The sequence below is a fragment of the Zhengella sedimenti genome (assembly GCF_046506625.1).
GTDB classification, from domain to species: Bacteria; Pseudomonadota; Alphaproteobacteria; order Rhizobiales; family Rhizobiaceae; genus Zhengella; species Zhengella sedimenti.
This window is the reverse complement of the sequence record NZ_JBKFFP010000002.1, coordinates 56402-113659: the sequence shown is the minus strand read 5'-3', so window position 1 is coordinate 113659 and position 57258 is coordinate 56402. Positions and strand designations below refer to the sequence as shown.

General features: G+C 65.9%; 48 protein-coding genes (1 of these 48 running past the window's edge). 20 read left to right on the top strand and 28 right to left on the bottom strand.

The annotated features are described in order from the left end of the window. The 4 genes from sufD to sufA all read left to right on the top strand — a co-directional run. A protein-coding gene (sufD, locus tag ACLB6G_RS06185) for a Fe-S cluster assembly protein SufD (protein WP_410355273.1) crosses the window boundary here: on the top strand, positions 1–311 show its 3' end. Its footprint begins 961 nt before the window's first position; only the last 311 of its 1272 coding nucleotides appear in the window; its start codon lies off the left edge, out of view; its stop codon occupies positions 309–311. Positions 312–433: 122 nt separating this feature from the next. Further along, positions 434–1675, top strand: a complete 1242-nt coding sequence (locus tag ACLB6G_RS06180) for a cysteine desulfurase (protein WP_410355272.1) — start codon at positions 434–436, stop codon at positions 1673–1675. A gap of 5 nt (positions 1676–1680) precedes the next feature. After that, positions 1681–2067, top strand: coding sequence for an SUF system Fe-S cluster assembly protein (locus ACLB6G_RS06175; RefSeq protein WP_410355271.1), 387 nt, complete (start codon positions 1681–1683; stop codon positions 2065–2067). A gap of 114 nt (positions 2068–2181) precedes the next feature. Beyond that, complete coding sequence (gene sufA / locus ACLB6G_RS06170) at positions 2182–2562, top strand: Fe-S cluster assembly scaffold SufA (RefSeq protein ID WP_410355270.1); 381 nt, start codon at positions 2182–2184, stop codon at positions 2560–2562. A gap of 87 nt (positions 2563–2649) precedes the next feature. On the opposite strand, the gene ACLB6G_RS06165 is transcribed toward sufA, so the two are convergent. The 5 genes from ACLB6G_RS06165 to ACLB6G_RS06145 all read right to left on the bottom strand — a co-directional run bounded on the left by ACLB6G_RS06165 (position 2650) and on the right by ACLB6G_RS06145 (position 7995). Further along, positions 2650–4116: a DEAD/DEAH box helicase gene (locus ACLB6G_RS06165; protein WP_410355896.1), complete on the bottom strand. Its 1467-nt coding sequence runs from the start codon at positions 4114–4116 to the stop codon at positions 2650–2652. A gap of 181 nt (positions 4117–4297) precedes the next feature. After that, the gene (locus tag ACLB6G_RS06160) at positions 4298–5086 is read right to left on the bottom strand and encodes an NAD kinase (protein WP_410355895.1); all 789 of its coding nucleotides are present in this window, start codon (positions 5084–5086) and stop codon (positions 4298–4300) included. A 66-nt stretch (positions 5087–5152) separates the two neighbouring features. Beyond that, positions 5153–5833, bottom strand: a complete 681-nt coding sequence (locus ACLB6G_RS06155) for a DUF4386 domain-containing protein (protein WP_410355269.1) — start codon at positions 5831–5833, stop codon at positions 5153–5155. A gap of 68 nt (positions 5834–5901) precedes the next feature. Next, positions 5902–7275: an ATP-binding protein gene (locus ACLB6G_RS06150; RefSeq protein WP_410355268.1), complete on the bottom strand. Its 1374-nt coding sequence runs from the start codon at positions 7273–7275 to the stop codon at positions 5902–5904. Positions 7276–7278: 3 nt separating this feature from the next. Beyond that, positions 7279–7995, bottom strand: a complete 717-nt coding sequence (locus ACLB6G_RS06145) for a response regulator (RefSeq protein WP_410355267.1) — start codon at positions 7993–7995, stop codon at positions 7279–7281. 262 nt (positions 7996–8257) lie between these two features. Between ACLB6G_RS06145 and ACLB6G_RS06140 the strand changes: the two genes are divergently transcribed. Beyond that, positions 8258–8821 (top strand): EF-hand domain-containing protein, encoded by a 564-nt coding sequence (locus ACLB6G_RS06140; RefSeq protein WP_410355266.1) that lies wholly within the window; start codon positions 8258–8260, stop codon positions 8819–8821. 103 nt (positions 8822–8924) lie between these two features. Then, positions 8925–9527 carry a protein-methionine-sulfoxide reductase heme-binding subunit MsrQ gene (locus ACLB6G_RS06135; RefSeq protein WP_410355265.1) on the top strand — a complete coding sequence of 201 codons (603 nt, stop codon included), beginning with the start codon at positions 8925–8927 and terminating at the stop codon, positions 9525–9527. Between the two features lie 6 nt (positions 9528–9533). Here the strand turns inward: ACLB6G_RS06135 and ACLB6G_RS06130 are convergent, their stop codons facing one another. The 4 genes from ACLB6G_RS06130 to ACLB6G_RS06115 all read right to left on the bottom strand — a co-directional run bounded on the left by ACLB6G_RS06130 (position 9534) and on the right by ACLB6G_RS06115 (position 15301). Continuing rightward, positions 9534–11048, bottom strand: a complete 1515-nt coding sequence (locus ACLB6G_RS06130; RefSeq protein ID WP_410355264.1) for a malonate--CoA ligase — start codon at positions 11046–11048, stop codon at positions 9534–9536. 29 nt (positions 11049–11077) lie between these two features. Further along, on the bottom strand, positions 11078–12532 hold the full coding sequence (locus ACLB6G_RS06125; protein ID WP_410355263.1) for an amidase: 1455 nt from the start codon (positions 12530–12532) through the stop codon (positions 11078–11080). Positions 12533–12732: 200 nt separating this feature from the next. After that, complete coding sequence (dhaL, locus tag ACLB6G_RS06120; protein ID WP_410355262.1) at positions 12733–14475, bottom strand: dihydroxyacetone kinase subunit DhaL; 1743 nt, start codon at positions 14473–14475, stop codon at positions 12733–12735. A 10-nt stretch (positions 14476–14485) separates the two neighbouring features. After that, a complete protein-coding gene (locus ACLB6G_RS06115) occupies positions 14486–15301 on the bottom strand; it encodes a sugar phosphate isomerase/epimerase family protein (protein ID WP_410355261.1) in 816 nt (271 codons plus the stop codon). Positions 15302–15489: 188 nt separating this feature from the next. On the opposite strand from ACLB6G_RS06115, the gene ACLB6G_RS06110 reads away from it, so the two are divergent. Further along, positions 15490–16380, top strand: a complete 891-nt coding sequence (locus ACLB6G_RS06110) for an NAD(P)-dependent oxidoreductase (RefSeq protein ID WP_410355260.1) — start codon at positions 15490–15492, stop codon at positions 16378–16380. Positions 16381–16388: 8 nt separating this feature from the next. Here the strand turns inward: ACLB6G_RS06110 and ACLB6G_RS06105 are convergent, their stop codons facing one another. Genes ACLB6G_RS06105 through ACLB6G_RS06070 form a run of 8 tightly spaced genes read right to left on the bottom strand, consistent with a single transcriptional unit; the run spans position 16389 to position 24696 of the window. Beyond that, positions 16389–17372 (bottom strand): LysR family transcriptional regulator, encoded by a 984-nt coding sequence (locus ACLB6G_RS06105; RefSeq protein WP_410355259.1) that lies wholly within the window; start codon positions 17370–17372, stop codon positions 16389–16391. Positions 17373–17409: 37 nt separating this feature from the next. Beyond that, positions 17410–18387 (bottom strand): ornithine cyclodeaminase family protein, encoded by a 978-nt coding sequence (locus ACLB6G_RS06100; RefSeq protein ID WP_410355258.1) that lies wholly within the window; start codon positions 18385–18387, stop codon positions 17410–17412. Then, the gene (locus ACLB6G_RS06095; RefSeq protein ID WP_410355257.1) at positions 18384–19235 is read right to left on the bottom strand and encodes an alpha/beta fold hydrolase; all 852 of its coding nucleotides are present in this window, start codon (positions 19233–19235) and stop codon (positions 18384–18386) included. The genes ACLB6G_RS06100 and ACLB6G_RS06095 overlap by 4 nt, the downstream gene beginning before the upstream one ends. Next, entirely contained in the window at positions 19232–20683 is a 1452-nt protein-coding gene (locus ACLB6G_RS06090; RefSeq protein ID WP_410355256.1) for a M81 family metallopeptidase, read from the bottom strand. The genes ACLB6G_RS06095 and ACLB6G_RS06090 overlap by 4 nt, the downstream gene beginning before the upstream one ends. Next, positions 20680–21234: a TRAP transporter small permease gene (locus ACLB6G_RS06085; protein WP_410355894.1), complete on the bottom strand. Its 555-nt coding sequence runs from the start codon at positions 21232–21234 to the stop codon at positions 20680–20682. The genes ACLB6G_RS06090 and ACLB6G_RS06085 overlap by 4 nt, the downstream gene beginning before the upstream one ends. Positions 21235–21239: 5 nt before the next feature. Beyond that, complete coding sequence (locus tag ACLB6G_RS06080; protein ID WP_410355255.1) at positions 21240–22211, bottom strand: TRAP transporter substrate-binding protein; 972 nt, start codon at positions 22209–22211, stop codon at positions 21240–21242. 53 nt (positions 22212–22264) lie between these two features. Continuing rightward, complete coding sequence (locus tag ACLB6G_RS06075) at positions 22265–23554, bottom strand: TRAP transporter large permease (RefSeq protein ID WP_410355254.1); 1290 nt, start codon at positions 23552–23554, stop codon at positions 22265–22267. Continuing rightward, positions 23551–24696 (bottom strand): NAD(P)/FAD-dependent oxidoreductase, encoded by a 1146-nt coding sequence (locus tag ACLB6G_RS06070; protein ID WP_410355253.1) that lies wholly within the window; start codon positions 24694–24696, stop codon positions 23551–23553. Before ACLB6G_RS06070 ends, ACLB6G_RS06075 begins: the two co-directional genes overlap by 4 nt. Before the next feature lie 130 nt (positions 24697–24826). On the opposite strand from ACLB6G_RS06070, the gene ACLB6G_RS06065 reads away from it, so the two are divergent. Continuing rightward, complete coding sequence (locus tag ACLB6G_RS06065) at positions 24827–25411, top strand: helix-turn-helix domain-containing protein (protein ID WP_410355252.1); 585 nt, start codon at positions 24827–24829, stop codon at positions 25409–25411. 12 nt (positions 25412–25423) lie between these two features. Here the strand turns inward: ACLB6G_RS06065 and ACLB6G_RS06060 are convergent, their stop codons facing one another. Further along, positions 25424–27091, bottom strand: coding sequence for an acyl-CoA dehydrogenase family protein (locus tag ACLB6G_RS06060; protein ID WP_410355251.1), 1668 nt, complete (start codon positions 27089–27091; stop codon positions 25424–25426). 299 nt (positions 27092–27390) lie between these two features. On the opposite strand from ACLB6G_RS06060, the gene ACLB6G_RS06055 reads away from it, so the two are divergent. Further along, the gene (locus ACLB6G_RS06055; protein ID WP_410355250.1) at positions 27391–29019 is read left to right on the top strand and encodes a thiamine pyrophosphate-binding protein; all 1629 of its coding nucleotides are present in this window, start codon (positions 27391–27393) and stop codon (positions 29017–29019) included. A 9-nt stretch (positions 29020–29028) separates the two neighbouring features. Here the strand turns inward: ACLB6G_RS06055 and chrA are convergent, their stop codons facing one another. The 3 genes from chrA to ACLB6G_RS06040 form a co-directional block, all read right to left on the bottom strand. After that, a complete protein-coding gene (chrA, locus tag ACLB6G_RS06050; protein ID WP_410355249.1) occupies positions 29029–30255 on the bottom strand; it encodes a chromate efflux transporter in 1227 nt (408 codons plus the stop codon). 139 nt (positions 30256–30394) lie between these two features. After that, on the bottom strand, positions 30395–32479 hold the full coding sequence (locus ACLB6G_RS06045) for a calcium-binding protein (protein ID WP_410355248.1): 2085 nt from the start codon (positions 32477–32479) through the stop codon (positions 30395–30397). Positions 32480–32716: 237 nt separating this feature from the next. Next, positions 32717–33448: an IclR family transcriptional regulator gene (locus tag ACLB6G_RS06040; protein WP_410355247.1), complete on the bottom strand. Its 732-nt coding sequence runs from the start codon at positions 33446–33448 to the stop codon at positions 32717–32719. Positions 33449–33669: 221 nt separating this feature from the next. Between ACLB6G_RS06040 and ACLB6G_RS06035 the strand changes: the two genes are divergently transcribed. Genes ACLB6G_RS06035 through ACLB6G_RS05985 form a run of 11 tightly spaced genes read left to right on the top strand, consistent with a single transcriptional unit; the run spans position 33670 to position 45047 of the window. After that, on the top strand, positions 33670–34584 hold the full coding sequence (locus ACLB6G_RS06035) for an MBL fold metallo-hydrolase (protein WP_410355246.1): 915 nt from the start codon (positions 33670–33672) through the stop codon (positions 34582–34584). A 5-nt stretch (positions 34585–34589) separates the two neighbouring features. Continuing rightward, on the top strand, positions 34590–36194 hold the full coding sequence (locus ACLB6G_RS06030) for an FAD-binding oxidoreductase (protein ID WP_410355245.1): 1605 nt from the start codon (positions 34590–34592) through the stop codon (positions 36192–36194). Between the two features lie 42 nt (positions 36195–36236). Next, the gene (locus tag ACLB6G_RS06025; RefSeq protein ID WP_410355244.1) at positions 36237–37493 is read left to right on the top strand and encodes a 3-isopropylmalate dehydratase large subunit; all 1257 of its coding nucleotides are present in this window, start codon (positions 36237–36239) and stop codon (positions 37491–37493) included. A gap of 8 nt (positions 37494–37501) precedes the next feature. After that, a complete protein-coding gene (locus ACLB6G_RS06020) occupies positions 37502–38011 on the top strand; it encodes a LeuD/DmdB family oxidoreductase small subunit (RefSeq protein ID WP_410355243.1) in 510 nt (169 codons plus the stop codon). Between the two features lie 23 nt (positions 38012–38034). Continuing rightward, complete coding sequence (locus ACLB6G_RS06015) at positions 38035–38898, top strand: isocitrate lyase/PEP mutase family protein (protein WP_410355242.1); 864 nt, start codon at positions 38035–38037, stop codon at positions 38896–38898. A gap of 48 nt (positions 38899–38946) precedes the next feature. Continuing rightward, complete coding sequence (locus ACLB6G_RS06010; protein WP_410355241.1) at positions 38947–40077, top strand: ABC transporter substrate-binding protein; 1131 nt, start codon at positions 38947–38949, stop codon at positions 40075–40077. Between the two features lie 59 nt (positions 40078–40136). Next, complete coding sequence (locus ACLB6G_RS06005) at positions 40137–41012, top strand: branched-chain amino acid ABC transporter permease (protein WP_410355240.1); 876 nt, start codon at positions 40137–40139, stop codon at positions 41010–41012. Between the two features lie 2 nt (positions 41013–41014). Then, positions 41015–41974 carry a branched-chain amino acid ABC transporter permease gene (locus tag ACLB6G_RS06000; RefSeq protein ID WP_410355239.1) on the top strand — a complete coding sequence of 320 codons (960 nt, stop codon included), beginning with the start codon at positions 41015–41017 and terminating at the stop codon, positions 41972–41974. Continuing rightward, entirely contained in the window at positions 41971–42750 is a 780-nt protein-coding gene (locus ACLB6G_RS05995) for an ABC transporter ATP-binding protein (RefSeq protein ID WP_410355238.1), read from the top strand. Before ACLB6G_RS06000 ends, ACLB6G_RS05995 begins: the two co-directional genes overlap by 4 nt. Continuing rightward, positions 42743–43450, top strand: coding sequence for an ABC transporter ATP-binding protein (locus ACLB6G_RS05990; protein WP_410355237.1), 708 nt, complete (start codon positions 42743–42745; stop codon positions 43448–43450). Before ACLB6G_RS05995 ends, ACLB6G_RS05990 begins: the two co-directional genes overlap by 8 nt. Before the next feature lie 13 nt (positions 43451–43463). Next, positions 43464–45047, top strand: coding sequence for an alpha/beta hydrolase (locus tag ACLB6G_RS05985; protein ID WP_410355236.1), 1584 nt, complete (start codon positions 43464–43466; stop codon positions 45045–45047). 123 nt (positions 45048–45170) lie between these two features. Here ACLB6G_RS05985 and ACLB6G_RS05980 read toward each other — a convergent pair whose 3' ends face one another. From ACLB6G_RS05980 to ACLB6G_RS05950, 7 genes are all read right to left on the bottom strand, one after another. After that, complete coding sequence (locus ACLB6G_RS05980; protein ID WP_410355235.1) at positions 45171–48944, bottom strand: vitamin B12-dependent ribonucleotide reductase; 3774 nt, start codon at positions 48942–48944, stop codon at positions 45171–45173. Positions 48945–49557: 613 nt separating this feature from the next. Then, positions 49558–51123 carry an inorganic phosphate transporter gene (locus ACLB6G_RS05975; RefSeq protein ID WP_410355234.1) on the bottom strand — a complete coding sequence of 522 codons (1566 nt, stop codon included), beginning with the start codon at positions 51121–51123 and terminating at the stop codon, positions 49558–49560. A gap of 100 nt (positions 51124–51223) precedes the next feature. Beyond that, a complete protein-coding gene (locus ACLB6G_RS05970) occupies positions 51224–51685 on the bottom strand; it encodes an NUDIX hydrolase (RefSeq protein WP_410355233.1) in 462 nt (153 codons plus the stop codon). Positions 51686–51889: 204 nt separating this feature from the next. Then, positions 51890–52387, bottom strand: coding sequence for a xanthine phosphoribosyltransferase (gpt, locus tag ACLB6G_RS05965; protein WP_410355232.1), 498 nt, complete (start codon positions 52385–52387; stop codon positions 51890–51892). Between the two features lie 105 nt (positions 52388–52492). After that, entirely contained in the window at positions 52493–53410 is a 918-nt protein-coding gene (locus ACLB6G_RS05960; protein WP_410355231.1) for a histone deacetylase family protein, read from the bottom strand. 33 nt (positions 53411–53443) lie between these two features. Next, positions 53444–56125 (bottom strand): bifunctional acetate--CoA ligase family protein/GNAT family N-acetyltransferase, encoded by a 2682-nt coding sequence (locus ACLB6G_RS05955; RefSeq protein WP_410355230.1) that lies wholly within the window; start codon positions 56123–56125, stop codon positions 53444–53446. Positions 56126–56338: 213 nt separating this feature from the next. Beyond that, complete coding sequence (locus ACLB6G_RS05950; RefSeq protein WP_410355229.1) at positions 56339–57175, bottom strand: universal stress protein; 837 nt, start codon at positions 57173–57175, stop codon at positions 56339–56341. Between the last annotated feature and the right edge of the window lie 83 nt (positions 57176–57258).

Sequence of the window (57258 nt, the reverse complement as noted above, 5' to 3'; positions counted from 1 at the left end):
ACCGGATCGCCCAGAAGACCGATGCGCGCATGGCCTGCAACACGTTGCTCATGTCGGACGACGCGGATTTCTCCGCCAAGCCGGAACTGGAAATCTTCGCCGACGACGTGGCCTGCGGCCATGGCGCCACCGTGGCCGAGATCGACCACGATCACCTGTTTTACCTGATGGCGCGCGGCATTCCCGAAAAGGAAGCCCGGCGCCTCCTGGTCAAGGCATTTGTTGCCGAGGTGATCGAGGAACTGGACAACGAGGCGCTTGTCGCCGCGCTCGAGGAACGGCTGGATGGCTGGTTTGCGGACAATGGCTGAGGCCAGGCCGGCGAACGCCCGATATGCCGGGATTTGCGAAACGGCAATGACGGGCACCGGTGCGGCGCGCTATTGCCGACCTGATCGAAGGGCCGCCCATGCAATGACGAGCGGAGAAGGCCATGGCTGAGACGCTGACACGCAATGCCTATGACGTCGAGGCTGTCCGCCGCGACTTCCCGATCCTGGCGCGCCAGGTGCACGGCAAGCCGCTGGTCTATCTCGACAATGGCGCTTCGGCGCAGAAGCCGCAGGCCGTCATCGACGCGGTGACGCATGCCTATTCGCATGAATATGCCAATGTGCATCGCGGCCTGCATTTCCTCTCCAACGCCGCCACGGACGCCTATGAAGGCGCGCGCGAGAAGGTCCGCGCCTTCCTCAATGCCGGGTCGGTGGACGAGATCGTCTTCACGAAGTCGGCGACGGAATCGATCAACACGGTCGCCTATGGCCACGCCCTTGCCCATCTCGGCGAGGGCGACGAGATCGTGCTTTCGATCATGGAGCACCATTCCAACATCGTGCCCTGGCATTTCGTGCGCGAACGCAACGGCGCGAAACTGGTCTGGGCCCCGGTGACGGATGACGGCGCCTTCGACATGGAGGCTTTCACCGCCTGCCTGAGCGAGCGGACGAAACTCATCGCCATAACGCACATGTCCAACGTGCTTGGCACGGTGACACCGGTGAAGGAGATCTGCCGCATCGCCCACGAGCGCGGCATTCCCGTGCTTGTCGATGGCAGCCAGGCCGCCGTCCACATGCCCGTCGACGTGCAGGATCTGGGCTGCGACTGGTATGTCTTCACCGGCCACAAGGTCTATGGTCCCTCGGGCATCGGCGTGCTCTACGGCAGGAAGGAACGGCTGGAAGCCATGCGCCCCTTCATGGGCGGCGGCGAGATGATCGAGGACGTCAGCGAGGACAAGGTGACCTACAACCACCCGCCGCACCGCTTCGAGGCCGGCACGCCGCCCATCGTCCAGGCGATCGGTCTGGGCGCGGCGCTGGACTACATGCAGACGCTCGGCCGCGAGGCCATCGCAGCCCATGAGGCAGCCTTGCGTGATTACGCCCATGAGCGCCTGTCGCGCATCAATTCGCTGCGCATTTTCGGAACCGCGCCTGACAAGGGCGCCATCGTCTCCTTCGAGATGGAGGGCATCCACGCCCACGATGTCTCGATGGTGATCGACAGGGCAGGGGTGGCCGTGCGCGCCGGCACCCATTGCGCCCAGCCTTTGCTCAAGCGCTATGGCGTGACATCGACCTGCCGCGCCTCTTTCGGTCTCTACAACACCCATGCCGAGGTTGACGCCCTGGCAGAAGCGTTGGAAAAGGCCCGCAACTTCTTTGGATGAATGCCATGACAGATGAACAGGCCCAGAAAACAGACACCGCAGCCGATGACGGGCTGCATGCGTCCTCGGCCATTCCCGCCGAAGAACTGGCCCGTCTGACCGACGATATCGTCGGCGCGCTCAAGACCGTCTACGATCCGGAAATCCCGGCCGATATCTACGAACTCGGCCTGATCTACCGCATCGACATCGAGGACGACCGTTCCGTGTCGATCCTGATGACCCTGACGGCGCCCGGCTGCCCCGTGGCCGGCGAGATGCCGGGCTGGGTGCAGAACGCGGTAAGTTCCGTCGAAGGCGTCGGCCAGGTGGACGTGGCCATGACCTTCGATCCGCCCTGGACGCCCGACCGCATGTCGGAGGAAGCCCAGGTCGCCGTCGGCTGGTATTGATGGCGCGCCGGGGCCGGCCTTGCGCTATGCCCTTGCATGCCCCATCTTTGAAGATGTGAGTTACAGCCCGAAACCCGTTGCGCAGGCCTTGAACCTGCGTTGAATGGAGGAAGAATGGCCCGTTTTGAAATCATGACCATGACCGATGCCGCCGCTGCGCGGGTGCGCGAGGTCGTGGAAACAAAAGATGGTGTGCTTGGCGTGCGCGTCGGCATCAAGAAGGGCGGCTGCGCCGGCATGGAATACACCATTGATGCCGTCACCGAGCCGGATGAAAAGGACGACGTGATCGAGCACGGCGGCGCGAAGGTCTGGGTCGATCCCGCCGCGACGCTGTACCTGATTGGAACCCAGATGGATTTCGAGGTCACGACGCTGCGCAGCGGGTTCGTCTTCAACAATCCGAACCAGTCGTCAGCCTGCGGTTGCGGCGAATCCGTGGAACTCAGGCCGGCGGATCTGAAGGCGCTGGCCGAGGCGCGCGGCACGGCCTGAACCGGCCTCCCGGTCCGGTACCCATGAAATGCAAAAAGGACCCGCAAAGGGTCCTTTTTCACGTCCAGTTCCGGAAAACCGGTGCGCTCAGCGCACCGCGATCTTCATGAAGGCCGGCACATCGTCGCCGAATCCGACCGGGGCCGGTTCGTTGTCGCGTTCCTCGCGCCGGCGACGCGGACGATCCTCGTCCGGCTTCGGCGTGCGCCGCTCGGGTGCGGCCGGCTTGCGGCTTTCGCGCACCGGCAACTGTTCGACGGGCTCGGTTGCGGCCTCTTCCTCACGGCTTTCGGTCCGCGGCTTGCGTTCACGCTTCGGCCGGTCGCCGCCTCTTGTGGAGGTGCTCTTTTCGGATTTGCGCGTGCTGCCGCGCCGTCCGCGCGACGTCTCCGGCGCGCTGTCGGCTTCGCTCAGCGTCGACAGATCGCCGTCCAGCCATTCCAGTTCGCGTCCGAGCATCCTCTCGATGGATTCGAGATACTTCCGGTCCGCCTTGGCGACCAGCGAGAAGGCCTTGCCCGACCTTCCGGCGCGGCCGGTGCGGCCGATCCGGTGGACATAGTCCTCCGCGTGAATCGGCAGGTTGAAGTTGAACACATGGCTGACATCGGGAATGTCGAGGCCGCGCGCGGCCACGTCCGAGGCGACCAGCAGCTTCAGCTTGTTGTCGCGGAATCCCTGGAGCATGGCCATGCGGGCGCGCTGGTCCATGTCGCCATGCAGCGCCCCGGCGTCGAAGTCATGCTTGACCAGCGAGCGGAACAGTTCCGAGACGTCGCGCTTGCGGTTGCAGAAGACGATGGCGTTCTTCAATTCGCCGGTTTCTTCCTCCGCGCGGATGATGTCGCGCAGCTTGGCGCGCCGGTCCCAGTCCTTCGGACCGCACTTGACGAGGCGCTGGGTCACGGTTTCGGCCGTCGAGGACGCCTTGGCCACTTCCACGCGCACAGGGGCGTGCAGGAACTGTTCGGTCAGGCGGGTGATCTCCGGCGGCATGGTGGCCGAGAAGAACAGCGTCTGGCGGGTGAACGGGATCAGCTTGCAGATGCGCTCGATGTCCGGGATGAAGCCCATGTCGAGCATCCGGTCTGCTTCGTCGATGACGAGGATCTCGACGCCGTTGAGCAGCAGCTTGCCGCGCTCGAAGTGATCCAGCATGCGGCCCGGCGTGGCGATCAGCACGTCGGCGCCGCGCTCCAGCTTGCGGTCCTGGTCCTCGAAGGAAACGCCGCCGATCAGCAGCGCCACGTTGAGGCGGTGGTTCTTGCCGTACTTGACGAAGTTGTCCTCCACCTGCGCGGCCAGTTCGCGCGTCGGTTCAAGGATCAGCGTGCGCGGCATGCGTGCCCGCGCGCGGCCCTTTTCCAGCCGGGTCAGCATGGGCAGCACGAACGAGGCGGTCTTGCCGGTCCCGGTCTGGGCAATGCCCAGCACGTCCTTGTTGGCCAGGGCGTGGGGAATGGCTTGCGCCTGGATCGGTGTCGGCGTGGTATAGCCGGCATCCGTGACGGCGGAGAGAACCTTCGGCGACAGGCCGAGATCGGCAAACGTCACGTCAGGGGCTTGGTTGTTTTCGTCAGATGACACGTGGTTTGGGTCTCTTGATCAGAGTATTGTGCGCAATCGGGCACGGTTTCGCGGTGGTTATGTCCGGCGATTTCGCTTCGCCCTACGGGTCATCCGCGAGAAAGTCAACAGTTTCCGTCGATTCGCGGCGTTTGCGCCGCCGATATGGTCAATAACGGAACTGTTCCGCCAGGATACGCTCGTCCCAGCCGTGTTCGGCGTCGAACAGCAGCGTTGCGCTGACGGAGCGCGACTCCCGGATCGTGACCTTGACCACCGACTTGACCTCCGAATGGTCAGCCACCGCGTTGACCGGCCGCTTGCCCGGCTCCAGGATGTCGAAGACCACCGTCACATGGTTGGGCAGCAGGGCGCCGCGCCAGCGCCTTGGCCGGAACGGGCTGACGGGCGTCAGCGCCAGCAGCGGTGCGTCCAGCGGGATGATCGGGCCATGGGCCGACAGGTTGTAGGCCGTCGATCCGGCCGGCGTCGCCACCATCACCCCGTCGCAGATGAGTTCGTCGAGCCGCACCTTGCCATCCACCGTGATGCGGATCTTGGCCGCCTGGAAGGACTGGCGCAGCAGCGACACCTCGTTGAGCGCATTGGCGTGATGCACGGCGCCGGCATCATCCACCGCCACCATGCGCAGCGGGCGGATGGTCTCTCCCGTGGCCGAAGCGATCCGTTCGCGCAGGTCCGTTTCCCGGTATTCGTTCATCAGGAAGCCGATCGTGCCGCGGTTCATGCCGTAGATGCGCCGGCCACTGTCCATTGTCTCGTGCAGCGTCTGAAGCATGAAGCCGTCACCGCCCAGCGCAACGATGACATCGGCGCGCTCGGGGTCCTCCTGCCCGTAGAGCGCGGCAAGGCGCCGCGCGGCCTCGCGCGCTTCCGGCGTGTCGGCCGCCTGGAAGGCGAGGCTGAGCTGTTCGGCCGGCTTGTCGAGCACGGGCATGGTCCTTCGCAAGTTCAACGGACGATTGGCCTAGCACGGCCACCGGCCAAGGCCAAGGAGCCAGGGTCAGGTCCGGTTCGCAACCGCCGACGCCCGGACACGGCCGGAGAGCAGCCAAAGGCAGAACGCACTCTCCGCGACAAGCGGCACGACATAGGCCGGCTGGACATAAGGCAGAAGCTCCGGCGCGAAGAAACGGCACAGGCTGCCGGCAAGATAGACCGGCGCGGCAGAGATCAGCCCGATGCCCAGCAGCCGCGCAAACCAGCCCGAGCGGATGACAAGCAGGCCGGTCAGCACGCAATTGACGGCGAAGAAGAAGAGGCCCAGGTCGTAGCCGTGGCGATGCAGGTCGAGGAGGAACAGCATCCCGTCCGCGTCATCCGCCCGAGCGAGCAGCCATGCGCCTTGAAGGGCCAGCAGGCCGGCCGCGATGATCGCCGTCTGGATCAGTCGGAAGACCAGCGCCGCGAGCGAAAGGGCGAGGGAGACGGGCCGGAAGATCAGGAACAGCAGCACGGCGAGCAGGGCATCGCTCATCGCCATGACGAGATCCGCGGCAATCGACAGGCGGAATTGCATCCCGTGCCCGTTGATCGCGGCAAGCGTTGCCGTCGGATCGGCATGGTCGATCAGCGGCCCGCGCAGAAAAGCCTCGGCGCTGACGCCCGCCAGGATGATGAGGAGATAGGCAAGGCCGGCCAGCCGCAAGAGCCAGGCGGGGGGAGGTGCGCTTTGATGGTCCATCGGGCCATGGTTTCAGAAAAGGCGCCGCTTGTCTCCCCGCTTGCGCGCGCTGCGCGCACCGGCTTCGGTCATCGTTTGCCCAGAGGCAAGGTCGCGATGGCGCGAAGGCCCTTTGGCGTCCGGTTTTCCAGCCGAAGCGTCCCGCCATGGGCGAGCAGCAGGCTGCGCGCGATGGAAAGGCCGAGACCGGCCCCGCCGGTCTCCGCATTGCGGCTCTCCTCGCCGCGCACGAAGGGTTCGAACATGCTCTCCAGCCGTTCGCCGGGAATTCCCGGGCCCTCGTCGGCGATCGTCACCACCGCCTCGCCATCCTGTTCGCCAAGCGTGACCTCGGCCTTGCCGCCATAGCGGATGGCATTGTCGATCAGGTTGGAAAAGGCGCGGCCGAGCGCAACGGGCCTGCCGCTGACGGTGAGGCCCTTCGCCACGCCGAACGTGGCGCCACGCTCGCGGCAAAGGCGTTCCAGCAGGGCTTTCAGGTCCACGGGTTGCACCGTCTCGGCATCCTGCGTTCCCTTGGCATAGGCGATGAGGCCTTCCGCCATGACGGTCATCTCGTCCAGGGTGCGGATGATCGGCGCGGCGTCGTCCTCGTCCAGCATTTCCGCGCGGATGCGCAGGCTCGTGATCGGCGTGCGCAGGTCGTGGCCGACGGCGGCCAGCATGCGCATGCGCTCGGCATCGAATCCGGCGATGCGGGCCTGCATGTCGTTGAAAGCGGTGGCCGCCTCGCGCATCTCGCGCACGCCGTCCTCTGGCACCCGCACCGTCCGGTCGCCACGTCCGGCGGCGCGTGCCGCGTCCGCCAGGGCGGCCAGCGGACGCGTCAGGTGACGCACGAAGTAGAGCCCGACGCCCAGCACCGAAACGAGCGACAGCAGCAGGATGGTCAGCATGGCACCCGGCCGGGCCTCGCCGCGCAGGTGGCGCGGCACGAACGACAGAAGGTTGAGCCAGGCCGGTGAATCGTCAACGCCGGCACTCCGGTTGAGGGCGACGGAAATGGCGATCGTGTCCGGCCCGTCGCCGTCAGGCCCGCGCGCCTCGTCGCGCCGCAGGCGAAGGCGTGACCACCGCGAACGGTCGACGACGGCCACCGCGACCGTCCGGCCGGGCAGGGCCTGCGCGATGCGCCGCGCGATGTCCTGCGAGCGGGCATCCGTGGCCGTTGTTTCCACGATGGGACTGTCGGCGATGCGGATGCGCGAGAAACGCGTCGATGCGTCCCGCTCGATGGCCCGCCAGGCGGAAGGGTTCACCGCCTCCAGCGCGGGTACGAGCGAGGTGACCCGCTCGATCTCGCGGGCTTCGCGCGCCGCCTCGTCGAGGCGCTGGCGCTGCGATGACAGCAGGACGCCGGCCACGGCATTGGCCACGATCAGGGCGGCTGCCAGCAGGAGGGCAAAGCGCCATGTCAGGCTGTCGGGCAGCAGGCGTCGCATCGCTCAGGCCTCCGCCACGTCGGCGGCCAGCAGATAGCCGCCGCCCCATTCGGTAACCAGAAGGCGCGGAGCCTTCGCATCCGCCTCGATCTTGCGGCGCAGCCGGCTGATCGTGTTGTCGATGGCCCTGTCATAGGCCTTGGCCTCGCGTCCGGCGGTCAGGTCGAGCAGGCGCGCACGGCTCAGCACCGTGCGCGGGTTGTCGAGAAAGACCGACAACAGCCGGCTTTCGCCCGAGGTCAGGTCTACCGAACGCCCGTCCTCGTGACGAAGCACATGGGCACCCGGATCATGCTCCCAGCCGGCAAAGCGCCGCCGGCCGGATGGCAGCGACGGTTCCGGCGGCGGTACGCGGCGCAGCACGGCGCGGATGCGCGCCAGCAATTCGCGCGGGTTGAACGGCTTGACGATATAGTCGTCGGCCCCAAGCTCCAGCCCGACGATCCTGTCGGCCTCGTCGGCCATCGCTGTCAGCAGGATGACCGGCGGCCCGCCGCGCGCCGCCAGCCAGCGGCACAGGCTCAGGCCGTCCTCGCCCGGCATCATGATGTCGAGCACGACGAGGCTGATCGCCGCTTCCTCGATCGCAAGGCGCGCCTGCGCCGCGTCGGCTGCAAGGCGCGTGCGCATGCCCTGCTTGCGCAGGTACTGGCCCAGCGGTTCGCGAATGTCGCGCGCATCGTCGACGATCAGGATCTGCGGTTCCGAATTGGCGGTCACGGCCTGGGGCTCCGTCCGTTTTGGATCTGCCGCGCACAAGGGAGCCGCGCGCGGCGGTTCTTCATCTTCTAGAGCCTATTGGCCCGGCATGCGCATGCAAAGTTTGTCGCAGGATGTATCAGCCCGGCCACGCGCGACAAACGGCGACAATTCCGGCCATCGGCTGACAAACCTTTTGCGCCGCGAGCGCCTAGCTTGAACTCAAGGGACACGTCACCGGCCGCAAGGCCAGACCCCTTCAGGAAAAGCAAAGGACTTGACCATGAACCGTTCCACTCTTCTCGCCGCCGCCCTCGTCGCCATCACCGTCACCGGCACGGGTGCCGTCGTCGCCATTGCACAGGATGGCGCGCCGCAGGCCATGGGGCAGCAGATGCAGGGCATGAAAATGATGCGCGCCGGCTGGGGCGATGGTGAGCGCGGCTGGGGCCGCCACGGCGGCGAGGGCCGTCACTGGGGCAAGCACCATGGCGGGCGCCATGGCATGGGCGGGCACGGCGGAATGTTCCGCACGCTGTTCACAGAGGTCGATGCCGACAAGGACGGCAAGATCACCCAGGCCGAGATCGACACGTTCCGTGAAGCCAAGGTCGCCAGCGCCGATGCCTCGGGCGACGGATCCCTCTCCATCGAGGAATTCGACACGCTGTACCGTGAATTCACCCGCTCGCGCATGGTCGATGCCTTCCAGCGCCTCGATGACGATGGCGACGGCCAGATCACCAGGGCCGAACTGGATGCCCGACTTGCAAATGTCGTCAAGTTCATGGACCGCAACGGCGATGGCGCGCTGAGCATGGAAGACCGCGGCCGCGGCCGCCGCTGACCGGCCCGCAATGCCGGGGAACGGGCTGGCGCCGGGGCCGGTCCGTTCCCCGTTTCCCTTGAAACGTCAGCGCCGCGATTGCGGTGCGTTGAGGAGCAAGATCATGCTGTCGCGTCTGTCGCCCTGGTGGCTCTGGGCCGTCCTCACAATCCTGCCCGCCATCTGGATCGGGCAGGCCTTCACCTCCGCCAATCCCCGCATCATCCACATTCTCGTCCATCCGACCGGGGAGTTCGCCGCCCGCCTTCTGATCGTGACGCTGATGATCACGCCGCTGACCATGCTTTTCAAGGGCACCGGCCTTGCCCGCTGGCTGCGCAAGAACCGGCGCTATTTCGGCGTGGCCGCCTTCGGCTATGCCGCGCTGCACACGCTCTTCTACCTGGTGGACAAGGCCGCGTTCGCCACTGTCATCGCGGAACTGCCGCGCCTCTACATCTGGACCGGCTGGATCGCCTTCGCCATCTTCATTCCGCTGGCCGTCACCTCGTCGGACCGCTTCGTCCGCGCGATGGGACCGCGCTGGAAATCGCTTCAGCGCTGGACCTATGCCGCAGCCGTGCTGACGCTCGTTCACTGGGCAAGCCTGCACGACTGGGACCATCCGATGGCCGCCATCGTCCACTTCGCGCCTTTGGCCGCGCTCGAAGCCTGGCGCGTCTGGTCCTGGATGCGCCGCAGGTCTGAGCGTCAGGCGCTCGCCTGACCGGCCTCAGGAGGCAAGGACGTCCTTGTACCGGTCGCGCAACACGTTCTTCTGCACCTTGCCCATGGTGTTGCGCGGCAGTTCGTCGATGATGAAGATGCGCTTGGGCTGCTTGAAGCGGGCAAGTCCCGGTGCAATCGCCGCCATCAGGCCGGCTTCATCGGGCGCCGCGCCCGCCTTCGCCACGACCACCGCCACGACGCCTTCGCCGAAATCGGGATGCGGCACCCCGATCACGGCGCTTTCACTGACCCCTGGCGCCTCGTCGAGCGCCAGTTCGATCTCCTTGGGATAGATGTTGTATCCGCCCGAGATGATCAGGTCCTTGGCCCGCCCGACAATGGTGACGTAGCCGTCCGCGTCGATCAGGCCCAGATCGCCGGTGATGAAGTAACCGTCCTCGCGGAATTCCTCGGCGGTCTTTTCCGGCATGTTCCAATAGCCCTTGAAGACGTTGCGGCCCTTCACCTCCAGCACGCCGATGTCCCCGGTCTCCAGGATGCGCCCGGTCTCCGGATCGGCCACGCGCACCTCGACGCCCGGCAGCGGGAAGCCGACGGTGCCGGCCCGGCGCTCCCCTTCATAGGGGTTCGACGTGTTCATGTTGGTCTCCGTCATGCCGTAGCGTTCGAGAATGCGATGGCCGGTGCGGGCCTCGAAATCGGCATGGGTCTCGGCCAGCAGGGGCGCCGAGCCGGAAATGAAAAGCCGCATGTGCGCGGTGGAATCGCGGGTCAGGCGCGGGTCGCCCAGCAGTCGCGTGTAGAAGGTCGGCACACCCATCATCGTGGTCGAGCGGGGCAGGGCGTGGAACATCAGGTCCAGGTCCGGTCCGGGCAGGAAGATCATCGCGGCCCCGGCGAGCAGGATGACATTGGTGGCCACGAACAGGCCATGCGTATGGAAGATCGGCAGCGCGTGCAGCAGCACGTCGTCGCTGGCAAAACGCCAGTAGTCGACCAGCGATTCGGCGTTGGACAGCAGGTTGTCATGTGTCAGCATGGCGCCCTTGGAGCGGCCTGTCGTACCCGACGTGTAGAGAAACGCGGCCAGGTCGTCCGGTCCGCGCCTTGCCGGTTCGAAATGCGCCGGCGCGCCGCTCGTGGCCTGCGCCAATGTGCCCGAACCGTCGCCGTCAAGCGTCAGCAGGCCAGCCCCGGCCCCTTGCGCTATGGGGGCGAGCGCTTCCACCGCGCTGCTGTCGCAGACCAGCAGTTTTGCCCCTGCATCGGTGACGAAATAGGCCACTTCGCTGGCGGTGTAGGCGGTGTTGAGCGGCAGGAAGATCGCGCCCGCCTTGACGCAGGCGGCATACAGCGCCAGCGCCTCCGGCGACTTCTTCACCTGCACGGCGACGCGGTCGCCGGTTCGCACGCCCGCGCCGCGTAGCGCATGGGCGAAACGGGATGCCGTCTCCAGAAAGGCGCGGTAAGGGATTTCGCGGCCGTCCGGCAGGATCAGGAAGGTTCGGTCGCTGGTCTCGTGGCGGGCGAAGAGACGATCATGGAGAAGGTTTGCCATCGTGTTTTCGCTGTCCGCTCCGTCGCAAGTCAGATGTGGCACACGATAGGGTCAATCGGCCTCCGGGGGAAGCCGACAACCGCTTCCACCGCGCGGGCCACCTGCAACAGCCGGGCCTCGCCGCGCGGCGGCCCGACAAGCTGGATGCCGACCGGCATGCCCGAAGCGGTAAATCCGGCCGGAAGCACAATGGCCGGCAGGCCCGTGGCGGTCGCCAGGAAGGAAAAGCGCAGCCAGTCGACATAATCCGTCACCGGTTCGCCATCGACGAAGGCCGGGAATTCCTCTTCCACCAGACCCGGTTCCAGCCCCGTGACAGGGATGGCGAGCACATCGTAGCCTCGCAGGAATGTTCGCATCGCGTGGTAGAGCACGGTGCGCTGGCGCATCGCGTCATAGATCTGTTCCGTGGTCAGCCGGCGGCCGAATTCGGTGTTTTCCCGCAATGTCTGCTTGAAATGCGCCTGGACAGCATCCGGCAGGTAGCCGTTGACCGAGCCGTAATGCACGCCGCGCAGCGTGACATAGGTTTTATAGAGGTCCGGCAGGTCCGGACAGGCTTCCTCTACTGTCCCGCCGGCGGCAGCCACCTTCTCCATGGCCGCGCGCAGCACGCCGCGAATGTTCGCCTCGACCGGCGCGAAACCGCCCTGGTCCTCGGAGAAGGCGATGCGGACGGCGCCATCGGCCCGGTTTACCGCTTTCTGGAACGGTTCGCGCGGCGCTTCGAGCGAGATCGGCATTTCGGGAATGAAGCCGGCCATGGTGTCGAGGAACAGCGCCAGGTCGCCCACGTCGCGCGCCATCGGCCCGGAAATGCCCTCGATGGAAAAGGCGGTGGCAGCCGGTCCGCCGCCGCAGCGCCCGGGCGAGGGCCGCAGTCCGACCACGCCGCAAAAGGCCGCCGGCGTGCGCAGTGATCCGGCAAGATCGGAGCCCTGCGCCAGCCAGCATTCGCCGGTTGCCACCGAAACGGCCGCGCCGCCGGACGAGCCGCCTGCATTCTTGCGTGTGTCCCAAGGATTGCGGGTATATCCGAAGACGGCGTTGAACGTGTTGCCGCCCGCGCCGAATTCCGGCGTGTTGGTCTTGCCGATCACCACCCCGCCGCGCCGCTCGATCCGTTCGACAAGCGGGTCGTTCGCCTCAGGCACGAAATCCCTGAGCGCCACATTGCCATAGGTCGTGCGAACGCCGGAGACCATGGTCAGGTCCTTGATGGTGATGGGCAGGCCGGCCAGCCAGCCCGGTTCGTTGCCGTGCGCCCTCGCATCCGCCTCCAGGCGCCGCAGGGCGGACCGGGCCCGTTCCTCGCAGACGGTGACGGTTGCGTTGACGACGGGCTCCACCTCGGCGATCCGCGTCAGCGCGGCATCGAGCAGGTCTTCGGGCGCGATATCGCCCGATTTGAGCATTTCGACCGCCTCGCGGGCTGGCAGTGCACAAAGATCCGGCCCGGTATAGCGAGTCTCGGGTATCGTCACGTCAGTATCCTTTTCAGTTACAATAAAAGAGAGATCGAATACTTGGTCGAAAATATCCGTTGCATTAAAATTTTGCAACTTAAGATTATATTTGAAAATCAATATATAAGCAGAAAGGCTGCTTCCGGAAACGCCGCCTGGACGTTTCGAAGCGCCTTCCCGTCCGTCATTGCCGCTGACATTTGGTGTCTGCCGTAGCGTCAGCAGGCGTTGCGCATTGCCTCGAGGATCACATGCGCGGAGGCGGCGCCCGGATCGACATGACCGATGGAGCGTGCGCCGAGCTTGGCGGAACGGCCCCGCCGGCTTTCCAGCGTGGCGGTATGGTCGCGGCCGCGCCGGGCGCCCTCGACGGCTGCGTCGAGACAGGCGGCCAGTCCGGCGCCTTCCGCGAGCGCAGCCTTCGCCGCCTCGGCGGCCGGCCCCCAGGCGTCAATCATTGTCTTGTCGCCACGGACGGCGCCGCCCCGTTTCAGGATCCCGTCATGCATGCCCCCGATCCAGGCCACCATGGCGGCCGCGTCCAGGTTCAGCCGGTCGGATACCGCTTCGCCGGCAGCGCGGAAGGCGCTCGCATAAAGCGGGCCGGAAGAGGCGCCGACCGCGTCGAGAAAGGCCTTGGCCATGCGCATGCAGCTTTGCGTGACCGTCTCGTCGCCGGGCGCTTCGTCGAGCGCCTTGTTTGCCGCCGTCCAGCCGATATCCATCGTCACGCCATGATCGCCGTCGCCGATCACGCCATCCAGTTCCGAAAGCCAGTCGCGCTTGAGCGCGATGGCCTCGCCGGCTGCCTTCATCATGGACCGGAAGAGGGCAGGGCTCACGGGCCCGTCCGTCTTCAGCGCCGAGCGGTCGATAACCGTCGCGGTCTCCGCCTTGCCGCCGTGGCGGCGGGTGCGCGGGCCGGATGACGCGGCGGGCAGGCTGCCGCCGACGGTCAGCGCCGGAGTCCGGCAAGGCGTGTCCAGCAGCAGCGTCAGGTCGTCGTCGAGCTTCATCAGCGTGATCGAAGCGCCGGCCATTTCCAGCGAGGTGGCGTATTCGCCGACCCAGGAATGATGGATCGCGACACCGCGCGCGGCCAGGGTCTGCGCGACGCGCCGGTGCATGATGTAGAGTTCGAGTTGCCCGGTCGCCCCCAGGCCGTTGACGAGCACCGCCACCCGGTCGCCGCGTTTCAGGCCCATGTCGTCGAGGATCGGCGTCAGCAGTTCGTCGGTGACCGCATCGGCCGGTTCCAGCTTGCCGCGGCGGATGCCGGGTTCGCCATGCAGCCCCATGCCGATTTCCATCTCGTCGTGCCCGATCTCGAAATTCGGCTTCAGCGTCTGCGGCAGCGAGCACGCTGTCAGCGCCACGCCCATGGAGCGCGTATTGGCATTGGCATGGCGCGCCGCCGCCACGCAGCCATCGAGGTCGCGTCCCAGTTCCGCGGCCGCCCCGGCGATCTTGAAGACAAAGAAGTCGCCGGCGATGCCGCGCCGTTCGCCGGCGCGATCAGCCGGCGCGGAGGCCACGTCGTCGGTCACCTGGACGGAGCGCGCCGGGATGCCGGCGGCCTCGCATTCCTCTGCGGCCATGTCGAAATTCATGACGTCGCCGGTGTAGTTGCCGTAAAGGAAAAGCACGCCAGCGCCGCCGTCGACCGCCCGCGCGGCGTCCATGATCTGCTCGGGGCCCGGCGAAGCGAAGACATTGCCCACGGCGGCCGCATCGGCCAGGCCGCGCCCGACATATCCGGCAAAGGCCGGTTCATGGCCCGAGCCGCCGCCGATGACGATACCCACCTTGCCGTCGCGCGGCCCGTCCACGGCGACGACGGCGCGCCCGGTCGGACCGTCCACCCGCAGCATGCCGGGATGGGCCAGCACCATGCCCTCGATGGCCTCGGCGATGAGGTCTTCCGGCGCGTTGATGAGCTTCTTCGTGCGGATTCCCGTCATGATTTCCTCCTCAACGCCCGGCCAGGAATGTCTTCGCCGCGGCAACCGTCTGGTCCAGCCATGGCGTCTCGCTGGCCCGCGCGGCGGCCACATCGTTGTTCATCGGCAGCCAATGCTCAAGGATCACCGACATGTCCGGCGGACAATGGGCCAGCTGGTCGAGGATCCAAGGAACCGGCGCGCGGCCCTGGCCGAGCGGCACACCGTGAATGTGGAACCCGACCCCGTAGGCATCCGGCGTGATGACATAGTCCTTCAGGTGCAGGTTGATGGCGAAGGGCGCGAGCATGCGCACCGTGTCTTCCGGCCATTCGCCCGCGCAGATGGAATTGGCGACGTCCAGGCAGACGCCGAGCGTGTCGTCGCTGACGGTTTCGAGCAGCGCCACCATGCGCGGCGAGGGATAGTTGAAGTGGTTCTCGATGGCGATGCGGATGTCCGCCGCGCGGGCCCTGGCGAGCAGCGGGCGCAGCCGCCCGGCAAGCTCGGGCACCGGGATCTGTGCATCCGCGGCGTCGAGCGCCACCCGCAGGATCTTCGCGTTCAGGCGCTGGCCGATCTCCAGGTAATGCGAGACCTCCGCTTCCCTGAAACTCTGCGTCCCCAGTTCCAGCGCGATTCCACGCTCCCTGGCCTGCTCGCTGAGCCTCTGCTGCCCGTGGACGCTCAGATGGTGAAGCGGCATGTTGTCGGCATATTGCACGACGGAAAGGCCGTAGCCTGCCGCCACGTCCAGGATGTCGAACGGTGTCATCGGCTTGCCGGGCACCTGGTCCTTGATGCCGATCGACCAGCGATAGGCATAGCTGCCCAGTCCAAGCCTCATCCTCTCCTCCCGCGGATCGCCTGCTCCAACCGGCTGCCTTGAGCCTGGCACCGCCCTCCGGTTCCGATCCGCACGGGATAGTGAAACAGTGGCGCTGTCGGTATTTAGTTATTCTACAAAGCTTTGCACATTTACCCGTTGGAGCCGCCGTCCTGTCCCTGTTACCTCTGAAGAATGGAGGGCATGGCATGGGCGCAACCGCGATCATCGGCCTCGGGGCCATGGGCCTTGGCATGGCGAAGAACATCCTGGCGGCGGGAATCGCGCTGACGGGATACGACATCGCGCCCGCCGCGCGCGACCGGTTCGCCAGCCTTGGCGGGACGCCTGCCGAAACGGCGGCCGCAGCGGCCGAAGGCGCAAGCCTGCTTCTCGTCATGGTGGTGGATGCGGCGCAGGCGCGGTCGGTGCTGTTCGAAAGCGGCGCGGCGCGGGCGCTGGTGCCGGGCGCCACCGTGGTCCTGTCCTCCACGGTTGCGCCGTCCGATGTCCGTGCCATCGCGGCCGGGCTTGCCGGACATGGCCATCACCTGCTCGATGCGCCCGTGTCGGGCGGGCAGGTGGGGGCGGAGGCCGGAACGCTGACCGTCATGGCATCCGGGCCCGATGCGGCCTTCGAGCGGGCGCAGGCGCTGTTGTCGGCGGTCTCCAAAAAGGTTCATCGCCTGGGCAGCGAACCGGGTACCGGCGCCACCTACAAGGTGCTGCACCAGCTGGCTGCAGGCGTTCATCTTGTCGCTGCGGCCGAATACATGGCGCTCGGTGCCAGGGCGGGCTGCGATCCGCGCAAGCTGCACGAGATCGTTTCCTCCTCCGCGGGGCAAAGCTGGATGGCTGACGACCGCGTTCCGCGCATGATCGAGGAGAACCCGTCCGTCACTTCGACGGTGGATATCTTCGTCAAGGATATCGGCCTCGTCCTTCAGGCGGGCCGCGATGCCCGGGCGCCCTTGCCGCTGGCTGCTGCGGCGCACCAGATGCTGCTGGCAGCTTCCGCGCTGGGGCATGGCCGCGAGGACGACAGCGCCGTGGTCAAGGCCTACGAGGCCCTGACCGGCAAGCCCGTCCGCGAGGCGTGAGCGCGGGATCAGGCGTGCGGCGGCGCGCCGATCAGGCTCGCGCCCGTCTCCGGCCGGAACGAGCAGCCATGATCCGTCAGCACGCGCCGCGCCGCTTCCTCATGCGCGGCGGCTTCGCTGCCAAGCCAGTCCGCGAAACGGTTGACGATTCGTCGGGTGAAATGGCGCGGCGGGCAGACCAGCCAGTAGGCCGGGAAGTCGATCACCGGGAAATCCGGGCAGAAGGGCACCAGTTCACCGCGCACGAGTTCCGGCAGGCACAGCGTCACGCTGTCGAGTGCCAGCCCGCCGCCCTGCTTGGCCAGTTCGATCGACATGGAGGAGCGGTCGAAACGCAACGGGTAGTTCAGCTCCGGCACGGCAATGCCGTTCTGCGCCAGCCACAGGTCCCAGCGAAACAGTGACTTGACGCTGTCGATCAGCCGCGCGGCCCGGATCTGTTCTGAGGGGTCGGCGGAGACCGTTTTCAACCCTTCCAGATAATCCGGGCTGCACAGCGGCAGGACCAGGTCGTTCATCACCGGATGCTCTGCAAGTCCCGCCCAGCCGCCAAGCCCGTAGCGCAGGTCGAAATCCACAGCCTCCGTCTCGAAGACGGAGAAGTCCGGCGTCGCATCGATGCGGATGTTCCAGTCGGGATTGGCGGTCAGGAAGCCGTTGATGCGCGGTCCAAGCCAGCGCACGCCGAAGCTGGGACTGACCCGGATGATGAGATTGCGCGCTTCGCGCTGCCGGGCAATCGAACCGCGCGCATTGCGGATGGCGGCGAAGGCCTGCGTTGTCGTCTGGAACAGCCGGTCGCCGTCCAGTGTCAGGATGAGTTTGCGCTTCTCGCGCCGGAACAGGCGCACGCCGAACTGGCTTTCCAGGTTGCGGATCTGCTGCGAGACGGCCGAGGGCGACACGCCCAGTTCAAGCGCCGCCTTGGTGACGGAGCCGAGACGCGCCACCGCCTCGAAATACTCCGTCGCCTTGATGTTAATGTCGCGCATGGTTTGTCCGTTCAGCCTTCGCGCCCCGAACAGCCGCCTACAGTGAAACGGTCTGCCCGCGGCCTTGCGCAAGGGCCTGTTCGAGGACGAATTGCGCGGCAGCCAGATCCTGCGCGGCGATGCCGAGCGACCGATAGGCCGTGATCTCGTCCGGCGAGGACCGGCCGGGGGCCTTCCCGGCCAGCACATTGCCGATCTCGGCGCGGATCGCCTCTGCGGAAAAGCGGCCTGCCGCGATCATGTCCACGATCTCCCCGGCCTGCGCCAGCGTCGAAGGCAGGTAGTCGACCCAGATCGAAGCCCGTTCGACGAAGCGGTCGTCCACCTCGCGCATGCTCGGGATGGAGGACCCCACAACGTTGACGTGGCAACCGGGCGCCAGCCAGTCGCCCTTGAGGATCGGCACCGGCGATGCGGTCACCGTGCAGACGATGTCGGCATCGCGCACGGCAGCCTCGATATCGGTTGTCGCGGAGAACGTCATGCCGGAGTGGCGTGAGGCTGCCCACTCGCAGAAGGCCGCCGCCTTGTCCGCCGAACGCCCGGCAACGGTGACGCGGCGGATGGGCCGCACCTCCGCCATGGCGTCAAGATGGTGTTCGGCCTGCTCGCCATAGCCGATGATCGCCAGTGTCTCGCAATCCTCGCGCGCCAGCGCCCGCGTGGCGACACCGCTGGCGGCCGCTGTGCGGATCGCGGTCAGCAGGCTGGCATCCATCATGGCCGTTGCTTCGCCCGTTTCCGCCTCGAAAAGCACCATGGCGCCGCGATGGGAAGACAGGCCCTTAGCCGGATTGCCGGGAAACAGGCTGACCAGCTTGATGCCGAAACAGGCCGGATCGGAAAGTGCGCCCGGCATGATGCCCATCCGGTTCGCCCCGCCCACGGGCATGACGCTGCGCAACGGCAGTTCGGCCTGTCCCGCCGAAACCGCCGGCATGACCCCGGCGATCACCTCGATCGCATCCTTCATGGAAAGCAGGGCTTCCACATCCGCATGGCTCAGGACGATCATGCCGAGCGCTCCTTTCCTTCGCCCCAGTCGGGACCGGTCTGTTCAAGGTCCATGATCGCTTCCAGCATGGACGTGTAGTGGTCCGGCCGCGCGACATAGGGAAAATGCCCGCCATGCAGGAAACGGTAGGCCGTTCCGGGTTTGAGCCGCTCCCTGACAGCCACCCGCATCTCCGGCGGGATCAGCGGATCGTCGTCGGCCTCGACGGTGAAGATGCGGTCGCGCGCGAGCGGGACCGGCGGCAGGTCAGGGGCGGTCTTCAGCGCGTTCAGCCGGGCGCGCAATTCGCCTTCGAGAATGCGGCCGCCCGCTTCCCGCAGCAGCAGGTCGACGAGATCGCCCTGACCGGGATGCGCCTTGCGCCAGGCTTCCAGCCCGTTGCCGAAACCGGCGCGAAGGTCCGCGATGGGTGCGGCCATCAGGTCGAGCGCGTAGGGCAGGCGTTCGGTCAGCCCGGCCACCGAATGCAGCGTGTTCGCCGCGATCAGGCGTTCCACGCGCCCTGGCACCATTCCGGCCATGAATTGCGCCAGGTAGCCGCCGAGCGAACTGCCGAGCACGCTTGCCTTGTCGATGCCGAGCCGGTCGAGAAGCGCGAACAGGTCGCCGGCCCATTCGGCAATGCCGCCGCGATCCGGATAGCTGACGGCGACAATGCGCAGCCGGCCGGCAAGCGCCTCGATCTGCTGCCAGAAGATGTCGCCGCGCCCCAGCGTGCCGGGAATGAGCAGCAGGCAAGGTCCGCTGCCAATGTCACGGTAACCCCAGTCGCGCCCGTCGAACACGGCGCGCTGTTCGGGATGGGCGAGCGCGAAGGCGTCGCGCGCGGCAATCAGGGCATTGGTCATGACAGCGGATCCGGCACGGCGGGCCAATAGTCGCGCGCCCGCTTGGTATAGGGGATGTTGGCGTAGTCCGGCGTGATGGCACCCGGCGTTGCGACGGGGATGACCCGCGCGGCGATCGGGTTGAAGCCGGCTTGATAGTGATTGGACGATTTCACGCAGACATAGCGCTGCTTCGACAGGTCGATGCCCAGTTGCTCGAAGGCTTCCGGGTGGAAGGTCTGGCCGCGCACGTCATTGATGACGATGTCGATGCCGTCGGCCTCGATCCACACCGCTTCGCCCATGGGCGCGGGCAGGGTGCCGAAGCGCTGCGTCAGGCCGGAGGCGCATTTGCGCACCGTGACCGTCAGGTCGAGCGGGTCGCCGGACATCGGGCCGCATTTCCCGCCGAGCCTGAGGGGGAGCGTGGCACCTTCGCCGGCCTCGCGGCAGATGCGCACCGCTACCGGGTCCCAAAAGAGACCTGTGGCGACCGATTTCATGCCGCGTTCGATCATGGCGCGCAACAGGAAGGTCGCGTCGGACGGCGCGCCGCCGCCGGCATTGTCGGACACGTCGGCAAGCACGACCGGGCCGTTTGCCTCGGCTTGCGCCATGTCCAGCGCCCGGTCGATATCGGCCATGTCGGGCAGAAGCTGGTGGCGGATGGCGTAAAGCGACCGGCCAAGCTCCTCGGCAACGCTTGCCGCGCGGTCCTCGTCGCCGTCCACGATCGCGAAGGCGCGCGTGCCGGTGCGCGGATGGTCGCCCCAGGGAAAACCGTGCGCGATGGAAAGCGACAGGATGCCGTCCTTGCCCTCGCGCGCCGCCATGGCGTCAACGAAAGCGCGCATCGGCCCGGAGGGCGTCGGCATGGCGAGGATCATGCGGCAATCGAAATCGCGCATGACCGGGCGGATCCTGCCGGCGGCCGTGTCGGCGGCCAGCCGGAACAGGTCTTCGGCGCGTTCCGGAATGTCGATATGCGGATATTCCTTGAAGGCGACCAGCAGCGTGGCCTGCGTGAGCATGGTTTCGGTCAGGTGGCAGTGCGGGTCGAGCAGGCCACCGATCACCGCCTCCGGCGCGGCGGCCCTGCAATGGGCGATCAGGTCGCCCTCGCAATCGTCGTAGCCGTCCGCGATCATGGCCCCGTGCAGGGCCAGCAGCACGATGTCTGCCCCGCCGCAGCGCTTCAGGTCCGACACGATCTCGTCGCGGAAATCCTCGTAGACCTTGCGCACCGTCGGTCCGGCCGGCTGCGCATGGGCGGAGAGGGATTCCACCACCTCCCAGCCTTTCGCTTCCGCCGCCGCGCGCCAGAAATGCAGCGGCGCGGTGAAATAATCCTTCGGATGGGCGGTCGCGTCGCCATGACGGATGCCCGCTTCGTCAAAGCTCAGATAGCCGGTCGGCAGCGGCGAGAACGAATTGGTCTCGGTGCTCAGCCCCGCGATGAAGACCTTCATTGTGCTTGCTTTCCCTCTGTCGGTATGGCGCCGGGCGCAGGCTCTCCGGCGAGGCCCGCCGCCGAAATGGCCAGCAGGTGTATGAGAATGATGGCGAAGGCGACCGGAACGGCGGCCGTGAACCAGATCATGGAAATGTCGAGCATCTCGCCCTGCCGCCCGAGGCTGCGGCCCAGGAAGCCGCGCGCCATGTTCATGCCCGGCGCGAAGAGCGAGAACCAGAGCACGGGCACAGCGAACAGCACCACGCCTGCCGCGCGCACCAGTGTCAGCGCCGCGCCCGCCCGCCCGCCGATGGCAAGCATGGCGGGAAACAGCACCGGGTTGGCGCCGGCGCGAAAGGCACAGGAGGCGCCCAGCATGCCGGCCCACACCATGGCGCGGCGCGCCAGTTCCTCCGTCCAGATGGGCGGCGAGGCGAAGATGTAGCGCGCCACGGTCTGCCACAGCGCCGCGCCCAGCATCACGAAGAGCGCGGCCACCGCCAGCACCATGGCGACGCGGTCGATCCCGGCCGACAGGCGGCCGAGACCCTTGGCAAGGCGATGCATCGCCGTCACTCGCCCTTGGCCTTGCGCCACTCGGCAAGCTGTTCGGCGGTGATCAGCCCGCTGTCATAGGTGGCTTCGGAGGCCTTGCGGAATTCCGCGCGCGCCTCGTCCGACAGGTTCACGACCGATACGCCCGCCGCCTTCAGCTTTTCGATCACGCCGGCCTGGGTGCCGAGCCAGTCGCGGTTGGCCTTGTTGGCCGCGGCGATGGCATCGTCCACGGTCTTGCGGTCGGCGTCCGACAGGCCCTCGTACCATTGTTCCGAAATGATCGTGATGCGCAGCGAAGGCGCCACGGCGGCATCGGTGAAGTGCTTGATGAAGTCGGTATGGCCGAACAGGAGCGGCACGAAGGCCGGGTTGAGGTATCCGTCGGCGACGCCCGTCTGCAACGCGTTTGGCACTTCCGCCCAGCTGACGATGGTGCCCGACGCGCCCCACGTCTTGTAGAGCTCGATCTGGCTCTCATCCAGCGCGCGCATCCGCAGGCCTTCCATGTCAGCCAGCGAGTTCACGTCGCGCTTGGTGTTGAAGATGCCCGTGGCCGGACCGACCGTGGTGACCGCCGCAACGCGCACGCCGCCGGGCGTGGTGCCCTCGTTGATGCGCGCCAGCATGCCGCCATCATAGAGCGCGCGGTCCACCTCTTCCATGTCGGCGAAGAAATAGGGCAGGCGCAGCCCGTAGATCAGCTTGTCCAGCGAGCCCACGATGTTGAGCGGCGCCATGGCCACCTCGACGAGGCCCTGGCTGACCTGGTCGAACACCTCCGCGTCGCTGCCCAGCGCGCCGCGCTGGAATTCCTCGGCCTTCATGCCGTTGGCATTGAGGTGCTCGGTGAAGGCATGCGCCCAGACATAGCTGCCGGAGCCTTCCAGGTCCGGCGGGCTGTCGAGCGAAACCTTGACCTGTGCCACGGCGCCCGAGGCCATGGCCATCGCCGCTGCGAATGCGGCCAGAAATGCAAAACGTTTCATTGCGCGTCTCCCTGTTTTCCTTGATTGACCCGATGCTTGCGAAGTGGCGTGGTTCATCCTCCCCCCGCCAGTCCGAATGCGCGCGGCAGCGCCAGGCTGATCTGCGGAAAGGCGACCAGCAGCGCCAGCACGAAAACCTCCACCAGAACGAACGGCATGACCGCCCGAGCCAGCCGCCAGTAATTCACGCCCGTCACCGTGGTCACCATCAGCAGGCAGCCGCCCAGTGGCGGCGAGACCAGCCCGATGCACAGGTTGAAGCAGAGCACGATGCCAAGGTGAACGGGATCGGCGCCCTGCGCAAGCGCGGTGGGTGCAAGCAGCGGCACCAGCAGCGCAAGGGCCACGGGAATGTCCAGGAACATGCCTGCGATGAGGAAAAGCACGTTGAGTACGATCAGATAGCCGACCGGCCCGAGCCCCATGGCTTCCACCATGGCCGAAATGGCTTCCGGCACCCGCTCCAGCGCGCTGAGATGGCCCAGCGCCGACACGGCCGCGATCAGCAGGAAGATCGCGCCCGACAGCATGGCGGTGCGCCGGAACGCCTGCCACACCGCATCCATCCCCATGCGCTCGTAGTGATAGCCGCCGGCCCAGGCGACGGCGACGGCAACCGCCGCGGCTTCCGTCGGCGTCATCAGGCCGAACACGATGCCGCCCAGGATGATGGCCGGCACGAGGAGCGCGGGAATCGCGTGGATGAAGGCCGGCAGGAAGGGCGGCACGTCGCCCGCTTCCAGCCGCGGATGGTGGTAAAGGCGGGCATAGATGGCATTGGCAGCCATCAGCGATGCCGCCAGCAACAGGCCGGGCACGATGCCCGCGATGAACAGCGCCGTGACCGATGTGCTCATCAGCGCGCCGTAGAAGATAAGGATGATCGATGGCGGGATGATCGGCCCGATGATCGAGGAGGCCGCGGTGATGGCGCTGGCATATTCCAGGTCATAGCCACGCTCGCGCATGGCGGGCACCAGCGTGTTGGAGACGGCCGCGGAATCGGCCACCGCCGAGCCCGAAATGCCGGCGAAGAAGACGCTGGTCATGATGTTGACGTGCCCGAGGCCGCCGCGCAGCCGCCCGACCATGGCCATGGCGAGGTCGATCAGCACCCGCGTGATGCCGCCCCGGTTCATCAGTTCGCCGGCCAGGATGAAAAGCGGCATCGCCATCAGCGCGAAGACGTCGATCTTGGAGAAGATCTGCTGCGGCAGGATGGCGAGATAGCGGGTGTTGTCGGTCGCGATGAAGGCAAGGACGGCGGCCGCGCCGATGACATAGGCAATGGCAAGGCCGGAGGCCAGCAGGACGATCCCGACGGCCAGCACAGCCCAGATCATCGCCCGATCCCCGCCCGTGCCGGGCTGAGCGCTTCGGCGGTCACCCCTTCGGCCGCGATATCCTCGGGCAGCGGCTGTTTCAGCACAAGCGCCGCCGCCGCGCGCGCCGCTGCCGGTGCGCTCTGGATGCCGTAGCCGCCCTGTCCGGCCAGCCAGAAGAAGCCTTCCGCGTCAGGCGCGAAGCCGATCACCGGGCACTTGTCGGCGACGAAGGAACGCAGGCCCGCCCACTTGTGCGCTATGCGCCGCACCGGAATGTCGAAAGCCGTCTCGATCCGGTCCACGCAGATCGCGATGTCGAGTTCTTCCGGCTGCGCGTCGCAGGGTGGGGAGGGCGTCTCGTCGGCCGGCGACATGAGCAGCAGGCCGGCATCCGGCTTGATGTAGAAGCCTTCCTCGGCATCGACCACCATCGGCCACAGGTTCGGCCGGTCCGGCTCGTGCCCGGCAGGCGGTTCGATGAGCAGGGCCGTGCGCCGCTTCGGCACCAGGCCCACCGGCGCAACTCCGGCCATGGCGGCAATCTCGTCAGCCCAGGCGCCAGCCGCGTTGACCACCGTGGGTGCGTGGAATCGCTCGCCGCCGGCCTCGACGGTCCAGCCGCCATCCTCGCCGGCAATCGCGGCTACCTCGGCATTCGTGCGCAATGTGCCGCCAGCGGCCTGGAACGTCTTGAGATAGTGCTGGTGCAACGCATCGACATCGATGTCGGCGGCGCTGGCGTCGATCAGCGCGCCGGCCAGATAGTCCGGGCGGATCAGCGGCATCATGGAAAGCGCTGCCTCCCGCGTCAGGGGGCGCACGGCATCGCCGAGTTCCTCCGCTAGGTCTTCCAGCACCGCCAGTTGCCCGTCATGGGCGGCGAAGATCACGCCGCGTTCCTTGAGGAGCGGTTGCGCGATGAAGCGGCTTTGGGGATTGCGGAAGAAGCCGTGCGAAGCGCGAGAAAGCGCCCGGATCACCGGAGGACCGTAGGCAATGGTGAAGAGCGCGGCGGAACGCCCGGTCGTGTGATAGCCGGGCCGGTCCTCGCGTTCCAGCAACAGCACGCGCGCCTGGCTGGCCAGTTCGGCTGCCACCGAAGCGCCGGCGATCCCCGCGCCGATGACGATGATGTCGTGGTTTTCCGGCTGATGCGTCATGCTTTCCTCTCTCCGGGAAGAACGCTAACACCGATTTTCCGATTGGAAAAGTGGATTTTCCAAAAGGAAAAACGGTTTGCCGGACGGTACCCGGCGGACTAGGATCACGCCCGCTTTGCAGGGATGGACAATGAGCGAAAACGGGAAAACAGACAGCCAGCGGATCGCCTTCGGCCAACAGATCCGCAGGCTGAGGCGGGAGAAGGGCTGGACGCTGGCGCAGGTGGCCGAGCGCTCCGGCCTCGCGGTGTCCACCATATCGAAGGCCGAACGCGGCGTGATCGCGCTGACCTATGACCGGCTGTCACAACTGGCCCACGGCCTCGAAACGGACATGGCGGCATTCTTCGCCGCCGGGGGGCGGCGCTTCGAGCCGGGCGGCTTCGCCGTGGCGCGCAAGGGCGAGTTCAGCCGCCAGGAAACGCGGAACTACGTCTACGAAATGCTGTTTCCGGAAGTCTGGGACAAGGCGATGACCCCGATGATGGGCACGCTGAAGGCCCATGACATCAAGGACTTCGAAGAGTTCGTTCGCCATTCGGGCCAGGAGTTCCTGCTGGTGCTAGAAGGCGCCGTGACCGTGCATCTCGAAGGGCGCGACCCGGTTGTGCTGAATGAGGGCGATTCCATCTATTTCGACAGCGCGCGCGGCCACCTCTATGCCTCCGAGGACGAGCGCGACGCGCGCATCCTGGTGGTTTGCGTCGCGCCCTGAGGGCGCAGTTCCTCAGGACAGGCCGGCGTCGATCGCCGCCAGGTGCCGGTCGAGGATGGCATCCACGTCGATCTCTTCCGGCAGGACGCCGAACATGTGGCCGCCCGCGCTGCCCAGTCGCGTCGCGCAGAAGGCCCGTGCCACCGGTTCCGGCGCGAACCGGACGAGAAGGGCGCCCTGCAGCACGAGTGCAAGGCGTTCGACCAGCAGCCGGCCGGCGCCCTCGCCAAGCGGTCCTTCCATCATGGCCTTCACGTCGCCGGCGGCAGCGTCGAGATCGCTGTCGCGGCCGAGTGCCGGTTCTATGGCCGAGAAGAGCGCGTCGAGCGCGCCGGGTTCCTTGTGCAACGTGCGCAGGACATCGAGCACGATGACGTTGCCCGAGCCCTCCCAGATCGCGTTGAGCGGGGATTCGCGGAACAGGCGCGGCATGGGCGTTTCCTCCACGTAGCCGGCGCCGCCATGGCACTCCATGCATTCAAAGACGAAGTTCGGATTGCGCTTGGTCAGCCAGTATTTCGCCAGCGCCACGGCGATGCGGGCAAAGGCTTTCGATTGCGGATCGGTTCCGCCGAACATGCGTGCCACATGCGCGCCCAGCACCACCGCGGCCTCGTATTCCACGGCAAGATCGGCGATCACAAGGCGCATCAGCGGCTGGTCGATCAGCGTCTTCTGGAAGGCGCGCCGCCCGCGCACGTGGTTCAGCGCCTGGATGAAGGCCATGCGCATGATGCCGACCGTTCCGGCCACGGTGCCGAGGCGCGTGTGATGGACCATGTCGATGATGACATTCACGCCGCGCCCCTGTTCGCCGAGCAGGATGGCGAAGGCGTCGTGATACTCGATCTCGCTCGACGCATTGGATTTGTTGCCGAGCTTGTCTTTCAGCCGCATGACGTGAATGCCGTTGCGCCTGCCCTCCGGCGTGATGCGCGGCACCAGGAAGCAGGACAGGCCGGCATCGGTATAGGCGAGCGTCAGGAAACCGTCGGACATTGGCGCCGAGCAGAACCACTTGTGTCCGACGAGGCGGTAGTGCCCGGCGTCCGCGTCGATCGGAAAGGCACGGGTCGAGTTGGCGCGCACGTCGCTGCCGCCCTGTTTCTCGGTCATCGCCATGCCCATGGTGATGCCGGCTTTCTCGGCGATGGGCTTGAGATCCGGATCGTATTGTCCGCCGAGGATGCGCTCCAGCCATGGCCGTGCCGCGCCACCCTGCTGCCTGAGCGAGGCGACGACGGCATAGGTCATGTTGATCGGGCACATCGTGCCGGCCTCGGCCTGTGTGAACAGGGCCAGAAGGCCGAAATGGCCGACATGGGAAGACGGGTCGTCCAGCGTCCAGGCAATGTCATGGATGTTGTGCTCCATGGCGAGCGTCATCAGGTGGTGATAGCTCGGGTGGAAGCGTACCTCGTCGAGGCGCCGTCCGTAGCGGTCGAAGGAGACGAGTTCCGGCCCGTGCCGGTTGGCCAGTTCGCCCCATTCCAGCACGCGTTCCGTTCCCGCTTCCGCGCCCAGCCGCGCCATGCGCTCATCGAGCCAGGCGCCAGCCTCGCGCCGGATCGCGTCGCGCATCGCCGGATCGTTCAGGTAGAGATTGCGGCCGGCATAGAAGTCCGGCTGGTTGGCGACCTCGTGGGTTTCCAGGTCGCTGGCGGGCGCGAATTTGGGCATGCTCATCCTCCCGGAAAGAAATCCCGGCTATCGTGATACTTCCTTTGACGTAACCGTCAATGGCGAAATGCCGCATCGATCGTCCATGCTTGGATGGCGGCGTTTGCGCACGGTCATCGCGCTCTGGCGCGGCATGATGCGCGAAAACAGCACGGCCTGCCTCGTTTGGAACGCAATATGCATGCTTCTTGTGCCGGATGCGCGCTATTCTTGCGGGAAAGATAGTCGAAAGCCTGGGCGGGACGCGTTCCGGCGTTGCAAATGGCGTTCCGGTGAAGCGGCAAGAGGGATCGAAGAGCATGTCCGAGCAGAAACAATACACGTATCAGGCGATTGCCCGTTCCGTCCTGGACCATGGGTGCGAAACCCTTTTCGGCCTGATGGGCGATGCCAACCTGTTCATGGTGGACCATTATGTCCGGCACTGCGGCGGCAAGTTCATTCCCGCCGCGCACGAGGGCAGTTCCGTGCTCATGGCGCTGGCCTGGTCGCATGTCGCCGGCAAGGTCGGTGTTGCCACGGTGACGCACGGCCCCGGCCTGACCAATTGCGTCACGGCGCTCACGGAAGGCGTGCGCGGCCACGTCCCCATGGTCCTGCTGGCCGGCGACACGCCGGTGGCCATGCCGCAGCATCTGCAGAGCATCGACCAGCGCGAACTCGTCAAGGTCACCGGTGCCGGTTTCGAGCAGATGCGCGCGCCGGAAACCGCCGCCTACGACATTGCCAACGCCTTCTACCGTGCCCGTGTCGAAAAACGCCCGATCGTGGTCAACATGCCGGCCGATTTCATGTGGCAGGAGGCACGATACGAAAAGACCCTGTTCAAGGTTTTCGACATGCCGGCCATGGTGCCGGAGGGTGAAGCGCTCGACGAGGCGATCGGAATCATCGCCTCGGCGAAGCGGCCCATCGTGCTGGCCGGCGGCGGCGCGGTCGGCGCCCGCGACAGGCTGATCCGCCTCGCCGACCGGCTGGAAGCGCCGCTCGCCACGACGCTCAAGGCCAAGGGCCTGTTCAACGGCCATCCCTTCAACATGGACATCTTCGGAACGCTGAGCACGCCGGCCGCCTACGATGCCATTGCCGACGCCGATTGCGTCATCGCCTTCGGCGCCAGCCTGCATTACTTCACCACCGACAAGGGCGCGCTGATGAAGGGCAAGCGGGTCGTGATGGTCAATGAGAATCCGGCCGATATCGGCCGCAATTTCCATCCCGACGCCGCCTTGGCGGCCGATGCGGGCCTGACCGCCGACAATATCGTCTACTGGCTCGACGAGGCGGAGATCCCCGCCACCGGCTTTACCGGTGAACTCGACATGGCCGCGCTGACCGACCACCCGAAAGGCGATGCCGGCAAGGCGAAGCCGGGCACGGTGAACTATGTCCATGCGCTCGAACGCCTGGAGGAAATGCTGCCGAGGGACCGGGTTCTGGCCACCGACGGCGGCCGCTTCATGACGGAAGTGTGGTGCCGGGTGTCCGTGCCCGATCCGGCGAGCCTGCTCGTCACCGCGAACTTCGGTTCCATCGGTCTGGGCCTGCCGCAGGCCATAGGCGCCAGCATAGCGGCGCCGGAAAAACCGGTTGTCCTGTTCACCGGCGATGGTGGCTTCATGATGGGCGGCGTCCACGAGTTCAACACCGCCGTGCGCCTGAAGCAGGACCTGATCGTGATCGTCTGCAACGATTCCGCCTATGGTGCCGAGCACATCCAGTTCCTCGACCGCAGCATGGACCCGAGCCTTGCGCAATTCGACTGGCCATCCTTCGCCGAAGTGGCGACGGCTCTGGGCGGGCAGGGCATTCGCGTTTCATCGGCGGAGGAACTGGAGACTGCCATCGAGGCCATTGCCACGCGCGACCGCCCGCTGCTGATCGAACTCAGGCTCGACCCCAACGACGTGCCGCGCATGCGCCTTTGACCCCGGCGGTCATCCGGCAAGGGCAAGTCCTGCGCCGGCGGCGGCAAGGAGGATGACGACGATCCACGGCGGCGTCTTCCATACCGTGAGCAGCACGAAGCCTGTCAGCGCCAGCGCGAAATCGGCCGGCCGCAGGATCGCGCCTGTCCACACGGGATCGTAAAGCGCTGCGCCAAGAATGCCGACGACGGCCGCATTGGCGCCGCGCATGGCCGCCTGCGCCGCCGGCCGGGTGCGGAACCGGTTCCAGAAGGGTAGCATTCCGGCGAGCAGCAGGAAGCCGGGCAGGAAGATGCCGGCAAGCGCGATTGCCGCACCGGCAATCCCGTTCGGAACCGGGCCGGAGATCGCACCGAGATAGGCGGCGAAGGTGAAAAGCGGGCCGGGCACCGCCTGCGCCGCGCCGTATCCGGCCAGGAAGGCATCCGCCGTCACCCATCCGGGCTTGACGGCTTCGGCTTCAAGGAGCGGCAGCACGACATGGCCGCCCCCGAAGACCAGCGCCCCGGAGCGGTAGAAGGCGTCGAACAGCGCCATCGCCTGTGATTGCGAGACGGCTGCGATGAGCGGCAACAGGCCAAGCAGCAGGAAGAAGAGGGCGAGCAGGACCGCCCCCGTCGCACGTGATACCGGAAAGGAAAGATGCACCGCTCCATCCGGCCGGCCGTTGCGGCAGAACACCAGCCCGGCAAGCGCGCCGAAGGCGATGGCCCCGATCTGCCCGGTGGCGCTCGCAGAAAGCACGACGATCAGCACGGCGGCAAGCGCGATGCTGGCCCGTTCCCGGTCGGGCGTGAGATTGCGCGCCATGCCCCACACTGCCTGCGCGACGACCGCGACGGCGACGATTTTCAGGCCGTGCAGCAGGCCGGTCCCCAAGGGACCGCCTAAAGCCGTGGCGCCCATGGCGAAAAGCACGAGCAGGACCGCCGACGGCAGGGTGAAGGCGGTGAACGCGGCCAGGGCACCGAGCGGTCCGGCACGCATGAGGCCGAGCGCGAAGCCTGTCTGGCTCGAAGCCGGGCCGGGGAGGAACTGGCACAACGCGACGAGATCGGCATAGCCCGCCTCGTCGATCCACTTGCGCCGGACGACGAATTCATCCCGGAAATAGCCGAGATGGGCGATCGGCCCGCCAAACGAGGTCAGGCCGAGCTTCAGGAAGGCCGCGAAGACCTCGCCCGCCGGGCCCCGCGGCCCCGGCGCGCCTTCGTGAGTGCCCCTTGTCGCCGGCATTGCGAAACAGCTCCCTGATTGCAGACACGGCGCGGGCTGATGCCGCGCCGCGAACCGCTAACCCGTTAGCATGTTTGTCTCATGACATGCAGTCCCGGCCTGCCGTCTGGCCACCGAAAACCGTCGGCCGGCTGGTTCGTCAAAGGACGAAGTCGCTTGCGTCGATGCCAAGTCCGGTGCCGAGCAGTTCGATGCGGAAATCGGCGATGCCGTCGCCATCGACGTCGGCCTCGATGAAGGTCAGCCCGGCGTTCTCGAAGGAGCGCAGTTCCCCGGCCGCGCCAGAAAAGAACGAGCCTACATAGGTGAAAGCCTGGTTTCCTGCCGTGCCGCTGTCGGCGTCGAGAGCCGACAGGTCGAACATGTCCTCGCCGTCGGTGAAGTCCTGGATCCGGTCGCGCACGCCATAGAGCAGGCCGCTGTCGGAAAGCGACAGATAGACGAACGTGTCGTCGTCGCCACCGCCGATGATGATGTCGCGTCCGGCCCGCCCGCGCAGCGTGTCGTTGCCATTGTTGCCGAGCAGCACGTCGTCGCCGGCGCCGCCATCGAGGAGATTGACCTGCGCCGAACCGATCAGGCGGTCGTTGAAATTGGAGCCGACAAGGTTCTCGAAGCCGGAGATCGTGTCGCCTTCCGCATCGCCGCCGGCCGCCGTGTTGCCGCCGAGAAAGACCTGGACGGCCGCCGTGGACGTGGCGTAGCTCAGCGTGTCGAAACCTGCACCGCCGGACAGCGTGTCTGCGCCTGCGCCGCCGATGACCGTGTCGTTCCCGCCACCGCCATCGATGGTGTCGTCGCCGTCCAGCCCGCTGAGCTGGTTGGTGTTCGCATCGCCAGTCAGCGTGTCGCCGAAAGCCGAGCCGGTGACGTTCTGGATATTGGCATAGGTATCGCCCTGCGCCTCGCCGCCCGTGCCCGTGCCGGTCGACAGATCGACGGTGACACCATTGCGCGAATCCGCATAGCTGACGGTGTTGATGCCGCCGCCGCCGTCGATTTCGTTGACGAGGTCGTCCGCGGCGATCATGTCGTTCGCAGCGTCTCCGACCGATACCGTCTTCAGCAGGTAGCGGGAATACTGGACGATGCTCTCCGGGATGCCGGGGCTGAAGTCGGTGTAGGAAACATAGAAGCTGCCGTCGCCGGCACTGGCGATGGCCGGCTGCGAGTCGTTGCCCGTCTCGGCCGTCACCGTGAAGCGGTTCACTTCCTCACCGGTTTCGGCGCTCAGCGTCACAGCGCCGATATCATCGTTGCCCGAGGCGTTCGTTACATAGGTGATGGTGAAGTAGCCGTCCGAAATCGATGCGATGGCCGGTTCGTCGGCGCGCGGCGTGGGAATTTCCACCGTCATGACGCCGGTTCGCGGCGTGCCGTCGGCATTGTAGATGCGGTACTCGATCTCCGTGTAGGCGGTCGAGCCGTAGATCTCGTCCATCCAGGCGATGGCAAATCCGCCGTCGGCGAGCGCGGTGACCACCGGATAGGTCTGGTCATCGGATGGATCCGCCGAAACATCCATCGCGCCGGTCAGGGCCGTGCCGCTGGAATTGTATATCCGGGCCTTGATGTTGCCGTCCTCTGTCCATGTGATGACAACCGAACCGTTCGGCGATCCGGTCGCCGGATCGAGGAGCGCGGCGATCTTGGGCTCGAATGCGCGATCCTCGATGGCGTTCGTCGTTCCGACATCGGCGTAGACCAGGATGTAGTTGGAGACTTGCATGGCAAGCCGCACAGTGCCGGTCCCGTCGCCATTGTTCGCGACAAAGGTCACGGCCGTCCAGTTGTTGTGAATGGCGGCGATGTCCGGGTTGAAGTTGTCCCGCGAAAGCGTGCCTCGATAGGCCCAGTCGCCGATCGTGGAATTGCTGTAGCCCTGCACCAACACGATGTCGTCAGGCGTGCCGGTGTAGGCGTCGGATTCAAAGACAAAGCGGAAATTGCCGTCGGTCGTGGCCGCAACGGATGGATTTTCATGGATGACATTGGTGCCGCCCCAGCCGAAGTAGTCTGCTCCGACATAGGCGCCCGTGGTGTCGACGATGCGTCCGAAGATCTCGAAACGGCCAGGGGTGGATTCCTCGTCGCTCCAAACGATCACCGCGTTTCCGTCCGCGAGGACCGCGATGTCGGAATCGATCTGGCTGTCGGTCGGCGGATACCTGGCATTCAGGTTGGAGAAGACCGTGGTCATTGCGTAGGTCGTGGTGACAGCCATGGTAGTTCCTCCAGCGTCCGGAAATGACGATTGGCCGGGACGCGCGGTTGTCACGCGGATCGGCGGCCGGTAGCGGTTTCCGGCACCGGGAAAGACCACCGTCCGGAAAACAACAATTCAGGAGAGACTAACGTATCGTCATGTCATGCCGCATGGGGTGATCACCCCAATTGAGGAAAGCGACCGTTGGCCGGGATCACGATCCCGTTGCAGGACAGCGGCGCTCCGTTCCGCGGTTCACAGAGCCAGCGCCCGCGCCACCCGCGCGGCGGTCTCCATCATCCGCCGCAGGTGCCGGGGTTCGCCGTCGCCGCGCATCTGCGGGGTCAGGCCCGCCATGGAAAGGGCGCATACGATTTCGCCCTCGCCATTGATCACCGGCACCGCCAGGGCCGCCAGGCCGAGGGCCACGTCGTCCTCGGCATATTCCCAGCCGCGGCGGCGGATCTCGTCGAGGTGGCGCCGGAAGACCACGGCGTCGGTGATCGCATGGGGTGTGACCGGCATCAGCGGTTCCGACAACACGCGCGCGATCTCGGCCTCCGGCTGATAGGAAAGCAGCAGTTTCGGCGCGCCGCCGGAGTTCAGCGGCAGGGTGCCGCCGACTGGCCACCAGTGAACTTCCATGCCCTGCATGTCGTGGATGCGTTCAAGGCAAAGCGCGGAGTGGTTCCGGTATACCGACAGGAAAGTGGTCAGATGCAACTCGTTGGCGATGGCCGTCAGTTCCGGAACCGCGACAGATCGCAGGTCGAAATCGTCGACGACGCTGGCTGCCAGTTCCCGCAGCAGCCGTCCGAGACCGTAGCGCTGCGAAGCGGGATCCTGCACGATCAGGCCGGAATGCATCATCGTGAGCAGCAGGCGCCGGGTCGTGCCCTTGTCGAGGCCCGCGGCTGAGGAAACTTCCGCAAGCGATTGTTTCGGCTGGTTCTTGAAGGTCCGCAGGATGTCGGCGGCACGGGTCACCGCGCGTACATTTCCCGAATTTCGTTCCTGCTGCTCCATGCCTCCCCCAGGTCTTCCCGATCACGCTGCCCCAGGCCGGGGGCGTTTTTTCTCGCAGATACTATCCATTGCCGGGGAAGGCAATTTGTCAATATCATTTCACGATATGAAATGCATTTTGTCTGTTGACACGTTTTGGAGACGCTGATTAGCTGACTGCGAGGACAGGGAGGAACGAATTCATGCCGGCATGGCAGGTGGGAGACGTGACTATTGAGCGGGTCGAGGAGTTTTCCTCGCCGGGCTTCCACCCGTCGCAACAGTTCCCGGATTTCGATCCCTCGATTTTCGATACCTTTCCCGAACTGCGCGATATCGACAGGATCGACCCGGAAACCGGCAGCACCTTTGCCAGCATCCATGCCTGGCTCGTGCGCCACGGCGGCGAGATCATCCTGGTCGACACGGCAACGGGCAACGACAAGGAGCGGCTCGACCCGAAGTTCGGCCGCTTCCACATGCTTTCCACGGATTTCCTCGGCGAACTGGCGCGCCACGGCGTGAAGCCGGAAGACGTCGATGTGGTCGTCAACACGCACATGCATGTCGACCATTCCGGCTGGAACACGCGCCTGGAAAACGGCCGCTGGGTGCCGACCTTTCCCAATGCCCGCTATGTCTTCGGCCGCGACGAATATGCCAACTGGCAGCCCGGCGGCGTGACGGCGGTGGCCCAGCCGGAAGGGCGGCCCGTCATCGTCGACAGCATCGAACCCGTGGTCGAGGCCGGTCTTGTCGACTGGGTCGGCGACGGCGACGAATTGCGTCCGGGCATGACCTTCCGCGCGGCGCCGGGTCACACCAGCGGCCAGCTTGTGCTGGAAGTCGTCTCGGACGGCCAGATGGCCATCTTCACCGGCGATTGCATGCACCGGGCGATGCAGGTCTTCAAGCCGGATCTCAACTGTTTCCTTTGCGAGGACAACACCGTCGCACCGGTGACGCGGGCGCGCCTGCTGGAGCGCTGCGCCGACAATAACGCGCTGATCTTTCCGGCCCATTTCGACCGGCCGCATGCCGGGCGCATCGCGCGGCGCGCGGATGGCGGTTTCCGCTTCATCCCCGTTGCGCCGCAAGACCGAGACGAGAAGGAATGAACCCCATGGCCGATGCCCAGTTGAAACCGGATGCCGTTTCCGCAGCACTCGCCGAACTGTCGGCCTTTGCGGACTGTGCCTTCCGGGGTGACGACGCGACACGCGACTACTATGCCAACGACGTGTTCTGGCAGCCCGGCATCCGCCCGCTCGGCGTGGCCATGCCCGAAACGGCGCAAGCCGCGGCGGTGGCTGTCGGCATCTGCACGCGCGCCGGGATCGCCATCGTGCCGCGCGGCGGCGGCATGTCCTACACGAAGGGCTACCTTCCCGCCCACGAGAACGCTGTCGTCTTCGATATGCGCAAGCTGGCGCGCGTCGTCGAGGTGAATGCCGACGACCTCTACATCACCGTCGAGGCCGGCTGCACCTGGGAGCAGGTCAACGCGGCGCTGGAAAAGACGGGGTTGAGGACCGGCTACTGGGGCCCGCTGTCGGGCGTGAATGCGACCGTCGGCGGCGCGCTGTCGCAGAACAGCGCCTTCTTCGGCTCGGCGCTCAATGCCACCGTGGCCGAATCCGTGATCGGCCTGGAAGTGATCCTCGCCAATGGCGAGCGCGTGCGCACCGGATCGGGCGGGCGGCGTGGCGCAAAGCCCTTCAGCCGCGAGGGCGGGCCGGACATGACCGGCCTTTTCCTCGGCGACAACGGCGCGCTCGGCCTGAAATGCGCCGCGACGCTGCGCCTGTGGCCGGCTCCCGCGGAGGTCGACTACCTGTCCTTCGGGTTTCCCACCATGGCTGACATGGCCGCCGTCCAGGTGGGCCTGGCGCGCGAACGCCTGGTGTCGGAAGGTTTCGGCATCGACCGGACGAAAGCCTCGCACTCGGCCTCGGTCAACCGCATTTCCGATGGTCTCAAGACACTCGGCAACTTGGTGCGCGGCGGCAAGACGGTCGCGTCCGGCCTCAAGGACGCCGCGCGCGCTGCCGCAGGCGGCGCGTCCTTCCTCAAGGACCATGCCTATACGCTCCACCTGGTTCTGGAAGCCCGTAACGCGGCCGAACTGAAGACCTCCATGGCCCGGGCCCGCGCCATCGGCACGGCGCATGGCGTGGAGATCGAGAACACGGTGCCGAAGGTCATGCGTTCGAAACCCTTCAGCCCGGTGCGCGGCATGCTCGGCCTCAACGGCGAGCGCTGGGTCCCGATCCATGCGGTTTTCCCGATGGGCGAATGGAAGCGCGTGGTGGATGCCAACGATGCCTTCTTCGCCGAACGCAAGGCGGAAATGGAGCGCCACGGCATCGTCTATTCGGTCATGACGATGACGGTTGGCGGCGAGTTCTTCATCGAACCGGCCTTTTACTGGAACGACGAGATCACGCCGCTTCATGCCGAAAGCCTCGGCGAGGATGTGGTCCGTCCCTGGCGCGACCGCCCGGCCAACGAGGCGGCGCGCGAGGCGGTCGCCGAACTGCGCGCGGCAACCCAGGACCTTTATATCTCGCTGGGCGGCGTCAACTGGCAGGTCGCCCGCGACTATCCGTTCCGCTCGGTGCTGGAACCTGCAACCTGGGCGCTCCTGAAGGCGATCAAGGATGCGGTCGATCCGGACGGGCTGATGAATCCGGGCTCGCTCGGGCTCGGTTCCGAACACGAGCGATAAGCAATCGGCCGGCGCGCGAAGACGCCGGCGGGAGGAGATGGCATGGGTCATACGATAACCGAAAAGATCCTGGCGCGGGCCGCCGGCCTGCCCAGCGTGCGCGCGGGCGACGAGATCATGGCGAAGCCCGATTTTGTGCTCGCCTACGACTTTCCCGGCTACACGGACGTCTACTTCAGGCAGATGAAGGAGGAGTTCGGCATCGACAAGGTGGCCGAACCGGAGCGCTACGGCATCTTCATCGACCACATGGTTCCCGTCGCCACGCCCAAGGAAGAGGAACTGCACGAGGGCACCCGCAAGTGGTGCGCGGAAAACGGAGTCGAACTGTTCGAGCGCCGCGGCATCGGCCACCAGGTGGCCGCCGAGGTCGGCTTTGCGACACCCGGCGCGTTTGTCGTCCATTTCGACGGCCATATCAGCCAATTGGGCACCTATGGCACGCTCGGCATCGGCATGCGGCGCAACGTGCTGGAAGCCTTCGTGCGCGAGAAGGTCTCCATCAAGGTTCCCGAAACCGTGCGGGTGAACCTCACCGGCACGCTCAGGCCCGGTGTCATGGCACGCGACGTGTTCCATCACATCGTCCGCGTACTCGGCCCGGCCTCCTGCCGTTTCCAGGTCATGGAACTGGGCGGCGACGGCCTGGAAGGCCTGACGACGGAAGGCATCCAGTCGATCACCTGCCTGGCGATGTTCACCGGCGCCCTGACCGCCATCGTCAACCCGGACCAGAAGCGGCTCGACTATGCGCTGCCGCGCGCCCGCAAGAAGCTTGAACCGGTCTACAGCGATCCTGACGCCAACTACGCGGCGGTCCACGAGATCGACCTGTCGGAACTGGAGCCCATCGTCGTCGTGCCGCCGACCCCGGCCAACACGCGCAACCTGTCCGACTATGCCGGGCTGGAGGTGCAGACCGGCTATCTCGGTTCGTGCGCGTCCGGCCGGCTGGAAGACATCGAGATCGCCGCGAAGATCCTTGAGGGCAGGCGGGTCAAGACCGGCTTCAGCCTGCATGTCATTCCCACCAGCCAGGAGATCATGGCCGAGGCCGCGCGGCGCGGCTACATCTCCACGCTTGTCGAGGCCGGCGCCTTCGTTTCCTCGCCAAGCTGCGACTACTGTTTCGGCCGCATCGCGACGATGACCGAGAACCAGCGCGCGGTGTCAACCGGCACGCTGAACGTGAAGGGTCGCATGGGAAGCCCCGATTCCGAGATCTACCTGTGCAATGCCGCTGCCGTCGCGGCCTCGGCGATCGAGGGGCGGATCACCGACCCCCGCAAGTATCTGTGAGGTCCGCCATGGCGTTGCAGAATCTCAAGGGACGCGTTGCCTTCATCTTCGAGGAAGACGACTTCGACGTCGACCAGATCGTCGGCGTCAAGAACATCAAGATCCAGGATCTCGACGAACTCGCCGGCCTGGCCATGAAGTCCTATGATCCGGATTTCGCCAGCCAGGTGCGCAAGGGCGACGTGATCGTCGGCGGCTGGAACTTCGGCTATGGCCACCCGCACTATCCGCCGATGAAGGCGCTGCGCCATCTCGGCATCGCCGGCGTGATCGCCGAATCCTTTTCGCCCGGCTACTGGCGCGGCGAGATTTCGATGGGCTTCCCGCAATGCAGTTGCCCCGGCATCCGCGCTGCGGTGAACCGCTGGGACGAGATCGAGGTGGACTGGCAGGCGGGCGTCGTGCGCAACCACACGCAAGGCACCGAAATCGCCTTCGAGCCTATGGCCCACAGCGACGCCATGATGCTCGAAGCCGGCGGCCTGCTCCCGTACCTGAAGATGAACCCGGCCGGCTGAGGCCCCAACGAGAGGTAACCCCCATGGCACGCAAGCCTGACCTGAAAGCCCGCGCCACGGCCCAGAAGACCGTCTGGGCAGCCGGCGCCTATGACGCGCTTTCCGCCAAGTTCATCCAGCATGCCGGCTTCGATGCCGTCATGACATCGGGCTTCGGCATTTCGGCGAGCCATCTCGGCCAGCCCGATGCCGAACTCTACACCATGTCGGAAAATCTCGCCGTCACCCGGCATGTGGTCAACGCGGTCGATGTGCCGGTGATAGCGGACATCGACACCGGTTACGGCAATGCCATCAACGTCATGCGCACCGTGCGCGAATTCGAGGCCGCCGGCGTCACGGCGGTGATCCTGGAGGACCAGGTGGCGCCCAAGCGCTGCCCGATCTGCGTGGCCGGCGTCGAGGTCATCCCGCTCGACGAGGGCATCGCCAAGATCGAGGCCGCCGCCGCCGCCCGCCAGGACCCCAACATGCTCATCATCGCGCGCACCGACGTCGTTGACCATGCCGAGGCGATCGAGCGCGGCAAGGCCTATGCCAAGGCCGGCGCCGACATCATCCAGCCGATCTCGAAGTGCTTCAATTCCATCGAGGGCCTGCGGGCCATGCGCGAGGGCTGCGGTGTGCCGCTTTCGCTCCAGGTGCTGGGCTGGCTGGAGAAGGACCTGTCGCCAGAGGAAATCGAGAGCGTGGCCGGCATCGCCACCTTCCCGCTCGTGCCCCTGATGACGGTCGCCCACGCGCTGCAGGAGAACCTGGCGCAACTGGCCCGCACACGCTCGTCGAAGAACCTGCCGCGGCCGGTCACGGGCCACAACGAATTCATCGACTTCATCGGTTTCGGCGAGGTGGAGGAACTGCAGCTGAAATACCTTCGCGCCGGGTGAACCCGTCACCGGCACGTTACACTCGTGTTCAACAGGGAGGACTTTGAAATGAAGAAGACCAGATGGTTGTTGACTGCCGCGGCCGCCGTGTTCGCGGCCAGCATTTTCGGGGCCAGCGCCCAGGACAAGGAGCCGGTGCGCATCGGTACCATCGCGCCCTTGTCCGGTCCCGGTGCTTTCGACGGACAGCTTGCCGTGGAAGGCATGGAGGCGATGGCCGCCCTCATCAACAAGAACGGCGGCGTTCTTGGCGGGCGCATGCTCGAACTCGTCAAGTATGACGACAAGGGGAACCCGGAGGAAGGCGTGAGCGCAGCCAAGCGCGCCATCGAGCAGGATGACGTCGACGTCATCGTCGGCGGCTGGTTCTCCTCCGTCGCGCTGACGATGAAGGAGGTCACCCGCGACCGCATCCTGAACATCATGACCAGCACCCAGCATCCCAACACGACGAAGGAAGGGCACAAGCTCCTTTTCCGGCTCAACGCCACGTCGACGATGATGTCGGATACCTATTCCAAGTTCATCTGCGACAAGATGGGGCTGAAGACCATCGCCTTCATCACCATCAATGACGACTACGGCCGCCTGGAAGTGGAGAACTACCGCAAGCTGCTCGACACCTGCGGTATCGAGGTGCTCGGCAACGAGTTCTACAACAAGGAAGACACCGACTTCACCACGGCCCTGACCAAGCTGAAGGCGCTCAATCCCGACGCCATCTACGTCTCGGCCATCAACACCGCCCAGGGCGCCACGATCTACCGCCAGATCAAGCAGACCGGCTACCAGGGCACGACCATCGCCTCCGCCGGCAACATGAACCCGAAGCTGGTGGAACTGTCCGGCCGGTCGCTTGAAGGCGTCTACTCGGTGTCGCTCTATGCGCCCGACAGCGACAATGAGCGCCTGAAGGCCTGGGTCGAGCAGTATGGCGAGATGTTCTCCAATGAACCGGCCTTCATCGGCACGCTCGGCGCGCAGGCCGTCGAACTGATCGCCGGCGCCATGGACGAGGTCGGCAGCGCCCGCGACTACGAGAAGCTGGCCGCGACCCTGAGGAGCCGTCCCTGGGATACGCTGCTTGGCACCATCACCTTCGATGACATCGGCCAGGCCCAGCAGAACATCTACCTGGTCCAGGTCAAGGACGGGAAGATCACCTCCGTGAAGGAGTGACACCGTGAAACAGGGGCGCGCGCGGCAGCGCGCGCCCGTCACCGGATTGGGGGGAACCCGTGGACTATATCGTTCTTGCACAGCAGATCGCCAACGGCCTGGTCAACGGGATGACCTACGTGCTCATCGCGACCGGCCTGACGCTCGTCTTCGGCGTGCTGCACATCATCAATTTCGCGCATGGCGAATTCTACATGCTGGGTGCCTTCTTCACCTATTTCGCGGCCCAGCTGCTCGGCCTTGACTACATTTCGGCGGCCGTGGTCGCCACGCTGGCCGTCGCCGCGCTCGGCATCCTGGCCAACCGGCTGTTCTTCTGGCCGCTGCGGCGAGAACATGAGTTCACGATCCTCCTGTCCAGCCTCGGGCTGGCGCTCCTGCTGACCAATGGCGGCGAACTGGTGTTCGGCGCCGACCCGAAATATGTCGACAGCCCCTTTGCCGACAGCATCGTCCAGGCAGGGCAACTTGTCGTCACCCAGCAGCGCGTCCTGATCTTCGTGGTCGGCGCGGTCATCCTGCTGGCGCTCAATCTCTTCATCCGCCATTCGCGCATGGGCAAGATGATGCGCGCCACGGCCCAGAACCCGGAAGGCGCGGCGTTGACCGGTGTGAACATCCGGCAGGTCTACACGGTCACCTTCGTGCTGGCCTGCGGCCTTGCTGCGCTTGCCGGAGCGCTTGTCGGCCCGACCGCCATGATCTTCCCGACGGTGGGAAGCTGGGCCGTCCTCAAGGGCTTCATCGTCGTCATCCTCGGTGGCCTCGGCAGCATTCCCGGCGCGCTGATCGGCGGCCTGTCGCTCGGCGTCATCGAGGCGCTGGCCGGCGGCTACATCTCGCTCGGCTTCGCCCAGGCGATCGGCTACGCCATCATCATCATCGTCCTGCTCTGGCGCCCCCAGGGCCTGTTCGGAACCGCGCGGAGGACATGATCATGTCGAACCGGATCTTTCTTCCGCTGGTCATCGCGCTGGCGCTGGCCGCCCCGTTCCTCACGGCCAACACCTATTTCCACCACCTCATGGTGCTGTGGATGCTGTTCTCGCTGCTGGCGCTCAGCCTCAACGTGATCATCGGCTATATCGGCGAACTGAGCTTCGGCCATGCCGCCTTCTTCGGCATCGGCGCCTATACCGCGGCCCTGATCGGCATGAATTTCGGCCTTGCCGGCATTCCCGGCCTCGTGCTGGCGGCCATCGTGGCCGGCATGTTCGGCTTCGTCATCGGCTATGTCTCGCTGCGTATCGTCGGGCCGCAATTCGCGATCCTGACGCTGGGTTTCGGCTCGATCATTTACACCATCACCAATTACTGGGTGGACCTGACGCGCGGGCCGATGGGCATTTCCAACATCCAGCCGCTGGGCCTGTGGGGCGAGGGCGGCGTGGCGCTGACCGGCGCGCGGGGTTACTACTACCTGACGCTCCTTCTCGTCATCGCCTTCGCCTATGCCTGCCATGCCCTGCTGAACAGCCGCACCGGCCGCGCCTTCATCGCCACCCGCGAGAACGCGCCGCTGGCCGCCTCGCTCGGCATCGACGTCTTCCGCATCAAGCTGCTGGGCTTCGTGGTCGCCACCGCCGTGGCCGGGGTGGCCGGCGCCGTCTATGCCCATTATCTCACCGTCATCACGCCCGACGTGATGAGCCTGCAATATGTCGCGGCGCTGATCATCATGGTCATCGTCGGCGGGCGCGGCACCATCGCCGGGCCGATCATCGGCGCGCTGATCTATGTCGTCCTTCTGGAACTGCTGCGCGCGCTCGGCCCCCTTCGCCTCGTCATCTTCGCCGCGCTGCTCACCGCCTCGGTCATCTTCCTGCCCGGCGGCATCGTCAGCCTCTGGCGCCGTTTGACCGGAGAGGAAACCAAGCCCCGGGAGGCCGCGGAATGAGCGCAGAATCCATTCTTTCCGTCGCCGGTCTGACCAAGGCCTTCGGCGGCCTGACCGCCGTCAAGGATGTCGACCTGGAACTGAACCGGGGCGAGATCCTCGGCGTCATCGGCCCGAACGGCGCCGGCAAGACGACCTTCTTCAACGTCATCGCCGGTTCCATGCCGCCGACCGCCGGAACCGTGCATTTCAAGGGCACCGACTGCACCGGCATGCGCGCCGACCGCATGGCGCGGCTCGGCATGACGCGGACCTTCCAGATCACCAGCCTCTTCCCGGCCCTGTCGGTGATCGAGAACGTGCGCGCGGCGACCTACCGCTTCACGAAAACGGGATGGATCAGCTCGATCCTGCGCAACGGCGCCTGGCGCGACGAGGAGGCAGCCGTCGACCGCGCCGCCATCGAGGCGCTGGAATTCGTCGACCTGGCCCATCGCGCCGACGCCAATGCCGAGGCGCTCTCCTATGGCGAGCAGCGCCGGCTGGAAATCGCCATCGCCATTGCCGCCAAGCCCGACCTTCTGCTGCTCGACGAACCGGCTGCCGGCATGAACCCGGAGGAAGGCCAGCGCCTCGTCGCCATGATCCGCGGCATCCGCGACACCGGCATCTCCATCCTTCTCGTCGAGCACCACATGCGCGTGGTGATGGGTGTGTGCGACCGCGTCGCCGTGATCGACCATGGCGAGAAGATCGCCGACGGCAAGCCCGCAGATGTCGTCAACAATCCCGATGTCATCCGGGTCTATCTCGGAAGGGAGGCCGTCAATGCTTGAGATCAGCGACATCGTCGTGCGCTATGGCCGGCGCGAGGTGATCCACAACCTGTCGCTCACCGTTGCCGAGGGCGAGGCCGTGACGCTTGTCGGCTCGAACGGCGCCGGCAAGACAACGACGCTCAAGACCATTTCCGGCATGCTGCGGCCCGTATCCGGCACCATCACCTTCGATGGCCAGCGGATCGACCGCATGGAACCGCACGACATCATCGCGCTCGGCGTGGTGCAGGTGCCCGAAGGCCGGCTGCTGTTTCCCGACATGACGGTCTACGAGCATATCGAACTCGGTGCGTCACGGGCGCGAAGCGGCGGGCTGTCCTTTTCGGAACGTGTCGACTGGGTGCACCAGTTGTTCCCCATCCTGCTGGAGCGGCGCGACCAGAAGGCCGGCACCATGTCCGGCGGACAGCAGCAGATGCTGGCCATTGCCCGCGGCCTCATGGCCAATCCGCGCTGCCTGATGCTCGACGAGCCATCGCTCGGCCTGGCGCCCATCCTGGTCGATCTGCTGGAGGACACCATCCGCAGCCTCAACGAGACGGGCATGACCGTGCTTCTGGTCGAGCAGCGCGTCGATCTTGCGCTGCGGCTGGCCAGGCGCGGCTATGTGCTGGAAACCGGAAAGGTCGTGCTGGAGGATTCCGCGTCGTCTCTCCTCTCCGACCCCCGGGTCAAGACCGCCTATCTGGGCATCTGAACGGAGCGATGACATGACCGCGCCGACGCCGCATTACGTCACGACTTCAGCCGGGCAGATCCGGCTGTGGCAGGCCGGGGAGGGGGAGAACCTCGTCGTCCTGCCGGGGCTGATCAACGCCGCCGAGGGCATTGCGGGACGCATCGCCCGCACCTGTCCGGGCTGGCGGGTCACGGTCCCGGAACTGCCGGGCATCGGCGGATCGTCCGGCATCGATCCGGCGGATGCGCAAGGCTGTGTCGGCGCGCTGGCCGAGGCGCTGGGCTGGATGACGCGCCCCGTGGCGGCCGTTGCCGGCCTCGACCTGTCGGCGCCCCTTGCCGCCATGCTTGGCGAACGGTTGCAGGCGGTCTCCGTCATCGGCGTTGCCACCGACCTGGCGCAGGGCTGGGCGCACGCCGGCATCGTGCCGCCGGACTTCGAGCCGAGGCAGGACGGGACCCACCTCCAGGCCCTGTGGAGCTTCATCCGCGACCGCCATCTGCTGATGGCCGGCAATCCCGGACAGCCGGCGACGGCCGGCGATGTCCTGCCCGATGCCGCCAGCCTGGCGCAGACATTCACGGCTGCCGCTGTCCGCCCGGACCGGTTCGCGGCCCTGTGGAACCTTTGCCTGTCCCTTCCGCTGCCCGCCGCCATCAGGACGACCGACATGGCGAACCTCCTCGGGCAGCTGGAGCCGGCCGGCCACCCGGTGCCGCAAGACGTGCCCGATCCGGCCACGGCCCTCCCCGATGGCCGTATCTGGCACGAGGATATCCCGACACGCCGCGGGTGGATGCACCTGCGCCGTTCCGGTTCAGGTGGCCGGCCGGTCCTCGTCATTCCCACCGGCGGCGGGTCGTCGTCGCAATTCGCGCCCGTCGTCAGGGGGCTTGCCCGGGATGGGCGCCAGGCCTTCTCGGTCGACTACATGGGCAACGGCCTGTCGGGAAAATGGAGCGAGCGGCCCACCATCGCGAGCCTGGCCGAGGACATGCTGGCGCTGATCGACGCGATAGAGATCGACGAGATCGACATCTGGGGCTCGCATACCGGCGCGCTTGTCGGGCTCGAACTGGCGCTGCTGGCGCCGGAGCGTGTCGGGCGTCTGGTGATGGAAGGCCCGGTGTTCATTTCCGCCGACTTCCAGGCCGACCTGCTGGAGAATTATTTTCCGCCGATCCGCCCGGACAAGTGGGGCATGCACATCCCGCTGGTCTGGAACTGGCGGCGCGACCTGTTCATGTTCTGGCCCTGGTACCGCGTCGAACGCGAGGCAGCCCGCCAGCTTGGCGTGCCGGATGCCTGGCAGTTGCATGACTACGCCATCGGCATCCTGGAAAGCGGCGAGACCTATGACGGCGCCTATCGTGCCGCCTTCTCCTATGACACCCGCGCCCGCCTGCCACTGCTGACGCGCCCGGCGCTGATCTGCGCAGGCCCCAACGACATGCTGAAGAACGCGCTGGACGAAGCGGGCGATTTCTCGCCGCCGGGACTGGTGGAAATCCGCGAGACGCCCACCACCGTCTGGTGGCCCGACCCGGACCCCGAAGCCGCCGAGGCGACCATGGACCTCTACCGCGCCTTCCTTTCAGAAACGCGGGACGGCTGAGGCAGGGAAGGGGCCGTCCGGCCCCGCATTCTCCGTAACTAAAAAGGCAGGGCCGTGGCCCTGCCTTTTCTGTGTTCGCTGCAAGCCCCGGCGCTGCCTGCCAGCAGCGCCGGAAAGCAGTCCTCAGCTACAGCCCGACGTGGAGCCGCAGGTGTCGCACTTCTCGCAGGTGCCGTTGCGCACCATGGTGAAGTTCTGGCACTCCGGGCAGGAATTGCCGGTATAGCCCTGCATGATGGCCTTGGCGCGCCGGTCGCTCTCCACCTTCCTGGCTTCCGCCTTGGCGGTCTCGGCGTCCTGCTGGGCGTCGTCGGAGAACAGTTCCTCCATTTCGACATCTTCCTCGAATTCCTTCGCGCGCTCCTCGTAGTCGCGCTTGAAGGCCGTCGATTCCTCACGCAGTTCCAGCACGTTGGATTTCGGTGCCACGGCAACCGCCGCCGAACCCGACACGGCCCGCACCGGGGCAGGGCCGGAGCCCTTGGGAGCCGGAACGCCGGCCGCGCCCTTGGGTGTGTCGGTTCCCGTCACCACCTTCAGCGCCGCGCCGCGGGTCAGGCCCTTGGAGACCGGTTGCAGCTTGCCCTCGGTAATGCCCTTGCCGAGTGCCGTATTGGTGAAGTCCGACGTGTCGACATGGGCGAGATCATGCCGGCCGAGATAGGAGACGGCCAGTTCGCGGAACGTGTAGTCGAGGATCGACGTGGCGTTCTTGATCGCGTCATTGCCGATGACCATGCCGGCGGGCTCGAACTTGGTGAAGGTGAAGGCCTCCACATATTCTTCCAGCGGCACGCCGTATTGCAGGCCGAGCGAGATGGCGATGGCGAAATTGTTCATCATCGCGCGGAAGGCGGCACCTTCCTTGTGCATGTCGATGAAGATCTCGCCGAGCCGCCCGTCGTCGAATTCGCCGGTGCGCAGGTAGACCTTGTGCCCGCCGACCACGGCCTTCTGGGTATAGCCCTTGCGCCGGTTCGGCAGCTTCTCGCGTTCGCGCGACACCTTCTCGACGATGCGCTCGACGATCTTCTCGGTCACCGCCGCCGCGGCGGCCGCCTTCGGTGCCTCGACGATGGCCTCCAGCGCGTCGTCCTCGTCCTCCTCGTCCTCGATCAGCGAGGCGTTGAGCGGCTGCGACAGCTTGGAGCCGTCACGGTAGAGCGCATTGGCCTTCAGCGCCTTCTTCCAGGAGCGCAGATAGGCGCTCTTGCAGTCGTCGACGGTGGCGTCGTTCGGCATGTTGATCGTCTTGGAGATCGCGCCGGAGATGAAGGGCTGGGCCGCCGCCATCATGTCGATGTGGCTTTCCACCGAGAGATAGCGCTTGCCGATCTTGCCGCACGGATTGGCGCAATCGAACACCGGCAGGTGCTCCTCCTTGAGGAAGGGCGCGCCTTCCAGCGTCATGGCGCCGCAGACATGGATGTTGGCCGCCTCGATCTCCTTCCTGGAGAAACCCAGCGCCGGCAGAATCTCGAAGGAGAAGTCGTCGAGCTGCTCATTGGTGAAGCCCAGCGTATGCAGGCAGAAATCCTCGCCCAGCGTCCACTTGTTGAAGGCGAACTTGATGTCGAAGGCACTCTTCAGCGCCGTGTTCAGCGCCGCGATCTTGTCTTCGGTGAATCCCTTGGCCTTCAGCGTCGCCGGGTTGATGCCCGGCGCCTGGTTCAGGTTGCCGTGGCCGACCGCATAGGCCTCGATCTCGGCGATCTGGCTTTCCGGGTAGCCGAGCGTGCGCAGCGCGGCCGGAACGGCGCGGTTGATAATCTTGAAATAGCCGCCGCCGGCCAGCTTCTTGAACTTCACCAGCGCGAAATCCGGCTCGATGCCCGTCGTGTCGCAGTCCATCACCAGGCCGATCGTCCCGGTCGGCGCGATCACGGTGGCCTGCGCGTTGCGGTAACCGTTCTTCTCGCCCAGTTCCAGCGCCTTGTCCCATGCCTTGGTCGCATGTTCGACAAGGGCGGCATCCGGGCAGTTGGCATGGTCGAGCGGTACCGGCGCGACCGCCAGATCCTCGTAGCCCTCGCCGAGGCCATGGGCGGCGCGGCGATGGTTGCGGATGACGCGCAGCATGTGCTCCCGGTTCGGCTTGTAGGCCGGGAAAGCGCCCAGTTCGCCGGCCATTTCCGCCGAGGTGGCATAGGAAATGCCGGTCATGATCGCAGTCAGCGCGCCGCAGATGGCGCGGCCTTCCGGGCTGTCATAGGGGATGCCGGAGGTCATCAGCAGGCCGCCGATATTGGCGAAGCCGAGGCCCAGCGTGCGGTATTCATAGGACAGCTTGGCGATCTGCCTGGACGGGAACTGCGCCATCATCACCGAGATTTCCAGCACGATGGTCCACAGCCGCACGGCGTGCTCGTAGTCGCCGATGCGCACGCGGCCGGTCCCGGTGTCCTTGAACTGCAGCAGGTTCAGCGAGGCCAGGTTGCAGGCCGTGTCATCCAGGAACATGTATTCCGAGCACGGATTGGAGGCGCGGATCGGGCCGGCCGCCTTGCAGGTGTGCCAGTCGTTCATGGTGGTGTTGAAATGCAGGCCGGGATCGGCGGAAGCCCATGCGGCGTGGCCGATCTTCTCCCACAGGTCGCGGGCCTTCAGCGTCTTCGCCACCTTGCCGTCGATGCGGTTGACGAGGTTCCAGTCGCCATCCTCCTCCACGGCGCGCAGGAAGTCGTCCTTCAGCGAGACCGAATTGTTGGAGTTCTGGCCCGAGACCGTCAGATAGGCTTCCGAATCCCAGTCCGTGTCATAGGTCTTGAATTCGATGGAGGTATAGCCCTGGCGGGCGAACTGGATCACGCGCTTGACGTAGTTTTCCGGCACCTGGTCGCGCTTGGCTTCCCGGATGGCGCGCTTGAGCGCGGAGTTCAGCTTGGGATCGTAGCAATCGTCGTCATGGCCTTCGCAATTGACGCAGGCCTTCATGATGGCGGCTAGATGCTTCTTGACGATCTTGGAACCGGTGACGAGGGCGGCGACCTTCTGCTCCTCCTTCACCTTCCAGTCGATATAGGCCTCAATGTCGGGATGGTCGATGTCGACCACGACCATCTTGGCCGCGCGCCGCGTCGTGCCGCCCGACTTGATGGCGCCGGCGGCCCGGTCGCCGATCTTCAGGAAGCTCATCAGGCCCGACGACTTGCCGCCGCCCGACAGCTTCTCGCCTTCGCCGCGCAGGTGGGAGAAGTTGGAGCCCGTGCCGGAGCCGTACTTGAACAGGCGCGCCTCGCGCACCCACAGGTCCATGATGCCGCCGTCATTGACGAGATCGTCGCTGACCGACTGGATGAAGCAGGCGTGCGGCTGCGGATGCTCGTAGGCCGAATCCGACTGCTTCAGCTTGCCCGTGAAGGGATCGACATAGAAATGGCCCTGGCCGGGTCCGTCGATGCCATAGGCCCAGTGCAGGCCGGTGTTGAACCACTGCGGCGAGTTGGGCGCCACCATCTGCGCGGCCAGCATGTAGGACAGTTCGTCCATGAAGGCGGCGGCGTCGTCTTCCGATGCGAAATAGCCGCCCTTCCAGCCCCAGTAGGTCCAGGTGCCGGCCAGCCGCGTGAAGACCTGGCGCGCATCTGTTTCCGAACCGTAGCGCTCGTCTTCGGGCAGCTCCGCCAGTGCTTCCTCGTCGGCGACCGAGCGCCACAGGAAGGAGGGGACGTCGTTTTCCTCCACCTTTTTCAGGCGCGCGGGCACACCGGCCTTGCGGAAATACTTCTGCGCCAGGATGTCGGCGGCCACCTGGGAGAACTGGGCCGGCACGTCGATGTCTTCCAGCCGGAAGACGACCGAGCCGTCGGGATTGCGGATTTCGCTCGTGGCCTTGCGGAATTCCAGCCCGCCATAGGCTCCGCCTTCCGTCGTGGTGAACCGCCGTTCAATGCGCATCTGTCAGGTCCCCTTGGTATTCCGGCCCTCGCACCGGAGAAGCTGCATGTTGTGGCCCGTCCCGGCCTCTCTGGCCATGCCGGGGTACTGGACCCCGGCATCCGCCGTTCTCGTCTCGGCCGGTCTCCCCGAAACCTGCGGACAGCCCCTGTCTCTGTCCGTGTGAATTCGGCCTGCCGGAAGTCCCCCGCCCATTTTTCGTGATTCCCTTGATCAGGGAATCCAACTCTATCTTGCGTCCAGATTTCCCGCAAACACTAAATATAGTGTTAAAGACGCGTTTACCAATTTTTTCAGCGCGGAAATCCGCCATTCCGGACACGGCTGTGCCGTCCCCGGAAAACCCATGTTCCCGGCTGCCTCACGCTTGGAAAATGATGGAAGACAACGCGCCTGACATGGCGCGGTCACGCCCGAACTCCGAACTTGCGTCTCATAAAAAGCGACTCGTCCGTGACGGTCAAGCGCTCGTTCCTTGAAACTTGTGTGACGCTATATCTTGTATGTGGGGGCATGTGGATAACGGGGAGGGCGGCCAAACTTTTCCACCGCGCCGCGACCATGGTTAACGCGCCGCCTGCCAGTGCCTGTCCCTCGGGCGGCCGCGCCGATCTCAGGCGAACAGACGCAGGATGGTGAAGATCAGGGCGGCGAGGACGGCGGCGGCCGGCACCGTGATGACCCATGCGGCGGCGATGGTCGTGGCATGCGTCCGGCGCACCAGGCGGCGGCGCTGGACATCCTCCTGCACCGTGGCCGGCTCCTCGTCCTCCCACGGCGCTTCGGCTGCTTCCCAGGTCTTCTCCAGCTTGCCGGCCATCGCCTTGCGTTCTGCTTTCAGCCGGCCCTGCTTGCGTTCCAGGTAGGCCCGGCGGCGCTTGGATTTGGCGGTGTACCACTCGCGGAAGAAGCCGACGCCGAAGACGGCGCCGACCGCGATATGGGTGGAGGAAACGGGCAGGCCAAGCCACGAGGCGATGATGACGGTGATCGCGGCCGACAGCGCCACGCAATAGGCGCGCATGGGGTTGAGCTTGGTGATCTGCTCGCCGACCATGCGAATGAGCTTCGGGCCGTAGAGCAGCAGGCCCATGGAAATGCCGATGGCGCCGATGACCATGACCCAGAGCGGTATGCCGACCTTGGCCGCCACGTCGCCTTCCATCGCGGTGTGCACCACGGCGGCCAGCGGTCCCACCGCATTCGCCACGTCGTTTGCGCCATGGGCGAAGGAGAGCAGGGCGGCGGAGAAGATCAGCGGCAGGCGGAACAGCTTGCGCAGCGACTGGTTGCGGTTCTCCATGCCTTCCGATTGCTGGCGGATCATCGGATTGACCACCGCCCAGACGATCACCGCGCAGGCCAGCCCGAGGAAGAGGATGGAGGAACCGGGCAGGTTCACGATTCTCTTCAGGCCCTTCATCGCCAGGTAGGCGGCGAAGGCGCCGGCCATGATGGCGATGAGCACCGGCACCCAGCGGCGCGCAGCAGCGATCTTGTCGTCCTGGTAGATGATGAATGCCTTGATGAAGGCAAGGAACAGGGCCGCGATCACCCCGCCGAGCAGCGGCGAGATCACCCAGCTTGCCGCGATGGCGCCCATCGTCGGCCAGTTGACCGACGCGAGGCCTGCCGCCGCGATCCCGGCGCCCATGACGCCGCCGACCACGGAATGGGTTGTCGATACCGGCGCGCCGATCCATGTCGCGAGGTTCACCCAAAGAGCCGAGGAAATGAGCGCCGCCATCATGGCCGCCACGAAAATGTCGGGGTCGGCCACCGTAGCCGGGTCGATGATGCCCTTGGAGATGGTCGAGACGACGTCGCCGCCGGCGATCAGGGCGCCCGCGCTTTCGCAAACCGCTGCCAGCACCAGCGCGCCGCCCATGGTCATGGCGCGGGAGCCCACGGCGGGGCCGACATTGTTGGCCACATCGTTGGCGCCGATGTTGAGCGCCATGTAGGCGCCGATCGCCGCCGCCGCGATCACCGTCAGCGCGCCCGCGCCCGTCCCCGCATAGAGCGCCGCGAAAACGGCGGAAAGGGCCAGGAAGGCCAGCGCCACACCGGGCGCGACAAGTCCCCGCGACAGGGTTACGGTGGCTTCCTCGATGCGCGTGAGCTTGCCGAGATCCTTGTCCAGCGTATGCTTGCGAAGCGGCGGCTTGTCTCCGGCCATGGCGGCTCCCGGTCTGTGTTCGAGGCAGTTCCGGGCGGCATTAGCGCGCGTGTGCGCCTCCCCGCAAGGGGCTTGTCACAAAACCGTCATAAAAGGCAGTTCAGGCCGTGGTCTGGCGGGGTTTTCCACTGAATTCGGCGATCAGCTCGGCCAGATCCTGTTCCTCGACCAGCGCAGCCGCCTTGCCGGGGGCAAACCACTTGCGCTCCCTCTGGCCATGTTCGGGCCAGGTCTTTGCAAGCTTGCGGACGCGGAGCGGGAAGACATGCACCTCGCAACGCCGGATCACGCCGTTGCGCAGGACCTTGTCGTAGAAATAGATGCCCGCCTTGTCGTCCTCCGCCTGTCCCTCGATGCCGGCCTCCTCGGCGGCTTCACGCACGGCGGATTCGCTTAGCGTCTCGCCCTTTTCGGGCCAGCCCTTGGGCAGCACCCATCTGCCGGTTCCGCGGCTCGTGATGAGCATGACCTCGATGCCCTTGCCCGACTTGCGCCATGGCAGGGCCGCCGACTGGAGCACGGCCTCGGGGCCACCGAGAATGCGGCGAACATTCTCAAGCATGCGCACACGTGTCTGGTTCGAAATCATGCATCGAAGATAGGCGATTTGTCTGAGGTTTCCAGCGAAGGACGACCTGATCGCCGATTCCGGTGACATTTTGATGACAAACACAATTCAAGGTTTTTGAAATGACGGCAATGCAGCCGTTTCGTCGGCGAAACGGCTCGCCGGCATCGCGAATCAGCCAGCGGCCGGCCGGCCGTTTCAGCCCTTGTGGCCTTCGGAAATCGGCTGCTGGTAGGTGAATCCCATGTCCCAGGGGAAGTAGATCCAGGTGTCCTGGCTCACCTCGGTGACAAAGGTGTCGACCAGCGGCACGCCCTTGGGCTTGGCGTAGACGGTGGCAAAATGGGCGCGCGGCATCATGGCGCGCACGATCGCGGCCGTCTTGCCCGTGTCGGTGAGGTCGTCGACGATGAGCACGCCTTCGCCTTCGTTCTCCATCAGGACCGGCGACACGTCCTTCAGCACCTTGAGTTCACCCTGCTCGGTATAGTCGTGATAGGAGGCGATGGAGACCGTCTCGATGACGCGGATGTTCAATTCCCGCGAGATGATCGCCGCGGGCACGAGACCGCCCCGGGTGATGCAGACGATGGCATGGTATTTCTCGGCCTTGCCCGACAGACGCCAGGCCAGCGCCCGGGCATCGCGGTGGAACTGGTCCCAGGAAACGGGAAAGGCTTTTTCGGGCAGCGACATGCCGGGCCTCGTCATGCTGTGAAACGGTGTTTGACAGGCAGATAGCCCGAAAGCGGGCCGGCGGGCAAGGCGGCAAAACACCTGCCCGGCCGTCGCCGCCAGGGATCAGCCGAGCAGGGCCTTGAGGTGCGCCACGACCGAACGGGCCAGCGCGGATGGCTCGTAGCCGCCTTCCAGCATGGAGAGCAGGCGGCCCTGCGCGTGTGTCTTCGCGATGGCCGAAAGTTCCTCCGTGATCCAGCCGTAATCGGCTTCCGTCAGCCTGAGCCCGGACATGTCGTCCAGCACATGGGCGTCGAAACCGGCCGAGACGAAGACGAATTGCGGCCGGAAATCCTCAAGCGCCGGCAGCCAGTGCTCGCGGATCTGACGGCGGAACTCCGTGCCGTCCGCACCCGCCGAAAGCGGGACGTCGACCAGGTTTTTCGTGTCCGATTCGTGCCCCGTATAGGGATAGAAGGGATGCTGGAACGACGAACAGAACAGCACCCGGTCGTCATCCTTGAAGATGTCCTCGGTGCCGTTGCCGTGGTGGACGTCGAAATCGACGATGGCGACACGCTCCAGCCCGTAGGTCTCCAGCGCATGGGCGGCGGCGACCGCGATGTTGTCGAACAGGCAGAATCCCATGGCCTTGGCATATTCGGCGTGATGGCCCGGCGGGCGGATGGCGCAGAAGACGGGATTGGACACGCCGCGCATGATGAGGTCCACGCCCATGACACCGGCACCAGCGGCCCTCAGCGCCGCCTGCAGCGTGTCCTTCGACATCACCGTGTCGCCATCGATCTCCACCGATCCCTCGCTCGGCGCCATCGCGAACACCCGGTCGACATAGGCCGGATCATGCGCGCGGCCAAGCTGTTCCTTCGTGGCCAGCGGCGCATCGTAGTGGCGCAGCACGAAGTCGAGGCCCGACATGATGATCTGGTTGTTGATGGCGTAAAGCCGGTCGGCATGATCCGGATGGTGCGACCCCGGATCATGCAGCAGGCAGTCGTTGTGCGAAATCATTCCAAGCATTGCCACCCCCTCAATGGCCGGACAGGGAAAACCCTAGAGCCAGCGTTCGACGATCATGATGTCGGCCTCGTCCGGCGACCGGCGCGCGGTGAAGCCGAGCCCTTCCATCAGCTTCAGCATGCCGCGGTTCTCGGCCAGCACCGTGCCTTCCATGATGGACAGGCCGCGCTCGCGCGCCTCGTCCATCAGCGCCTGCATCAGCCGCGTGCCGATGCCCATGCCCTGCACGGCGTCGGAAACGACAATGGCGAATTCGCAGGTCTTCCCGTCCGGATTGACCGCATGGCGCGCCACGCCGACCTGCGTCGGCTTGCCGTCGATGTCGGTGATGGCGATCAGCGCCATTTCCCGCGCGTAGTCGATGTGCGTGAACCGCGCCAGCATGGTCGGTGTCAGGTCGTTGAGCGCGTGCATGAACCGGAACTTGCGTGCCTGGTCGGAAAGGTTGTGAACAAATTCCCGCTCGCTCTCGGCATCTTCGGGGCGGATCGGGCGGATCAGCAGCGCCCGCCCGTCCGGCAGCATGTCCTCGCGCTCCAGATGGCGCGGATAGGGCGCGATGGCGACATGCTCGTAGCGCCCCTGTGTGGCCGGCGGCCGTGAGACCCGGATGCGCGCATCCACCGCGATGACCCCTTCAGGGCCGGCGAACAGCGGGTTGATGTCCAGTTCCTCGATTTCCGGGATCTCGCAGACCATGTCGGAAATCCGCATGAGGACCTGGATCACCGCCTCGCTGTCGGCTGCGGGCGCGTCGCGATAGGCTTCCAGAAGGCGGGACACGCGGGTCCGCCGGATGAGCCTGCGGGCAAGCACCGCGTTGAGCGGCGGCAGCGTGACGGCACTGTCCTCCAGGATTTCCACCATCTTTCCGCCGGCACCGAACACGATGGTCGGACCGAAGACCGGATCGCGGCTGGCGCCTGCGATCAGTTCGCGCCCGTGTGGCATGTCGACCATGGCTTCCACGGTGACGCCCCTGATCTCGGCATCGGGCCGCGCCGCCTTCGCGTTCTCCATGATGGTGCGAACCACCGAATGGAGCGTGCCGGCGCTGTTGACGTTGGTGCGCACGCCGCCGACATCGGATTTGTGGGTGATCTGCGGCGAGTTGATCTTCACGGCGACCGGAAAGCCGACGGTCTGTGCGGCGACAAGTGCCTTGGCGGGCGTGTCGGCCTCGATGGTGGTGTTGACCGGGATGCGGAATGCCCTGAGCACGGCCTTCGATTCCAGGTCCGACAGCATGTCGCGCCCTTCGGCCAGCACCTGCTGGATGATCATCCGCGCGCCTTGCAGGTCGGGTTTCTCCAGGTCTGACATGGGGCTGGCCAGTTCGAGCGACAGCTTGCGGTTCAGTTCGTGGCGCGCCAGGTAGAAGAAACCCTCGATTGCCCGTTCGGGTGTCATGAAGTCCGGTATGCCGTTGGAGGACAGCAGCTTGCGCGCCTCCCTGACGGTTGTCTCGCCCATCCAGCAGGCGAGGATCGGCTTCCGGTTGCGCGGCGGAATGGCGTCGAGCACGGCCTGCGCGGCTTCCACCGGGCCGGTCATGGCCTGCGGCGTCAGCAGCACGAGCACACCGTCGAATGCCTTGTCGGCCAGCGCGGCCTTCACGGCCGCGCCGTAGGCTTCCGGGCCCGCGTCGCCCAGGATGTCGATCGGGTTCGCCTTCGACCAGAAGGGAGACAGGATCTTGTCCAGCGCCTCGACGGTTTCGTGGGACGGGGAGGGCACGTTGATGCGCATGTCGCCGGAACGGTCGGCCGCAAGCACGCCGGCGCCGCCGCCATTGGTGATGATGCCGATGTTGTTGCCCGCCGCCCGCTTGCCGGCAGACAGGATCTCCGCTGCCGCGAATAATTGCCCGTAGGTATGCGCGCGCACCGCGCCGGTGCGCTCCAGCGCCGCGTTGAAGACTGCATCCGAACCGATCAGCGCGCCGGTATGGGTGTGCGCGGCCTTGGACGACTGGTTGTAGCGTCCGGCCTTGAGCACGATGACCGGCTTGATCTGCGCGGCGACGCGTAGCGCCGAGACGAAGGAGCGGGCATGGCGAACGCCCTCCACGTAAAGGAGGATGGCGTCGGTCTTCGGGTCGGTCGCCAGGAAATTGAGGACGTCGCCGAAGTCGATGTCCACGGAATTGCCGAGCGACACCATGGCCGAGAAACCGAGATCCTGGGGCGCGGCCCAGTCGGCGATGGCCGAACACAGTGCCCCCGATTGCGACACCAGCGCCAGGCGTCCTTTCGGCGGCGCCGACTTCAGGAATGTGGCGTTGAGATTGAGCCAGGGCCGGACGATCCCCACGCAGTTGGGACCCACGAAGCGGATGCCGAAGCGCCGCGCGATCTGGCCAAGTTCGGTTTCGCTGGCATGGCCGGCGTCGCCCGTCTCGCCGAAACCGGCCGAGAGGACCACGACATGGCGCACGCCCGCCTCGCCGCATTGGCGGAGGATCTGGGCGACGGTGCGCCCGGGCGTTGCGATGACGGCCAGATCGACGGCGCGTTCCGCCGCGCCGATCGTCGGGAAACACGGCCTGCCCAGAACAGAATCATGCTTCGGATTGATGGCGATCAGGTCTCCGGCATATCCGCCGTCGACGAGGTTCGCGAAGACTTTCGCGCCAACGGAATCGCTCGACTCGGATGCACCGAAGACGGCGACCGATTCCGGGTTGAAGAGAGGGGAGAGTTCTGTCGGTCCCATGACTGGATACTTCGCCGGAGCGGACTCCGGCCTTTCCTTTTTCGGCTGGTTCGTGAACGAATGCCCTTCGGCTCCGCCCGGTTCCCCGCCATTGTCAGCATTTGTCATGACAGCCTGATCTCCCCCCCGGAAAAAATCATGACCAACAGGCAGCGCATGGCGAATTCCGGCGGTTGCAGCACGGCAGGCACCGGAATTCAAGCGAAACGCGTATCAGCGCGACATCAGGGTGATGCAGGGCATCGATTCCAGCACGGTCCTTGTCACGCCGCCGAACAGGCGCTCCGACCAGCGCGAACGCGAATAGGCGCCCATGACGAGCAGGTCGGCCTGGGTGTCGGCAAGCCGGTTCTCGATGATGGCCGATACCGGGATGCCGTCGGAAATCTGGGTCTCGGTCTTCACGTTGGCGCCATGGCGGGCAAGGACGGCCGCGATCTCCGCGCCGGCCAGGACAGGTGTCTGGTCCTCGCGCTTCGGATCAACGGTGAAGACCTCCACCGCATTGGCGCCCATGATGAGCGGCAGGGCGTCGAACGTGGCGCGTGCCGATTCGCGCGTTCCGTTCCAGGCCACCATGACGCGGTCGAAACGGGCCGGGATGCGGGCGGCATAGGGCACGAACAGCACCGGCCGGCCGCTTTCGAAGATCACCCGTTCGATTTCGGCGGAAAGTTTCGAGGAAGCCTTGCCGTCAGGCTGGCCGACAACCACGAGATCCGCGCAGCGCGCGCTGTCGATCACCGCGCCGGATGTCTCCATGCTGCGCGTGGCGGCCGAGCGCCATTCGCACAGCACATCCTCGCGCGCGGCCCGGTCGCGGAACCGCTTGGCCATGGTTTCCATGCGTTCCTCGAACCGCTCGGCCTGTTCCACGGCCTTGTGCATCTGGGCATAATAGGCGGGCGAAGCCACGGCCGCGCGGTCCGGTTCGGCATGAAAGCCGATGAGATGGGCACCGAACTGGCGGGCGACGGGGAATGCCACGTCGAGAACCCGGTCCTCGTCGGTGGGGCTTTGCAGGAATGCCAGGATCGTCTTGTAGCTCATCGGTCTCTCCTTCGCACCGCGACCTCGCCTGTGCGGCGTCTGTCAGGTCCGGCTGTTTGGGGAGACAATGGATGCCGCAGTGC

Excerpts from the sequence above, each read along its gene's own strand:
- ACLB6G_RS06110 (WP_410355260.1), top strand. The coding sequence starts at position 15,490 with ATGGGCGCAACCGCGATCATCGGCCTCGGGGCCATGGGCCTTGGCATG.
- ACLB6G_RS05980 (WP_410355235.1), bottom strand. The coding sequence starts at position 48,944 with ATGCGCATTGAACGGCGGTTCACCACGACGGAAGGCGGAGCCTATGGC.
- ACLB6G_RS06115 (WP_410355261.1), bottom strand. The coding sequence starts at position 15,301 with ATGAGGCTTGGACTGGGCAGCTATGCCTATCGCTGGTCGATCGGCATC.
- ACLB6G_RS06080 (WP_410355255.1), bottom strand. The coding sequence starts at position 22,211 with ATGAAACGTTTTGCATTTCTGGCCGCATTCGCAGCGGCGATGGCCATG.
- gpt (WP_410355232.1), bottom strand. The coding sequence starts at position 52,387 with ATGTCGCTGCCCGAAAAAGCCTTTCCCGTTTCCTGGGACCAGTTCCAC.
- ACLB6G_RS06130 (WP_410355264.1), bottom strand. The coding sequence starts at position 11,048 with ATGGCAAACCTTCTCCATGATCGTCTCTTCGCCCGCCACGAGACCAGC.
- ACLB6G_RS06035 (WP_410355246.1), top strand. The coding sequence starts at position 33,670 with ATGCCGGCATGGCAGGTGGGAGACGTGACTATTGAGCGGGTCGAGGAG.
- ACLB6G_RS06000 (WP_410355239.1), top strand. The coding sequence starts at position 41,015 with ATGTCGAACCGGATCTTTCTTCCGCTGGTCATCGCGCTGGCGCTGGCC.
- ACLB6G_RS06010 (WP_410355241.1), top strand. The coding sequence starts at position 38,947 with ATGAAGAAGACCAGATGGTTGTTGACTGCCGCGGCCGCCGTGTTCGCG.
- ACLB6G_RS05950 (WP_410355229.1), bottom strand. The coding sequence starts at position 57,175 with ATGAGCTACAAGACGATCCTGGCATTCCTGCAAAGCCCCACCGACGAG.
- ACLB6G_RS06045 (WP_410355248.1), bottom strand. The coding sequence starts at position 32,479 with ATGGCTGTCACCACGACCTACGCAATGACCACGGTCTTCTCCAACCTG.
- ACLB6G_RS06140 (WP_410355266.1), top strand. The coding sequence starts at position 8,258 with ATGAACCGTTCCACTCTTCTCGCCGCCGCCCTCGTCGCCATCACCGTC.
- ACLB6G_RS06070 (WP_410355253.1), bottom strand. The coding sequence starts at position 24,696 with ATGACGCATCAGCCGGAAAACCACGACATCATCGTCATCGGCGCGGGG.
- ACLB6G_RS06075 (WP_410355254.1), bottom strand. The coding sequence starts at position 23,554 with ATGATCTGGGCTGTGCTGGCCGTCGGGATCGTCCTGCTGGCCTCCGGC.
- ACLB6G_RS06180 (WP_410355272.1), top strand. The coding sequence starts at position 434 with ATGGCTGAGACGCTGACACGCAATGCCTATGACGTCGAGGCTGTCCGC.
- ACLB6G_RS06100 (WP_410355258.1), bottom strand. The coding sequence starts at position 18,387 with ATGATCGTCCTGAGCCATGCGGATGTGGAAGCCCTGCTTTCCATGAAG.
- ACLB6G_RS06060 (WP_410355251.1), bottom strand. The coding sequence starts at position 27,091 with ATGCCCAAATTCGCGCCCGCCAGCGACCTGGAAACCCACGAGGTCGCC.
- ACLB6G_RS06015 (WP_410355242.1), top strand. The coding sequence starts at position 38,035 with ATGGCACGCAAGCCTGACCTGAAAGCCCGCGCCACGGCCCAGAAGACC.
- ACLB6G_RS05990 (WP_410355237.1), top strand. The coding sequence starts at position 42,743 with ATGCTTGAGATCAGCGACATCGTCGTGCGCTATGGCCGGCGCGAGGTG.
- ACLB6G_RS06095 (WP_410355257.1), bottom strand. The coding sequence starts at position 19,235 with ATGACCAATGCCCTGATTGCCGCGCGCGACGCCTTCGCGCTCGCCCAT.
- ACLB6G_RS06135 (WP_410355265.1), top strand. The coding sequence starts at position 8,925 with ATGCTGTCGCGTCTGTCGCCCTGGTGGCTCTGGGCCGTCCTCACAATC.
- ACLB6G_RS06020 (WP_410355243.1), top strand. The coding sequence starts at position 37,502 with ATGGCGTTGCAGAATCTCAAGGGACGCGTTGCCTTCATCTTCGAGGAA.
- ACLB6G_RS05995 (WP_410355238.1), top strand. The coding sequence starts at position 41,971 with ATGAGCGCAGAATCCATTCTTTCCGTCGCCGGTCTGACCAAGGCCTTC.
- ACLB6G_RS06030 (WP_410355245.1), top strand. The coding sequence starts at position 34,590 with ATGGCCGATGCCCAGTTGAAACCGGATGCCGTTTCCGCAGCACTCGCC.
- ACLB6G_RS06055 (WP_410355250.1), top strand. The coding sequence starts at position 27,391 with ATGTCCGAGCAGAAACAATACACGTATCAGGCGATTGCCCGTTCCGTC.
- sufA (WP_410355270.1), top strand. The coding sequence starts at position 2,182 with ATGGCCCGTTTTGAAATCATGACCATGACCGATGCCGCCGCTGCGCGG.
- ACLB6G_RS06160 (WP_410355895.1), bottom strand. The coding sequence starts at position 5,086 with ATGCCCGTGCTCGACAAGCCGGCCGAACAGCTCAGCCTCGCCTTCCAG.
- chrA (WP_410355249.1), bottom strand. The coding sequence starts at position 30,255 with ATGCCGGCGACAAGGGGCACTCACGAAGGCGCGCCGGGGCCGCGGGGC.
- ACLB6G_RS05975 (WP_410355234.1), bottom strand. The coding sequence starts at position 51,123 with ATGGCCGGAGACAAGCCGCCGCTTCGCAAGCATACGCTGGACAAGGAT.
- ACLB6G_RS06085 (WP_410355894.1), bottom strand. The coding sequence starts at position 21,234 with ATGCATCGCCTTGCCAAGGGTCTCGGCCGCCTGTCGGCCGGGATCGAC.
- ACLB6G_RS06065 (WP_410355252.1), top strand. The coding sequence starts at position 24,827 with ATGAGCGAAAACGGGAAAACAGACAGCCAGCGGATCGCCTTCGGCCAA.
- dhaL (WP_410355262.1), bottom strand. The coding sequence starts at position 14,475 with ATGACGGGAATCCGCACGAAGAAGCTCATCAACGCGCCGGAAGACCTC.
- ACLB6G_RS05970 (WP_410355233.1), bottom strand. The coding sequence starts at position 51,685 with ATGCTTGAGAATGTTCGCCGCATTCTCGGTGGCCCCGAGGCCGTGCTC.
- ACLB6G_RS06155 (WP_410355269.1), bottom strand. The coding sequence starts at position 5,833 with ATGGACCATCAAAGCGCACCTCCCCCCGCCTGGCTCTTGCGGCTGGCC.
- ACLB6G_RS05955 (WP_410355230.1), bottom strand. The coding sequence starts at position 56,125 with ATGGGACCGACAGAACTCTCCCCTCTCTTCAACCCGGAATCGGTCGCC.
- ACLB6G_RS05960 (WP_410355231.1), bottom strand. The coding sequence starts at position 53,410 with ATGCTTGGAATGATTTCGCACAACGACTGCCTGCTGCATGATCCGGGG.
- ACLB6G_RS06090 (WP_410355256.1), bottom strand. The coding sequence starts at position 20,683 with ATGAAGGTCTTCATCGCGGGGCTGAGCACCGAGACCAATTCGTTCTCG.
- ACLB6G_RS06150 (WP_410355268.1), bottom strand. The coding sequence starts at position 7,275 with ATGCGACGCCTGCTGCCCGACAGCCTGACATGGCGCTTTGCCCTCCTG.
- ACLB6G_RS06025 (WP_410355244.1), top strand. The coding sequence starts at position 36,237 with ATGGGTCATACGATAACCGAAAAGATCCTGGCGCGGGCCGCCGGCCTG.
- ACLB6G_RS06105 (WP_410355259.1), bottom strand. The coding sequence starts at position 17,372 with ATGCGCGACATTAACATCAAGGCGACGGAGTATTTCGAGGCGGTGGCG.
- ACLB6G_RS06175 (WP_410355271.1), top strand. The coding sequence starts at position 1,681 with ATGACAGATGAACAGGCCCAGAAAACAGACACCGCAGCCGATGACGGG.
- ACLB6G_RS05985 (WP_410355236.1), top strand. The coding sequence starts at position 43,464 with ATGACCGCGCCGACGCCGCATTACGTCACGACTTCAGCCGGGCAGATC.